This is a genomic window from Synechocystis sp. FACHB-908 (assembly GCF_014698595.1).
In the GTDB taxonomy this organism is placed as follows: Bacteria; Cyanobacteriota; Cyanobacteriia; order Cyanobacteriales; family Microcystaceae; genus Synechocystis.
In genome coordinates this window covers 1-55,241 of record NZ_JACJTH010000039.1, presented here as the reverse complement: position 1 = coordinate 55,241, position 55,241 = coordinate 1, and the positions used below count along the sequence as shown (strand labels likewise).

Below are 55,241 nucleotides of genomic sequence, written 5' to 3'. Positions count from 1 at the left end.
GTAACCGCTGAGGAATTGGCCTATGCCAAAGATTCAATTTTAAATTCCTTTGTTTTTAATTTTGAAAGGCCGGGGCAAACCCTTTCCCGTTTGATGACCTACGAGTATTACGGTTATCCAGAGGATTTTATTTTCACTTACCAACAGGCGGTGATGGACACCACAGTGGAGGATGTGCAACGGGTAGCGGCTAAGTATCTCCAGCCCGAACAGATGATTGCGGTGATTGTGGGGCAAGGCGATCGCCTAAAGGATGAATTGGAAGCCCTAGACCGGCGGGTGCAAATGTTGGAAATTGCCATTCCCGAAGCTAGTAGTTAATTGGGCCATGGACCGCCAGGGGAAACAAAAAACGGCTCCAATAGAGGCTCTGGCTATGGGAGTGGTGGTCACTGGGCTAGCCCTGGACACTGCCTTGGGAGATCAATTACAAACTTGGACAAAGTTGTTACAGGGAAAAACGGCCATCAAGCCCAAGCAACCTTTTATAAACTTGCCATCGTTCCCCTTGGCATTACAGGGAAATTATCCTCGTTCCCTGGGACAATTGGTTCCGCCCTTGGTGCAGGCCGCCATTGATGATGCCCAACTTGATCCCGCTGAACAACCCTGGGGAGTGGCGATCGGTTCTAGTCGGGCTAACCAATGCCATTGGGAAGATTGGGTTGGGCGCAACATTAAGCCTCCGGTGGCCCCCAACTTTAAGCTTGTGGATTGGTGGCAGACTTTACCTGATCAGGCCGCCCGTTTAGCTGCCCAACTTCTACCGGAAGTAACGGTGATGCAATGCCCCATGGCCGCCTGTGCCACTGGGTTATGGGCGATCGCCCAGGGAGTGGAGTTAATTAGAACAGGCCATTGCCAACGGGTGTTGGCCGGGGCAGTGGAAGCCCCCATTACACCGCTCACATTGGCTGGTTTTAGCAAAATGGCCACGCTAGCACCGGATGGATGTTATCCCTTCGATCGCCAGCGCCAGGGTTTAGTGTTGGGGGAAGGGGGAGCTTTGTTAGTATTGGAAACCCGGGAATTAGCCCAGAAGAGAAAAGCCAGAATTTACGGTGAAATTTTGGGTTGGGGTTTTAGTTGTGATGCACTCCATCGTAGTACTCCTGCCTTTGATAACCACAGTGCCCAGCAAGCCGTGAAGCATTGCCTCACCCGCAGTGGTTTAACCCCAGAGCAAATTGACTTGATTCATCCCCACGGCACTGGCACTCTTTTCAACGATCAACGGGAGGCCGCTTTAATCCAAACTCTTTTTCCTCAAAATCCTCTCATTACTTCCAGCAAAGGGGCCACTGGCCATACCCTGGGCGCTTCCGGGGCGATCGCCGTAGCTTTGACTTTATTAAGCCTTCATCAGCAAAAATTGCCCCCCTGTGTTGGTTTGAAAGAACCTGAATTTCCCCTCAACTTTGTCCGCATTGAATCAGTTCAGCCAGCAACTAGCCCTTTAAACTATGGTCTCTGCCTCAGTTTTGGCTTTGGCGGCCAGAATGGGGCGATCGCCGTGGGACACGCACCACTACCAACAAAATGAACCGGACGTCAAGTCTCGTTGACAAAAATTAACATTATGTTTACTATAAAAAACATAAGGCTATGGAAACCCGACAGAATTCCTTTGCATGAACTATTAAGGGCACGGGTTCTAGGGGTTTCGGTACCTTCCATTGACATTGAGTTCTCCTAGATATGCCCTCGGTGATGCCGGGGTATTTTTTTGACCGTCTGAATGTTTTTTGTTTAATCCCGCTGGATGGACTTAATTAGTTCCCCCTGAGGGTTAACTAAATCGATCATCAATGGCATTTGTCCCGCTGCATGGGTAGAACAACTAAGGCAGGGATCATAACAACGAATACCCGCTTCCACCCGGTTTAAAAACCCTTCTTGCACATCATGATTGCGAATGTAGTGTTTGGCAATTTGGGCCACGGTTTTATTCATGGCTAAGTTATTGTTGCCCGTGGCAATGATCAAATTCACTTTCTTAATTAGACCATCTTCATCTATCTTGTAATGGTGGAATAAAGTACCCCGGGGTGCTTCGCTCACTCCCACCGCTTCGGTACAATTAATTTCTGCCTTAGCTCGACAATTTTTGGACAAAATATCAGGGTCAGCCATTAACAATTCGATGGCTTCTAAACAGGCAAGAATTTCCACCAAGCGGGCGTAATGATAAAAGAAAGAGGACGTGGCCACACCTCCAGCCCGTTGCCGATATTCTTCTAATTCTTGGTCTGCTTCCGGGGTGCCAATGTGATGACAAACATTAAGGCGGGCAAGGGGACCAACCCGATAAATGCCATCGGGATAACCCAGAGATTTGTAGTAGGGAAATTTTAAATAGGACCATTTTTCCACCGATTCACCAATAAAATCAGCGTAATTATCTTCACTGAGATTGTCCGCGACAATATTGCCTTCACTGTCGGTAAACCGCAGGGAGCCGCCATAATGTTCCCATTCATTATTTTTCCCAACTAAGCCCATAAATAGGGAGGGAAATTTGCCAAATTCTGCCACTTCTGTTTGGAAGCGGTCCAACATATTTTTAAACAAATTTAAGGCTAAATAAACGGTTTCTTTTGCTTCTGGTAAACGGTCCACAATCCATTGTCTGCCTTCTTCCGACAACGGCGATCGGACTCCACCGGGCACTGACCAAGCAGAGTGGATTTTTTTAGCTCCCAAAAGTTCAATTACCGTTTGGCCAAATTGCCGTAACCGAATACCTGCCCTAGCTAAATCGGGGTCAGCAGCAATTAAACCAAACACATTGCGAGTAGCGGGATCACTGTCCCAACCAAGCAGAAAATCAGGACTGCTGAGATGGAAAAAACTTAGGGCGTGGGATTGGGTAATTTGCCCTAAATTCATTAAACGGCGCAGTTTTTCCCCGGCTGGAGGGATTTGCACCGCCAGTAACTTATCCCCGGTTTTAGCCGCACAGAGCAGATGGCTAACCGGACAAATGCCGCAAATACGGGCGGTAATACCAGCCATTTCCCACATGGGACGACCTTCGCAAAATTTTTCAAAACCCCGATACTCCACCACATGGAAACGAACATCATCTACGTTGCCCTGGTCGTTGAGGAAAATGGAGATTTTGGCATGGCCTTCAATCCGGGTAACGGGATCGATAACAATGGTTTTAGACATGGGATTGATTATTGTTGATTTAGATATTTTTTGAGCAGTAAATATAGAAAGCCGGATCTTGTAATAAATATTCAGGAATTTAAATCAATCTAACTACTGTTAGCAATAACTAATTTTATTCTAGGGAAATTTTGTTGTACGGAATTGAACAGTTTTTTGTCACAGGTATAAAAATCTATCTGCATTTTTTCTGCTAAAGCTAAATAATGGACATCATAGGCGGCTGACAATTGAAACTTTTCGGCGATCGCCAAAGCATCCTGGTGTAGTTCTGAGTTTGAATAAAGTTCAATGCCGAGATTAAAACTTTCTGTAAGAGCAATTTGGGCTTGAGTGTAGTTAATCTGATTGGTCTTGTTTAAACGCCACAAAACATTAGTCACCTCATAGTTGATTAGATCAGGAGCAACAATTTTAGTATTTGCGTTACACCATTTATTCCACATCTCAAGATAGATAGTTTCTTCATAATACCCAACAAGAAGTCGGACAATAAAATTTGAGTCAATACAAATTGTGAAAGAAGTTTGGTTGGTCATACCTAAAAATCATTTTCCAAAACAGGCTTGTAGAACATCTTGGGTTCTTTCCTCACGCATTTCTTCGATGATTTCATCTATAGAAAGATCAAAAGGTTTTCCCTGACGAGAAGCATAAATTTCTTGGCGATTGGTTTCAATTTTCCCCAAAACCTCCTGCCAGTTGCTATTTTTTTCTGCCAAATGAGTTTCCAATAACTTTTGCTCCTCTGGGGAAAGACTTTGAATTATTTGAACCAAGGATTCTACTAATTGGGTATTCATTATTAAATCTCCTGAATAGCTATTTTGCAAACTGTTTAGAAAACTTGAATTTTAACCAAATTTGATCATTGCTCGCCCTTCCATGAGGGGATGTTCCCCATTTAATAATGGTTCTAGCGTTGCTCGAATACGGTGGGCATCGGGAGGACAACCGGGCATAAAAATATCCACCGGAATAACCTCATGTAGGGGAATAACCTTGTCTAATAGAGGCGGCACAATACCAGGTTCATCGGGCAGTTGAGGCGTCCCATCTCCCAGTTCAATATAGGCTCGGCGCAGAACCGGATCGCTACCTTTGAGCATATTACGCATACCGGGGACATTGGCGGTTACAGCACAGTCCCCAAAGGAAATTACTACCTTCGTTTTCTGTCTCAACTCCAAAGCTAACTCTAAATTTTCTTCGTTGGCGATCGCCCCTTCCACTAGGCAAACATCCACATTGTCCGGGTATTCCTTGAGATCAGAACCAACGGGACTGAAAACCACATCAACTTTTTGAGCGAGATCAATGAGCCATTCGTCCATATCAAGGAAGGACATATGACAGCCGGAACAACCAGCGAGCCAAACGGTAGCAAAACGAATTTTAGCCATGATTAAAAGTTTAGAAATGATGTTAAAAGTTCTTAAAAGTTCAACCTACCTGACCCATTCCTTTTCTTTACGGGCAGTGGCTAAAAACTCCACCTTACGGCGATCGCCAATTTTTTCAGCAGTAGTTTCTCCTTTATGGAAGATAGAACCCGTGGGACAGGCATCCACACATTTGCCACAGGAAGTACAGGCATCAACGGTTCCCCAGGGCTGATTTAAACCAGAAACAATTTTGCATTCTGCGCCCCGGTAAGCCACATCCCAAACGTGGGCTCCCTCAATTTCATCGCAAACTCGCACACAACGGGTACAGAGAATACAACGGTTATGATCAATGCCAAACATGGGATGGGATAAATCCACTTCTCGCTTGGGAAATTGATATTTAAATCGGCTGTGATCCATACCCACCGTAATGGCCATATCTTGCAATTCACAGTTGCCGTTAGCCACACAAATGGCACAGACATGATTGCCTTCGGAAAAAAGTAATTCCACTGTCATACGTCGGTAATTTTGCAATTTTTCTGTGTTGGTGTGGACTACCATTTCTTCGCTCACAGCGGTAACGCAGGCGGGCATCAATTTATTCGTGCCTTCCACTTCCACCATGCACAAACGACAGGCTGCCGCTTCTGAAATCCCTTCTAAATGGCAAAGGGTGGGAATGGGAACCCCTGCTTCTTTAGCCGCTTGCAAAATACTTGCGCCTTCTTCAATGGCGATCGCCTTATCATCAATGGTTAAAGTAACAACAGACATTGGCCAAAAACTCCTTTGAAAATGAATTAACTAAATTGTTGAAGTAGCCAACGCATGACTTCTCCATGATTCGTTTGGCGTGTTTTTTGCAACGCCTCTTCCAAAACAGCTAAATTTAATCCAGGTAAAACTAAAGATTCTCGAATTTGGTAGCTCCCTTGGTTTTCCATTTTAAACCCCATGATTTTAGTGGCCTTCACATCCACAATCCAATATTCTTTAACGCCTAACTCTTCATAAAGTAGCCGTTTTTTTCCTTGATCATCAGCTAAGGAAGTATTGGCAATTTCGATAACTAAATCTGGGGGAGGATAATCATTTAAATTGACAATACCTGTTCCAGAGGGGATAGCCATAGCATTATCCCCCACATGGCAAGAAATATCAGGTTGTACCTCCCAATGACCGGGTTTACGATAACTACAGGTATCATTTCCGTTGAGCGGAATTTTCTTAAAAATTGCATACAGACTAATAGCGTTACTAATTAGGTAATGGTCTCTTGAATGATCGTTACCAACGGGAGACATTTCAATTCTCAACTGGTTTTGATAGTAGTAGAACTTTGCTTTGTCATAATCGGGATTTTCAGTGGCTTGGATAAATTCTTCCCAGGTGGCCTCAGTCCAAGTGTCACTTTTGATGGGAGCAGTTAAAACATTCATGGTGTTTCAGAAAAGTTAACTGAGTGGATAAATTACCGAACTAGACTTTGAGTAATTCTTCATATTCATGACGAAAATAGCGCAGGGTACTTATTACCGGATTAGGCGCACTCATCCCCAATCCACAAAGGCTAGTTTCCTTAACCATATGGCAAAGATTTTCTAGTTTGATCAAGTCTTCTTGGGTAGCTTCCCCTTCTAAAAAGCGGGTTAAAAGGTCATAAAGTTGCACTGTGCCCGCTCGGCAGGGAATACATTTGCCACAGGATTCCGATTTGCAAAAATCCATATAAAACTGGGCCACGTCCACCATATTGGTGCTTTCATCCATGACAATCATGCCCCCGGAACCCATCATGGTGCCCAGGGCTAATAGGGTGTCATATTCGATGGGAGTATCCAATTTATCGGCGGGGATACAGCCTCCGGAAGGGCCCCCAGTTTGCACTGCTTTGACTTGGCCACCATTGGGTACACCGCCCCCCATTTCCTCCACCACTTGTCGCACGGTGGTTCCCATGGGCACTTCAATCAGACCAGCGTTTTCCACTTTTCCTGTGAGGGCAAAAACCTTGGTGCCTTTACTTTTTTCCGTACCAATGGAGCCATACCAATCTCCCCCTTCCCGAATGATGGGTACAACGTTGGCGTAGGTTTCCACATTGTTAATCAGGGTGGGACTTTGCCACAAACCCGATTGGGCTGGATAGGGTGGTCTTGGTCGGGGCGTTCCCCGTTTTCCTTCCACTGAGGCAATTAATGCTGTTTCTTCACCGCAGACAAAGGCACCGGCTCCTACTCGTATATCAATCTTGAAATCAATGGGAGAGTCAAAAATTTGGGTGCCCATCAGGCCATAACGTTTAGCCTGTTGGATCGCTTTTTGCAGTCGTTGGATAGCTAGGGGGTATTCCGCCCGCACATAAATGTAACCATGGTTAGCCCCCACTGCATAGGCGGCGATCGCCATACCTTCGAGGATGCGATGGGGATCACTTTCCAACACACTGCGGTCCATGAAAGCACCGGGATCGCCTTCGTCAGCATTGCAGATGACATATTTTTGCTGGCCGGGCATTTTGGCCACTGTGGCCCATTTCAAGCCGGTGGGATAACCGCCCCCACCCCGACCCCGCAGACCACTTTTGTTCATTTCCACGATCACTTCCTCTGGGGTCATTTCATAGACAACCTTATGAAGCTGTTCGTAGCCCCCTAGGGCGATGTATTCATCAATGGATTCGGGATCAATCCGGCCTGAATTTTCCAAAGCAATATTCCTTTGCAGGGCGTAGAAGGGATGGTGGGGATCACCACTGATTAAGCCTGTTTCTGCAACTGCATCGGGTTTCTGCAATTTTTTGACAATATCCCCCACCTGGTCTGGGGTAACAAATTCGTAGAGTTGATTCCGGTCATCCACCGCCACTAGGGGGCCCCGGCCACAAAACTTCATACAGCCTACCCCACAGACTTCCACTTTTTCTTCCAATCCTGCTGCGGCGATCGCCGTGGTGAGATTTTTTTTCACCGTCTCCCCTTCAGAAGAAAGACAACCGGCAGCACTACAACAACGAATGCGAATTTTTGTTTGTTTCTCACGGCTTTTGGTGGCAATTTCCTTTAATTCTTTAATGTCCATGGGGTTTAAGCTCAATAACAACAAATCAAAAAATCAACTAGAAAAGATCAAGCAATCACCTGATACTTAATATCCGTTAACTGTTACTTAACCAAGGTTGTATCGCCGCCAATACCGCTTCGTCATTCTGCTTGCCCAACACTTTGCCGTCATAGACCACGGCTGGGGCAATGCCACAGGCTCCAATGCAACGGGCCGTCACCAAGGACATTTGTCCATCCTCTGTCGTTTCCCCCGGTTTCAGATGGACTTCCTGATCTAGGGTTTTCAGCAAATCCCCCGCCCCTTTAACGTAGCAAGCCGTTCCCAAGCAGACCACACAGGTATGTTTCCCACTGGGTTTAAGGGAAAAAAGATGGTAAAAAGTCGCCACTCCAAACACCCGGCTGAGGGGTAATTTAAGCCCCCGGGCTACGTAGAGCAGAACATCCTCTTCCAGGTAGCCAAAAATTTCCTGGGCTTTATGCAGGATTTCAATGAGGGCATCCTGATTAAATTGGTTGCGCTTCATGGTGGCGTCTAACACCTTAAAACGCTTGTCTCCACTAGGATGGGCCGCAGATGGGGGCACAGTTTGGCGATCGGTGGCAACGGTCATGGAAAAATCCTCAAAAAGGAGCAATACAGCAGATAAAAGATGATTGGGAGAGCCTAAACCAGGTAAATTTGATTGCGAAAGTTAGCCTGATTTTCACCCTTAGTCGGGAAAGAATTTGTGTGCCTCCACAATCTTGCCCACAATAACGAATGGAATCTCTAGTTGGTTGCCTTCATTGTTACATCAACTTTTAAAAAGTGAGCAAATCTTTAGCTTTCTTCAATGTCGATTACTTAATCGGGATAATTTAGACAACGAAAAAGTTGTTTTAAGCAACAAAAATAGTTCAAATAAATTGCACTAGATTTTGTTAATATTTCGTAACTAAATTAATATCGATTACTTCCCTTTAGTGAATAAAGTTAAATATTGCTTGCCATTGTTGGTGGGATTTTGTACATTGAATACATGGAGCCGAAGGGCTTCACTGGCAGATAAAAACAGCCACTTCCGTCCGAAAACCCTAGTTTAACAAGAGAGGTAAAACCGAGCTGTTTCTTTCTAAATCTGTCTCGTTTGTTTCTCAGTTCATCGCTCAGATGACGGACAACACCCAAACCGAAAATAGTCGCAACCCCAATTGCTAGCCATGGGAGATAGGCACTGACCTTGTATTAGGTATTTGCAGCTCCGGTCATGCTCGAAGAAAGGAGGGTAAGTCGAACTAGTTACTAGGTTCTGGGTGTTGTTTGGAAGTGATTTCTAGGGAAAATATAAAGAAAAGAAAATATAAAGAAAAGAGGATAGGAGAAATCTATTTTTTATGGTGAGAGGATAAAAGTTGAGTATTGTCGATGAGTAGTTCGCCGAAGGTATTGAATCCTCAGGGCAAGCCATATGCTAGTGACACGAGTGATGAGGAGTGGAAGGTAATTGAGCCCAAGTCACCAGCCCAGCACCAAAAGGATTTGGGCATCCTAGAGAGTTAGACCTACGAGAAATAAATTATCAATGCCATCTTTTATTTACAGCGCACAGGATGTCAATGGGAGATGTTCCCCTATGATTTCCCTCCCCCATCAGACAGTATATAAATATTTTCACAAGTGGCAAAGGAAGGGAATTTGGCAACAAGTTCATGATGGATTACGTAAAGAGGTGAGAAAAAAGATAGGAAGAACTCCCAACTCTACTGTGGCAATGGTGGACTCCCAATCCGTTAAAACAACGGAAAAAAGGGGGAGGTATATGACTTTGATGGTGGCAAGAAAATTAAAGGACGTAAACGGCATATCGTAATTGAGGTCGTTAAGCGTTCATCTAAGGAATTTGAACTTTTAGCCGAGTGTTGGGTGATAGAGCGTACTTTTGGTTGGTTAAATCGCTATCGGCGATTAAGCAAGGATTACGAACTTTATACCGAAATAAGTTAAGCAATGATTTATGGTGCCCTCATCCGTATAATGCCTTCTCGTATTACTTTTTAATTTTTACTTCAGAAACTAGCTCTTAGTTCCATTTGGGATTCTAACCGTTGCATTGCTAAAGTACCTTCATGTAGTCTTCTTTCTTCCTCTAAATAATCTTGGTACATTTTCTCGGATTTGATATTTTCTCGTGCATTCTGTATATTTTCAGATGATTGTCGTAGATTTGTTGCAAGAAAGAAGACAAGACCAAACAAAGAAAAAAGAACAACTGTGGGCAAAGATTCTATAGACGGAAAAATATCGATTTTATTTTTTGGTTTCAAATTTGTTTTCTGGTCTTTCACTCTCTCTTCGCTAAAACCACACTAATAACATATGTCCCTAATGAAATAGAACTGGCATGTTTTAAAGATGAGCCACATTGGGGTTATTTTTTGTTTATTTTATTTTACTCTTTGCTAGGATAAATATCGGCATACTTAGGCATTAATTGTTACCTGTGACCGAAATTTTATATTTAATCCTCACTACCTTAAGACTAGACTAAATTTTTAAAATGGACAAATTTTTTTAAAATTTAATGAACGAGAATTATTATTTGCAAATTGGCAATAATAGTCTGAAACCTAAACTATGTAATTCTGAGCACACGCAGAGCTTGGGGTAAAATAACCACGGTTGACTGCTCCACCAACAATCCACTAATCCACAAAAACTAGGTCTGTCATGGTTTACACTCCTGCTCCGATTAAATTTGGTACCGATGGTTGGCGGGGGGTAATTGCAGCAGAATTTACCTTTGAGCGGGTGGTGTTGGTGGCGGCGGCGGCGGCCCAGGTGTTGGCGGCAGAATTTGGTAGTAGTGGTCGGGAACATCGCTTAATTGTGGGATACGATCGCCGTTTTATGGCGGAACAATTTGCCCTGTTGGTGGCCCAGACAGTCCAGGAATTGGGTTTTGAAGTCTGGTTGAGTGAAAGTTATGCTCCTACCCCGGCCTTTAGTTGGGCGGCCCATCACGAAAATGCCCTGGGCGCATTGGTGTTAACAGCCAGCCATAATCCCGCCAATTATTTGGGTTTAAAAGTTAAAGGAGCGTTCGGTGGTTCCGTGGGCAGTGACGTTACAGAAAAAATAGAAGCCCAATTGCAAAATTCCTTACCCCAGCCCCAAGCGGGAGGTAGTTTGCAATATTTTGATCCCTGGCCTAGTTACTGCCAAGGCTTGCAGGCAAAAGTAAATGTTCAACCCATTCGAGAAGCAGTTCAACAGGGAAAACTCCGGGTATTTGCCGATGTGATGCATGGCGCAGCCGCCAGTGGCTTGGAGCGGTTACTAGGTTGTCCCATTGATGAAATTAACGGCGATCGAGATCCCTTGTTTGGCGGTGCTTCCCCTGAACCTTTGCCCAAATACGTTCCTAAATTATTAGCAGCGCTGCAAACGGCGGCCAAAGCTGGTGGGCCAGAGTTACGGGTGGGTTTGATTTTTGATGGCGATGCCGATCGGATTGCCGCAGTAGACGGCCAGGGTAATTTTCTCAGTTCCCAGGGTTTAATTCCCATTTTGATTTACCACTTAGCTACCCAAAAAGGCCTCCAGGGAGAAATTGTTAAAACCGTTAGTGGCTCCGACCTAATTCCCAAGTTGGCAGAGCTTTACGGCATTCCCCTCACGGAAACGGCGATCGGTTATAAGTATATTGCTGATCGAATGTTAACCAGTCCAGTCTTGATTGGTGGGGAAGAATCCGGTGGCATTGGCTATGGGGGTCACATTCCTGAACGGGATGCGTTGTTATCCGCCCTATATGTGTTGGAAACAGTGGTACAGTCCCAACAGGATATTAGTGAACAGTATGGTCGACTCCAGGAAAAAGTCTGCTTTGTCAGTGAGTATGACCGCATTGATTTACCCTTGGCCAGCATGGATGTCCGCACTGCGTTGGTACAAACCCTAAATGAAAATCCCCTAACGGCGATCGCCGGAGAACAAGTGACAGATTTATTGACCACCGACGGCTACAAATTCCGTATGGCCGGTGGCGGTTGGTTGCTAATTCGCTTTAGTGGGACGGAACCTTTACTGCGGCTTTACTGCGAGGCTCCCACCAGTTCCCGGGTACAGACGGTGCTCCACTGGGCAAAGGATTGGGCAAATGGGGTAACGCCTGCCAAGCCTGCACAATCATCTCACTGAGGCGGTCCCTTTGGACGTAATCCAATAAACCATCCTCCGCCAGAATTTCCTGAACCACGTCATCCAAAGATTGGTCATGGGCCCGGGCCCAGTTGATAACCCCGGCGATCGCCACCGCCACTAATTCCTCGTTAGCGGGGAAACGGCGCAGGGCATCTAGTTCAGCGTAGGTTTTGGGGATGGCGTAGTGCATAGGGTTGGAAGCTTAGCACGGTTCTCTCCATTAAGCAATGGTTAAGTTGAAAATATTGCTCTGCAATGCAGTTAAGGCGAGATGCGAGTTAAGGAAAGCAGAAAATTTGGCAGTACATCTTCTCCCGACAAAGTATCTAGTTGTTCCAAAATTTCCACTGTTTTATAGAGAGAAACAACTCGGATAATCGGTTTGCCAGATGTCATGGCCGCACGCAAGTTGTCTCCAAGTCATTCCACATGGTTGATATCACCGTGGCAATATTTGCCAAACCGAGGTCAATGGTAGCATAGAACTACTACGCAACTAGCGCCTCTCATTACTTTATTGAAACTCTTAGCTATTTTTTGCCTGATTGATCTTTGTTCCTTTGAAAATTGCCTGAAAGCTGATAATAGTTTGGCTCCCTTTTTGTTGAAATAATTCATTCAGATTTCTATTTTTATCAAACTGATTAACCCCTTTTATCAAACTGATCAACCCCAACCTCAGTCGATAGACGTTGACTTGGGGACAGCAAGGGAGAATTTTGAAAATTGTGATTACCTCACCATCGCAAATAATTCGTCAAAGGACTGCACGGGAATATCCGGTTTACTGACAATTTCAACAATTTTATTTTTAGCACTGGGGCTAAAGAGAGATTCCACACAAGCTTCTGCTACTTTTTGCCGGGGAATACTACCATCAAATAACGTATCTGCCCCGGCCATGACGATGGCGTTATCATTGTCCTCATTTTTCAAGCCCCCTGGCCGCACAATGGTGTAGGGGACACCACTCTGACGCAGATAATTTTCGCCCCATTGTTTCCAGACCAGAATTAAGCCAAACAGATTGAGGGGATGGAAGAGGTTAGACACACAAAGGGAAGACACCAACACTAATTGTTCAATGCCATTGGCTTTGGCTATATCCACCAGGTTGCGAGTGCCTAGATAATCCACTTTGAAAGGCCCGGTTAAGTCCGCACTGGGTCTGGCCCCGGCCGCATTAATCACCACTGTGCAACCGGCGATCGCCGCCTTGATGGTTTCTGGTTCCAGCAGGTCTCCTACCATAATCTCTGTTCCTGGGGGTAACACCGCCTTAGCGCTGTCGTAGTTCCGCACCAAAGCCCGCACTGCAATTTGGCGATCGGTTAAGGTATTGACAACTCGTTTGCCTGTTTCTCCGGTGGCGCCGATAACTAAAACTTTCATGGTTAAATTCAATTAATTTTGAAGTAAAGGTGATAAATATTTTAAGTCTGGAACTAGAAAGCAATTTCCGTTAAGCGCCGTTGCAACATTGTCGGAAACTGTCCGTAGTAACGCTTATTCAACGGTGAAGGGTGAGGTAAAGGCATTAATCTAACAATTTTTTGACTACCTTTGCCTGCCGCCGTTTTCGCTTTGATCAAAACATCTAATGAGCATTCGTACCTATCCCCCCCTTGGAAGAATTCATCCAACTGGCCCTTGGGGGCATAGGGAGCAAACCATTTAAAAGCTTCCGTTCCCAGGGTGATAATTTGTTTCCCTTGCCAATGGAACACTAACAATTGCTCCACAAAAGGGCGAAACCTTTCCTTAACTTTGACAGAATAAGCCTTATTTTCCGGGGGTTTATAGGGCACCGTATTAGTAAGCAAAATCCTTTGACAGACCGTTTGTAAATCATCTTGTCCCCTGGGAACCCGACCCTGCCAAGCTTCAAAAAACCCCTTCCTCACTAGCCGCCCTGCCGCTCCGATTAAGGGTTGTCCTTGGCGCACCTCATCCGCCCCTAAATCCCTGCCAAAAAAACAGAGCTGACTACCGAGGTTACCCCCAAATAAAATTGGATCTAGGGCATCTTTGCCGGCCTGCTCATAAATGGGAGAGTCTAGGGGAAATGGTTCCCGTTCTGCTTCTTGGCGAATAGTGCGGATCAGGGTTTGAAGCTCTGACATGGAAGAAACTGAGATAACTGATTGGCAAAAAAATCGGTAGGAAAAACTAGGAGATCCATGGCCTCGCCCAAGGAAAAATATCCTAGGGTCACAGACAGATAAATGTTAAAGACTGTTGCAGAAGTGTGCGTCTCCGTTAATGCCATGGTAGTTTTTATAGGGGCCACAAGTCCCTCAATTCAGCACTTGCCGATTATTTTTCAGTCAACAGTATTGCTCAAGGAGGAAAAAGGACAGTGTCAGCTACCCAGGTAGACGTTTCCCAGCCCCAAGAAGCCATCAGTGATTACGTGGCGGAACTGCAACTGCACATGACGCTCCAAGCCCGTAACCTGGTCCCCACCCTAACCCAAACCCCAGGGCCATGTCATAGCCTCGTGCATGAAAGCCAGGCCATGGTAGAAAAAATTATCTCCCGTCAGCGCTGCTAGGAAGTTCACCGACATTACTTTTTATATTTTCCCTGATAGAGCCAGCCCAAGGAAATTTCCCCCCGTCCTGAACAGTGGTTTCCCTGGTGGCTTGCCAATGGTTGTCGGCAATAGTGGTATAATCCTGACTTTGCTGCATCAAAAATGGTGCGTCACAAAAAGCCCAAACCTAGAGATGGGACGGGCGATCGCCGTTAGTTAAACACTGTGTTGAAGCTGACGAAATTTGCTCCCCCATGGTTCGCGGTTCTGAACTTTATTGGAAGCCCATGAGTAAGAAGTGTTCCCCCTGGTTAAAAGTCGGTGTATTGGCCACCAGTGCCGCCTTGCTAAGTACCACTCCAGCTTTAGCAAATCAGCCCGAAACCTTTGCCAGCGTTGACTATTTTCAGGGTAGGCAGTCGGTTCCCATCGAAGTGGAAATGCCCACTGGGGGATTTGGCAACATTGGTTCTCCCATTTACCAGGGGGCCTGTCCAGCAACTTTCCAACCCATTGTGCAACGAATTGTGGGGGCCAAGGCCATGCCCAATTGGGGGGTATTAGTGGAAAGGCTTGATGATCGCCAGGTGCTCTATAGCCATAACGAAAACAAATTTTTTATCCCCGCTTCCAACGCCAAAATTTTTACCACAGCGGCGGCCCTACAAAGGCTGGGTCCCAATGCCACAGTGCGTTCCCAGCCCCTACGTAATTGGGTGATGACCACAAATAAACGCTCCAACAACAGCTATGCAGAATTGCTGCTCAACACGGTGGGAGGCCCTGGGGCTGTTAAGGCGGCTGTGGCGGAATTGGGAGTTAACCCCCAGGGTTTTCGCGTAGCCGACGGCTCTGGTTTGTCCCGCAATAATGCGGCTACGCCCCGTTCCCTAGTAGACACCCTCCAGGCAATGTATCGCAGTAGCAATAGTAGTTTGTTCGTTTCTTCCATGCCGATCGCCGGTCAGGATGGCACCCTAGCCCGACGGATGAAAGCTACCACGGCTCAAAATAACGTCTTTGCAAAAACTGGCACCCTGCGGGGGGTAAGGGCCCTGTCTGGTTATGCCAACACTCCCGCCCACGGCACCGTTGTTTTTAGCATTTTGGCCAACGATTGGAGTCGCTCTGGGGATAACCTGGTGCGGGCCATTGACCAGTTGGTGGTGCAAATCAATAACATGGGTGCCTGCGACTAATCCAGACTTAGCAAGGAATTATAAAAATGGATTGGTCAGCCATTGCGGCTTCATTAACTACCCAGGGCTTGGAAGTAATCCAAGATCCCCAGCAAAGAAAAAAGCTATCCACCGATTACGCCCATTTCAGCCCCATTTTGATGGCGCAGTTGGAGGGCAAACAGGCGGATTTAGTCGTCCTAGCCCGATCAGAACCAGAGGCAATCGCGGTGATCCGTTGCTGTGTGGCCAATCAAATTCCCCTCACAGTGCGGGGGGCTGGCACCGGCAATTACGGCCAATGTGTTCCCCTGGAGGGAGGCATTGTGTTGGATTTATCCCCCATGCAAAGGATCATTAGCCTGGAACCGGGTCGGGCCGTGGTGGAGCCGGGGGTAAAGTTAGGCAAGCTGGAACAACAAGCTAAACAAATGGGCTGGGAGCTGCGCCTGTTACCTTCCACCTATCAAACAGCTACCGTGGGGGGTTTTGTCAGCGGTGGCAGTACTGGCATGGGGGCAGTGAACTATGGCACCTTATTCGACCCGGGCAACGTCCAGAGCCTCACGGTGTTGACCATGGAAGCGGAACCCCAACGGCTGATTCTGTCCGGCGAGGCGGCCCAACCAGTCATCCATGGCTATGGCACCAACGGCATTATTACTGAAATTACTTTGCCCCTTACTCCAGCCCTACCTTGGCGGGAAGCCATCGTCAGTTTTACGAATTTATCTTCGGCGATCGCCTTTGCCCAAAATTTGGCCCATCAAGACGGCATTGTTAGTAAGGAAATTTCCATTCAAGCCGATCCGATTCCGCAATATTTCAGCAGTTTAAAAAGTTATTATCAACCCGGAGCTCACTGGGTAATGGTGATTGTTTCTGAGTTGGATTGGCTAGCTTTTACGCAGTTGGCCAAGGCAAGTAAAGGGGAAATTATCTTTGAGCAAGATCCCCAAAGCCCAGGGAAAAAAATTAATTTGATTGAATTTAATTGGAACCACACCACTCTTTTGGCTAGGGCCGTGGATCCTAGTTTGACCTATCTTCAAGTATTTTTCTATCGAGATGTAGAGCAAATTCTCGCCTTGGCAAAACTATTTAAGGATGAGATTATGTTCCACATCGAAATAATGCGCATTCAAGGGCAAATGTGCCTAGCTGGTTTTCCTTTGGTTAAATTTATCAACGGTGATCGCCTGGAAGAAATCATGGCCGCCCACCAAAATCTAGGGGCCAGAATCGCCAATCCCCACACCTATAGTTTAGCCGGAGGGTCGGTACAACCTCTGCCAGAATCCCAATTAATTTTTAAACGCCAGGTAGATCCCCTTAATTTGCTCAACCCAGGTAAATTAACCGATTAATCCAGTTATTTTTACCAAAAAAAATTGGCTAGGATCTCAATTACAAATCCCAACCAATCTTTTATCTCACCAAAAAATAGTGAGAAGAATTTATTCGCCAAACAAAACTAGGGGTGGAAAAGAAGATCGGGATAAAAACGATTAAACTCGATCAAAATACCAGCGGTGAAAGTCAACAAAGCCATGATCATGACCGGAGCAGTTGACAAAAAGGATTTCAAACCGTCCATAAATTGAGTCTCCAAAATTGACAAAGGTAAACAAAAATAATGTCGAAATTGAAGGGAGTTAGATATTAAGCAATAACATCAATAGTTCCCAGTCAATGCCCAACTAATTAGCGGGGGGAAGTGGGGATTTCTGAATCCTTCATCACCAGTTTGCCGGAGGTGTATTCACCAACGGCGGCCAAGGGCCAAAGGAAACCACCCAACATTTTTTTGATCGCTAGGGGGACATTAATAACCACTTCCTGCATTTCAGGATTTTTGCTTTCCCGAATTTCAATCAGGTAAGAACGACCAACCCAGCCGATCCAACCAGCAATGTACAGGAACAAAATGCTAGGAATCAAAAAGTCACCAGCGTGGGTGAAACGACCGTCCACAATCAGGTGGGGATAACCTTCGGGGCCACAGAGGGCAGAGGCATAACGTTCCGCCCGAATTTTACCGGAGTTGGGATCGTTGGTGGTATTGAGGAAGTTTTTAGACTTGGCCAAGTAAGCGGGGTTTTCGCTACAGGGGGTCAAATTGGCAAAATCGTCCGCCGAAGCTGAGGGAGCGAAATTAAACCAGAGTGTAAAGGCTAGGAGCAACGCCAACAAATGTTTCATAAGAATCGTTTCCTTGGTTAAACAAAAGACTAAAAAGGCGGCTAAATAAATAAGCAAGATTCGCAACCTGTTACCGTGATCCGGGGATCGTTAGCCGATAATAGGAAAGACTGGGCTAATAAACCGTCGTCTTTTGGATCAAACTCAAACTAGCAGAGAATGGCAATCATTTTAGCAATTGAAACAAGTTGTGATGAAACTGCGGTGGCAATTGTAAATAATCGTAACGTTTGCAGTAATGTGGTTTCTTCCCAAATACAAACCCATCAAATTTTCGGCGGGGTAGTACCGGAAGTGGCCTCTCGCCAGCATTTACTTTTAATTAATACCTGTCTCGACCAAGCTTTGCAAGCAAGTGGTTTGGGTTGGCCAGAAATTGAGGCGATCGCCGTGACCGTGGCTCCGGGGTTGGCAGGGGCGTTGATGGTGGGGGTGACGGCGGCTAAAACCCTAGCCATGGTGCATCAAAAACCTTTTTTAGGGGTGCATCATCTGGAAGGTCATATCTACGCCAGCTATCTGAGTCAACCGGATTTGCAACCACCATTTTTGTGTTTGCTAGTTTCCGGTGGCCACACCAGTTTGATCCACGTTAAAGGTTGTGGGGATTACCGACAATTGGGCACCACCAGGGACGATGCGGCCGGGGAAGCCTTTGATAAGGTAGCTCGTTTGCTGGATTTAGGTTACCCAGGGGGCCCTGCCATTGACCGGGCGGCTAAACAGGGCGATCCAGGGACGTTTAAATTACCAGAAGGAAAAATTTCCTTGCCCCAAGGAGGATATCATCCCTACGATTCCAGCTTTAGTGGTTTAAAAACGGCCATGTTACGCCTCACTCAGGAACTTAAACAGAGTTCAGCTCCCTTGCCTGTGGATGATTTAGCGGCCAGTTTCCAAGATACGGTGGCCCGTTCTTTGACCAAAAAGACCATTCAGTGTGTCCTAGACCATGGCTTAACCACCATTACCGTCGGGGGAGGGGTGGCCGCCAATAGTCGTTTACGCTATCATCTCCAAACCGCCGCCCAAGAACATCAATTGCAAGTCTTTTTTCCGCCCCTAAAGTTTTGCACCGACAATGCCGCTATGATTGCCTGTGCCGCCGCTGACCATTTCCAAAACGGCGATCGCTCCCCTTTAACTTTAGGTGTCCAGTCTCGCCTCTCGGTGGAACAAGTCAGCCAGTTGTATGAGCGCAATTAACTTGACTTTACTGAAAAGCTGAAAAATTAGTGGGGCAAATTGATTGAAAAAATATGGCAGAACCCATGACAGAACAACAGAAAACAGAAAATTGGCTGGAAATCGGTACCATTGTTGCGGCTCAGGGTATTCAGGGGGAAGTGCGGGTTCTTTCAGCATCAGACTTCCCAGCTAGATTTTTGACTAAGGGTCAACGGTGGATTAGAAAAACCCCCCAGGAAACGCCCCAACCCCTAACGCTAAAAAAGGGCAAACAAATTCCTGGCAAAAACCTTTATATTCTGCGTTTTACTGAAATTACCGACCGTAATCAAGCGGAAGCTTTAGTCAATTACCAACTATTAGTCCCCGCCACCGATCGCCTACCGTTGGAGCCGGGGGAATTCCACGTCACTGATTTACTGGGGTTGATTGTTTACGACCATGACAATGGCGATCGCCTAGGGATAGTGACGGATTTTTACAGTGCTGGCAATGACCTATTGGGGATAACTTTGGATAAAAACCCAGACAAAGAAGTGCTCGTCCCCTTTGTTGAAGCCATTGTGCCCACGGTAGAACTAGCGGAGCAACGGCTGGAAATTAAAACCATTCCAGGGCTACTGGATTGATCGGCTGTGTTCCTTCATACCAGTTAACTGGCAACCGTACCTTATTTTCTCAGGGGTAAACAAAGTGAATTGCACTGATGCCCAGCCATTTGCCAAATGCTAAACTGATGCCATTTGAACAAAGCGGGGAAACAATGCGGATTTTGGTTACCGGGGGAGCAGGATTTATCGGTTCCCATCTTATTGATCGCTTGATGGCCCAGGGCCACGAGGTTCTATGCCTCGATAACTTTTACACCGGCACCAAACGCAACATCGTCCAATGGTTAGATAATCCCAATTTTGAGCTCATCCGCCATGACGTTACCGAGCCCATTCGCTTGGAAGTCGACCAGGTTTACCATTTAGCCTGCCCCGCTTCCCCCGTCCATTATCAGTTCAATCCCGTCAAAACCATCAAAACTAATGTGATGGGCACTTTATACATGTTGGGTTTGGCTAAGCGGGTCGGAGCAAGGTTTTTGTTGGCATCCACCTCGGAAGTGTATGGCGATCCCGATGTTCATCCCCAACCGGAAAGCTACCGGGGCAATGTTAATACAATTGGTCCAAGAGCCTGTTACGACGAAGGAAAACGGGTAGCGGAAACCCTGGCTTTTGAGTATTACCGAGAGCACAAGGTTGATATCAGAGTAGCGCGGATATTCAATACCTATGGACCACGTATGTTGGAAAACGATGGTCGGGTGGTGAGTAACTTTATTGTGCAGGCGCTACAGGGTAAACCCCTCACTGTGTTTGGCGACGGCTCCCAAACCCGCAGTTTTTGTTACGTATCCGACTTAGTGGAAGGCCTAATGCGCCTCATGAATGGGGATTACGTCGGGCCGGTTAATTTGGGTAATCCGGGGGAATATACCATATTGCAACTGGCAGAAAAAATCCAGAATGCCATTAACCCCGATGCAGAGTTAATTTATCAACCCTTACCGGAGGATGATCCCAAACAGCGGCAACCGGATATTACGTTGGCGAAAACTTATTTAGACTGGCAACCGACCATTCCCCTAGATCAAGGTTTGGCAATGACTATCGAAGATTTCAAATCTCGCCACGAAGGATGATTAATCACGACCGCCTCTTTAAGGAACTTTTGACAATTTTTTTTGCAGAGTTCCTTTAGCAAAAGTTCAGATTGCTCCCCCCGACCGCGTCAAAGTTAAGGCTGAATGTTTGCGACTATTGGTAACCCTCAAGCTAGATCCGGCTAGAATGCAATTAATCTCTGGCTTTGTGGACACCTATCTCACCCTTAACCAAGCGGAAGAGACAATTTTTAAAGAAGCTATCGCTGAATTTTCCCCCCTGGAACAGGAGGACGTTATGCAGTTAACAACCAGTTGGATGCTTCAGGGCATTGAACAGGGCATCGAACGTGGACAAAAATCTCTGCTACTCAAACAAATTAGACATCGTTTTGGAGAGTTGAATGCAGTTAATTTGTCGAGGATTGACATTCTCACAGTGCCTCAATTGGAACAGTTGGGAGAAGTGCTGTTGGACTGCTCTGATTTCGCAGAATTAGAACAATGGCTAGCGGCCCAATCTGAAACACCTGAGCGAAAAATTTAGTGAATTTCCAGAGGTGGATGTTGCCATGAATGTTCCCAAAGAATCAGGTTTCAACCATCGGCTTCCAATTCCAAACTGAGTTGATAAAGTTGCCGACGGGGCAGTTTAGTTTCTTCTGCCAATTGCCGACTAGCCTGGGAGCGAGTTAACCCTTTAGCCATTAAACTTCTCAATTCGTCCCGTAGATTTTCTTCAGAGAAGCTGGGCCTGTCCTCCGGTGTAGCCCCGGCAATGACTAAGCAAAATTCTCCTTTCGGTGTATTTTCCGTAAAGTAGGCGATCGCCGTTTGGAGAGTGCCCCGCCAAAATTGCTCATGGTATTTAGTTAGTTCTCTAGCTACGGTTAAGCTGCGTTCTTGGCCCAAAAAGGTCTGTAAATCGGTCAACGTGGCCAATAAACGGTGGGGCGCTTCGTAGAGAATAATGGTTCGCTCTTCCTGGGCCAGACTTTGCAACAATTGCTGTCGAGGCCGGTTTTTGGTAGAGAGAAAACCTTCAAACACAAAGCGGTCAGTGGCTAAACCAGAACTAATTAAAGCCGCAATTAAAGCCGTTGCCCCAGGAATAGGTATCACTTCAATATTTGCTTCTCCGCAGGCCGCCACCAACTCCTGTCCTGGATCGGAAATACCGGGAGTGCCCGCATCACTCACCAAAGCAATATTTTGCCCCGCTTGTAATTTGGCCAATAGCTCCTGGGTACGGCCATGGCGATTGTGGTCATGGTAACTAATTTGGGGCGTAGTGATTTGGAAATGTTGTAGTAATTTCCCCGTATGTCTGGTATCTTCCGCCGCAATCAGATCCACCGTTTGCAATGTTTCCACTGCCCGAGGAGTCATATCCCCTAAATTGCCAATGGGAGTGGCCACCAAATAAAGAATGCCCATTAAAGCCCCAAGTTTTCTTCTTTTCTAGCTTTAAAGGAAGCCCTTAACCAGATGGTGCCGGAAATGAGGGAAGGAGCTAAGACAAAAATAGTGCCGGTAATAATGGGATGTTGTCTGGCGGTTTCCGAGGAAAGCATCACCGCCAAAATGAAGGCGCAATAGAGCACGCCTAGCAGGGGGATTCCCATTACCAAGAGGGCAAATTTCGTATCCTTATCCATGGCCATAGGAGTCAAAGTCTTGAAAGAAAACTAGCAATAATGCCATTGTAGAAACTATTTTCCCTCGCAATACTTAAAACATTCCTTCGTTTACGTCAACTTGTACTAACTTTGTCACCGAATCTAATAGGTTTGGCTGGTTAGCATCAAACCAGTGGATTGCCGAATCTTTGCGGAACCAAGTGCGCTGACGTTTGGCAAATTGCCTGGTGTGGACAATGATGGACTCCGTCGCTTGAGTTAACGATATTTGACCTTGGAGATATTGTTTAATCTCAGCGTAACCAAGGGTATGGAGCAGGGGTAGGTCTTCCCCATACTGATTGATTAAACCCTCAACTTCCTTCACTAACCCCGCCTCAACCATGGCATGGGTACGGTGAACAATTCTGGGTTGGAGTTGCTCCGGTTCCAGACCTAAACCGATTTGCACAATGGGATAACTGGGGGGATTTTCCCCTTGTAGGCTGGAAATGGGTCGCCCAGTGGCATAGAAAACTTCCAAAGCCCGCAGGGTCCGCACCACGTCAGCGGGTTCAATTTTGCTTTGGGCTACGGGGTCCACTTGACTTAAAAGTTGATAACAAAAGGGTTGGCCGAGGTTAGCTAACTGTTCACGTAAATTGGTCTGGGGTGGAACAGCAGGAATTTTTAACCCCTTGACGATCGCCTGGATGTATAAACCAGTGCCGCCTACCAGCAGAATCGGTTGGTTTAATGACGCAATCAACTCCTGGGCTTGCCGTTGGTATTCCGCTAGGGTGAAGTTTTCCGTTGGTTCACAAATGTCAATCAGATAATGGGGTACCGTTTGGCGATCGCCAAGGGTGGGTTTAGCGGTGCCAATGTCCAATTCTTTATAAATTTGCCTGGAATCGGCCCCCAAAATAACTGCGTTTAACCGCTGGGCTAGATCAAGGGCTAGTTGGGATTTCCCACTGGCGGTGGTGCCACAAATAACAATCAGGGGCGGAACTTTGGCCATGGGTACACTACTGGGCCAAAAGGCGATCGAGATCCGGCACAGCCACCCAGTGCTTTTCTTGATGGGCTTGCTTGGTCAAATCCATTAATAGTTGGGAGTAAACCCCATGGCGCAAAGATGGTGTGGGGGTTCTTTTTTGGTTAATACTTTGCACCCACTCATCTACTACCCGGACAACGGGAGCAAGGCGGCCATCGGCAAATACTTTGGGGAAATCTAAACGGGTCGGCACCGTCAATTCCTGCATGGGTTGCCCCACAGGATGGTGGAAAATTCTAAAGCCATGGACGTAATCTTTAAGATTGTCACTGCCTAGTACTAAACTCCCCTTTTCACCATAAATCTCCAACCAATGGCCGCGACCACCATGGGCTACAGAGGTAATATTTATTTGGCAGGGAACGTCATTGGCCAAAGTTAAACTGATTAGCGCCGTATCTTCCGCCGTCACTGGCTTCAAACGATTATTGTCCAGGGGATCAGGCCGTTCGGCGATCGCCACACTTAAATTAGCTGCTAAACTCTGAGCCGGGCCAAATAGCCAATGGAGATAGTCAAAGGTATGGGAAGCCAACGCCCCCAAAGCACCGCCCCCCTTTTCCCTTTGGGCATACCAATTCCAAGCCCGGTTGGGGTTGGCCCTACTACCCACCAACCAATCCACTTTGATCAGTTTCAACTGCCCTAAAATTCCCTGCCCCAAAAGTTCCGCCACATATTGCCAAGCAGGGACAAAACGAAATTCAAAATCCGGTATTACCTGCACTTCCCGTTGCCGGGCCAGATGGTATAGTTCAATGGTTTCCTCCACCCTTAATGTCATGGGCTTTTCCAACAACACATGTTTCCCCGCCAAAATGGCCTGCTTAGCCATTTCATAATGGAGAAACGGTGGGCTGGCAATGGTAACTGCTTGAACTTCCGGGTTAGCCAGCAATTCTTCCAGATTGTTGTAGCTATAGGCTAGATCGTTGGATTTAGCCACCTCCTGGGCTTTAGCCAAATCCCGATGGTAAATGGCGATCGCCTGGGTCTGCTGATGATATTGCAGGGCGGGAATATGCACAGCTTGGCCAAAGCCGGTACCAATGACAGCGACGGTTAGGTTTGGGGATTTAGTCATGGGTAATGCTCAAAGTTTGAAGGGGACAGAGAAACAGATTTTAATTTGCTGAATTTCAACTATCCGATGTTATTTTTTCTGAGCCACCAACAACAAAGGTATGCTTCCCAGAAGATGCGATTTTAATTAAGGTTTCTAGATACTGCAGGAACTTAATATTTTGATCATCTCCTATTAATTGGGAAGCATTTTTTAACGCCCTAGCGGTGGCAACTGCTGTGCGGGCATTTTCCAAATCCGTTTGACCTCTAATTTTGGCTTCTAACTGAAGAGCAAAAAGAGTTTGGATATTTTTGGGAAAAGTAATATCCCTTAATTTCATTGCTTCAATCATAACCCCAAATTTTTGGGCTGATTCTTGCAATTCATCCGGAATATTGGGGATGAAAGCTTCCCATTGCTCATTAAGCTCAAGGCTGTTAATTACACTAATAGCACTACGCCAATAAATTTGGGTTAGAGGATGAATCAGAGTTTGAATCATACTTGCTAGCCCTTCGATGTATCCCATTTGGGCAGGATCAATATAGGTCAACAATTTCTGACCGTCTGTAATTCTATAATTGACAATGTAAGAAAAACGTAGAGGAATATTATCTTTGGTTAATACTTCTTGATTTGTAACAATAAAGAACTGGTCAGAACGGGGAATCAGGAAAAGTTCCAATTCTGAGCGAAAATCCCAAAAGGAGTAAATACCCGGTTCTAAAGTTTTTTCAAAGCAATTTTTTCTATACAAAAGCCCAAGGCAATTAGGACGAACGGAGAAACGACGACACCAAATTAGACTGCGGGATTCAGTTCTCGGATTGAGCCCTAAAAGGTTTTGATAGCGAGCTTGTCGTGCCATGGAAATGATCGTTTTAGCCCCAGGCAAAGGTAAGGACAATCCCCAACTACGACGGAACAAAGGTTGAGCCAAGACTGAAAATCTTGCCGGTATCCCCCCTATTGCAGGTCTGCGTTGAGTTGAGTCTTTTACACTCGATCGCCAGCTTCGCCTGGGTATTTTTTATGGAGTAGGTTAACAACCCACGATGTTTGGAGACTTACCCCGCAATACCCTGTCTGAATGTAAGTCCCCGAGGTAAAGTACCTATGGCGGCAGGTGACGGTTGCTGACATTCCATCCTACAACGCCCCTTTGCAATGATCTACTCAAACTTGGCATTTAAAAATGGAAAGTCATACCCGCCAGCAAAAAAATTACAATCGTTTATTTAATTATTTAATGGCCGCCAAATCAGCTTTGTCCTGCTCAATGACAGACTTTAAACGAGAAACGGCGGTGGAACGGGAATCTTCTCCAGCTCGACGGTAGAAATATAAAGCTGGAGCAACCCCCAATAAAAAGCCGAGGAAAATGGGAGGATAAATGTGGGCTCCAATGCTCATCACCATGGCAAAGCCAAAATTGCCCAGATACATAGCCAAGGGTAGGGAAAAGTCCGCTTCGGGAATTTCAACTTTATTGACCCGCCAAATGATGGTGGCCACCGTCATAAATATCGCCCCGGTGCAAAACCAACCGGCAAAGTTTTGGTAGGGCATGCCGAAAAAGGCCCCGGGTACATCCCAGACCCAAAAGGGCATGGTGGTTTGGCTCATGGCGGGGTCCAAAACAAAATCCCAGGACATCAACAAAGTCGCCCCCACGGCGATCGCCGTCAATTCTTGCCCTAGGCGGGGTAAATTGCTATGACGTAAACCGGCTCTGACCAAAAGATAGGAGCAAAATCCTAGGTAAAACCAGGAAAGGGGAATGGTAAAGGGGACTAAACCGGCGATTTTGTAGCCCAATCCCGATAGATAGCGGTAGTAACCAAAGGGAAAACCAGTGCTGGTCCCCAATAATTCAGCAGAAACGGAAATACCCAGGGCGGGAATCAAAAATCCGAGGGTAGGCAAAAGCCCCAGGGTGCGGAATGCATAAACAGCCACAGCGGCAAAGCCCAGCAGCATGTAGGCCACGCCACCACCAGCCATAGACCATTGAAAAGCGACTTGGCCAATGGGAGGCAAATGGGCGATGAATTCCGGGTGGGGTAATACTAGTAATAACCCCGCCAAGCCAAAAGCCATGGAGCCGATATGGCCAATCAGCAATAGCCGCTCAATCCGCATTAGTTTTTCCATTCAGTCTCTACCGCTAAAACTACATTCAAATTCTAAGTCATTATAGTTTACAAATCTTTACCAGGAGCGGTGGGTTAATTGATGGTGGGCCACTGGAAAGGATGTTTAAAAGGTCTGGATTTATCCTCTAAATTCCCCAAGGTTGAGGGACTTTAACTTAAATTCACCTTAAATTTTGAGGAATCGAGGGGCCTCCCCAACTTCCCCTAAGCTCTATTGGCGAGTCCCAGGTGGCACGGTGGGCCAGCCGCTTTTCAGAGGTGTTGTGGGAGTTTGTTTAAACTCATCCAGGGCCGGATTCGGTAATTCCCCTGGGGTAAGGGATTTTTGACTTTCCAGCCAAGCTTGGTAGTCGGACAAAGATTGCACCACCACGGGAGCTGTCATGACGGCAAAGTAGGTGCCGCTAAATTGAGAGTCGTGGAGCTTATATTCCCCCAAACGATTGGGCGTAAAACTAAATTCAATTTCTCGGTTGGGCACAATGTCCTGTTTAATGCGGAAATTAGGCACGTAAAACCCATGGAGCACATCTTTGGAGGTCATATTCAATGTTACCCGGCGATCGAGGGGCAAATGCAATTCATGGCTAGTTACCCCCCCATTGGGATAGGTGAAAGTCCACAGCCATTGTTTAACTTCTACGCCAATCCTTTCGGGGTTAATATTGCTTCCTTGGGCCATGGCTAGTTCCGCTGGAGCATCGGCGGCGATCGCCTTTTCCCCCAGTAATTGAGGCACTTCCACCACGGGTAAGGGGCCGAGCACATTCATTCGTTGGTAAATGACATAGCTATACCAAGCAATCCAGGTCACCAAAATAATCGGCACCACTGTCCAAAAAATTTCCAAACGGGCATTACCCCGGATCGGTGCCCCCTGGGGATTCTGCAGGCTGAATCGATGGAAAATAACCGAGTATGCCATGGCCCCCGCCACTCCCAAAAAGACCACGCTACCAAGGCTGACCAAAAAACTAAACAAATCCCCCACAGGTTGTGCCTCCTGGGCGGCGGCAGGGGGTAGCCATTGGTAAGCTCGCTGTCCCAACCACAGACTAGCTCCCACGGTAAAAACAATGTAAACCGCCAATAGGATGAGATTTTTGCGACTCATAGTTAATCACTCTGGTTAGCCGTGGTCTAATGGGGAAGCTAGATTAGCTTAGTCTGCCAAAGGCAGAAATTTGGTTGCTGTGGAAACATCAAAGCCGGGTTGTGGTTTAGCCCTGGATAATGACAAGCAAAAACCTTGGTTAGGCCTAATGATAGGCAACTCCCGTCTGCACTGGGCATATTGTAGCGGCAATGCTCCCCTGCAAACCTGGGTTACAGATTACAACCCCAAGTCAGCTCAGTTGCCGGTTTTGTTGGGGAAAGTTCCTCTGATGTTGGCATCGGTGGTACCGGAACAAACCGAAGTTTGGCGAGTATATCAGCCTAAAATTTTGACCCTGAAGAATCTTCCCCTGGTCAATCTTTACCCCAGCTTTGGCATTGACCGGGCCCTGGCTGGTTTAGGGACGGGGCTGACCTACGGCTTTCCCTGTCTAGTGGTTGATGGAGGCACTGCTTTGACCATTACAGGGTTTGACCAAGATAAAAAACTGGTGGGGGGAGCGATCTTGCCCGGTTTGGGATTGCAGTTAGCAACCCTTGGCGATCGCCTGGCGGCCCTACCGAAGTTAGAAATGGATCAATTAACCGAGTTGCCTGACCGTTGGGCTTTAGATACCCCCAGCGCCATTTTTAGTGGTGTTGTCTATGGCGTGTTGGGGGCATTGCAGAGTTATCTCCAGGATTGGCAAAAGCTTTTTCCTGGTGCCGCCATGGTTATCACCGGGGGAGACGGCAAGATATTACATGGCTTCCTAAAAGAGCATTCTCCTAATCTTTCGGTGGCCTGGGATGACAATTTGATCTTCCTCGGTATGGCGGCCATACACCACGGCGATCGCCCCATCTGTTAGGGTTAGGGGTCGGCATTGTTATAGCTACGGGAGGTTAAATCGGGGTGAATCTTGGCCAATGGGGGGAAATTATGTCCTGGTTATGTTTATTGCCCATATCCGGGGGCATTGTATATAACCTGCTGACCGTGTTTACCACTAGCCTTTTTCTGGCAAGGTCTCTACCCAAGCAAGATTTCCAACCAGGGGTGTCAGTGCTGAAGCCAGTGCGGGGCTTGGAAAAAAACCTAGAAGCCAACTTACGCACCATTGCCCAGCAGAATTATCCCGCCTATGAAGTAATCTACTGTGTGCAAGATCCCCAGGATCCGGCGTTGCCCATAGTCAAAAAGCTTCAAGCGGAGTTTGGCCCAGAAAAAATTATTGTGGCGGTGCATCAAATCGAACAGGGAGCCAACGGTAAGGTTAATAATCTCCTAGGGGGATTAAAACATGCTAAATACGACATTTTGGTGATAAGCGACAGTGACACCAATCTGCGCCCCGATTACTTGGCCACCATGGTCAGTCCCTTGGGCGATCGCCTGGTGGGCTGTGTCACCACCCCTTTCAAGTTGACCCAAGCCCAAACATGGTACGAAGGTTTAGAATTGCTGAGCATCAATGCTGACTTCATGCCCAGTGTTCTGTTTGCGGAGGTAACTGGAGCATCCAAAGCTTGTTTAGGTCCTTCCATTGCCATTCGGCGATCGACTTTAACGGAAATTGGCGGCCTAGAAAGTTTAGCAGACTACTTGGTGGAGGATTTTGAACTGGGGCAGCGGGTTTGGACGGGGGGGTTAAAGATGGTTTTACTGCCCTATGTCATCGACGCAGGGGTGAATTTGGATAATTGGACTAATTGGTGGAGCCATCAACTTTATTGGGATCAAAATACTTACCTGGCTCGCCCCTTGCCTTTTTTAGCCACCATCATTATTCGGGCAGTGCCCTTCGCCTTTTTGTTTACCTTTTGTCATTGGTCTGAGCCTTGGGCCTGGCTAATTCTGTTCATAACCCTAGCTACCCGTTATGGGACAGCGGCCATAGTTGCCCAGGAACTAAAAGATGGGGAAACTATCCGCTATTTACCTTTATTACTATTGCGGGACTGCTTTGGCTTGGTTTTTTGGGCCCTATCTTTTTCCCAACGACAAGTCCTGTGGCGGGGCATAACCTATCGTCTTACCAAGGGGGGCAAAATGATACCGGCTTCCCCTATCCCTAAAAGTTAAAGCGGGATGATTTAAGTCGGTGTTGATTGGCATTAGTCTTTGTATATTGGCTAACGGAGGGATTTCCCTTGGGATCAGTTACCCCGGTGGCGGTTTCCCACAGACTACGGGGAGCAGGGGTAACCATGTAAATACTGTCCTGCTTGCGAACGTAGTACCATCGCTTGCTTTGGCATTCCGGACACCAAAATTCTTCTAGCCATTCCCCGGTAAGGCTGACGGTGGGGCGATCGCCAAGGACAAGACTCGCTTTTTTGTGGGTGTAGCCCCGGCTCCGCAGTTGGGCAATTTGGTCAGCGTAGAGTCCATGTTTTTGGCTGACGCTATCTAGGTAACAACCGTGGATAGGGCAATGGATGGGGCGACGTTTGGGTCTTTTACGATGGCGGGAGCGTTTAGGAGGTTTAGTTGTTAGAGAGGTAACATTAGGAGAAAATTCTGGGGAACCCATAGATGCACGACTGTCTAAAAAAATAGAGGTCTGGTCAGAGCTGCAGTTTACTTTTTCTGTTCAGCCGGACTCTATCATAATCACTGACATTTTGATTGTGTTTATCAGCCCATTGAGCAAAATGCTGGGCAGGAAGGACCCTTGCTCGCTGACCAATTTACTGGGACAAGCCAGTGGCTGGTGTGCCTTGCGCCCTAGCTTCAATTTTTGATACAGTGATCGGACTGATATAGCAAAAAATAGCGAAAACCAAGCTAGACACGTACAAAATATTCTTTTGTGACCGTGGTTTTGCCCTTCGGAACGAGGGTTTTCCGCCCGTCTTCAGAATGTGAGGCCCATTATTCTTCCGAATAACAATCATTTCTGTAGATAATAAATTCCTTCCTTGCTTTAGCAGGCAAGATTGGTTCACAATTTGATTGGGCCATTGCCCCATTACCCTAACCCCCGCCAGGATTATGGAAGATTTATTAGGTTTGCTACTTTCTGAAACCGGTTTATTGGCGATAATTTATCTAGGCCTAAGCCTAGCCTATCTATTGGTTTTTCCAGCCCTTTTGTATTGGTATTTGCAAAAGCGTTGGTACGTGGCTAGTTCCGTCGAAAGACTAGTCATGTATTTTTTGGTCTTTCTCTTCTTCCCTGGGTTACTAGTGCTCAGTCCGGTGCTGAATCTACGACCCCGCCGCCAGGCTGCCTAGATTTTGCTTTTGTTTAGTCTCTAACTGAGTCGGCTGTTACTCCAGACCCAGTTGCCGTGTTTTTTTGTTGCCCATTGTTCCCATTTGTCATCCCAGGAAAAACCACCATGCGACGCATTGATGCTTTGGCCATTGCCCTGGGTTTTTTCCTTTTGGGCGGAGTAGTTTACGCCGGATTGCAGGGTTTTGGCATCGAAGCTCAGCAGGCTGGCATTTGGACCCAAGCGGTGCTAGTGGGGGGCCTAATCATTTGGCTCCTTTCCTATGTCACTAGGGTATTTACCCACGACATGACCTATCACCAACAGATTAAAGAGTATGAAGATAAAATGATCGAACTCCGCTGGGCGAATATGACCCCAGAGGAACGGGAAAAACTCCAGGCCGAAGTGGTGGAAGAAAAGGATACATCCAGTACCTAAAAGACTTTCCTGTCCATTGTTGTCTTGCTGGCTGAATAGTGTTTGTCGATTTTTGCCATGGTTATACAGCCCATTTACTTACCCCATCTCCTCAAACAGCCCCGCTGTACCCAGGTCCTGGCCATTGATCAGGCGATCGCCGACTTGAAGACCCTAACGCCGGTGCGCGGGGAAGTGTCTGTGCGCCATGGGGGAACCTTTTTGGAAGTGAAAGCCGAAGCGGAAACCATTGTTACCCTCCACTGTGACCGTTGTGCCCAAAGCTATAACCAACGGCTAGCATTAGATACCAAGGAAATACTCTGGTTGGATAACCAAGGGGAAAATACGATCCCAGTCTTGGAACGGGAACTAAGTTGGGATGACTTGTCGGAAGTGTTGCCCCCCGATGGTCACTTTGATGTGGAAACCTGGTTATATGAGCAATTTAATTTAGCTCTGCCCCTGAAAAACTTATGTGGTAAAGATTGCCAAGCTCCCCAGGTGCCGGATGATGGCACAGGCAATGGCTTTGATCGTCGTTGGGCCGCCCTGGCAGATTTGAAACAGCAATGGAATTAAAATCAACCAACATTGGGATATTCATCCAGCAGTTGTTGATAGGGCTTCCAGTTATCAGTACAGTGCACCGTCACTTTGCACTTTGTCAGTTGCTCTAGCAAACGACCCTGGGTGCCATCATGATTTCCCAGTTCCCAGTCGATGAATCTCCCAATGAGGCGGTGACAAATCCATTCAGGACTTACGCAAAAGAAAACTTAAGAGCAGGGGAACGAAGCTGTTGACGCAGGAAATCAGACCATGGTTGATGAGATATTTCGTAGACTGTCAATGGGCTATTAACCGCTTGACGACGAAGAAAATTCCAGACCTGTAAGGCACAGTGAATATGATTACGTTGAATGCGTCCCTTGGGACATTGACAGGCTTCTACACCAGTCAACTGCTTTAGTTCGCGATGAAAATGCTCAATCTTCCAGCGCATTCGACACTCCTCTCGTGTCGCCTGAGTCGAATCTTGAGATAAGTCATTAGTCACGACGAATTCCGTCCGGTGTGGTGACACCGTAACTCGGAACAGTTGCACTTTTTTGTGAGCCGGAAAGCCTCAAATTTTAATCACTTTTCCTTGCTGTATTTCGGATGCATCCCATAGCAGTGCATCTACCCGTTGGTATGGAGAAGTGATGCCACTATCGTCCACCAATCGGTTCCGTTTCAGCGGGCAGTAGTAAATCTTGTTTAATGTGTCATCAATAAAAGCCATCAGCTTTTTAGTTGCGTACCAACTATCCATCAGTACAGTGGCGAACATCAGATTCTTGCTATGTGTCACTTGACTGAGCATTTCCTTGACATGCTCTAGCTTACTGTAACTATCCATCCATTTGCCATATAGACGATAGTCGATCGCCCAGTACTGATTCACCTCTGGATTGACATAAACACAACTGACCAGACCAATACCTTTGACTAGTCCTCGGGCATTGCCACTATACTGCCACTGACTGCATTCGATTTTTTTACTATAGCTTTTGTCTAACACCGTATCGTCAAAGACAACATAAGCTTTTGGTGATTCGATTAGCTCTAGACGTACTTGTTCCCATAGCAAACGAGGAGTCAGTTTTACTCCCTGTAGGTAACGTTTAATTCGGTTATGGCTCACGCCATCGAGATGCTTGGCAAGGTTTGTTAGGGTGTAGTTAATTGGGCTGCTCAGTAAATACTGACAGTAATCTAAACGAGTGAAAAAAGTTATCCTACCACCTTAACCTCATCTATCTTGCGTAAGTCCTGTCAATGTTATTCACAACTTTATTCACAACGAGCAGGAAGTCCAGCCAAAATTAGCTTCAGTATTTTTTCTATTTTTCCTTCACCATGGCCCACTCTTGGGGCGTTAGGGGTTCCCACCGTAAGTGGGATTGAAAGTGCTGTTGGGCTGCAGTCGTTAAAACCTTTAAAACCTGGGGCAGACTGGGATCATTGGTCAACTCTGCCATGGTTTTTTGCCAAGGAGCCGGTTGGTTAAAAACAAGCTCAAACAAATGGCGATCGCCATGCCAGATCATTTCCCCGTGTTGCAGAAGGGCGTTGGAAGTTTGCCGTTGGGCACTGCCAATTAATTTGTCCCCGGTGGGGCTGACTAAATCCGCCATCGTAGCGGTGCTGAAGCAACTGGCATTGTGGATATAACCCCTTCCTCCCCGGCCATAGGTTAAGGACAGTCCTAACTGGTCCCAACCTTGGATGAGAAATTGGCAAATGTGCTGATAAATTTCCCGCCGCTTTCCTCCGGTGGCCCCGGTGACCACAGCATAGGTTAGCCCCCCTTGGTGCAACACTGCCCGCCCACCACTGGGCCTCGTTACCAACCCAAGCGATTGCCCCTGCCAAGTTAATTGCCGCCAATGGTCTGGCCAGGATTTTTGCAAATAACCTAGGGAAATGGTGGGCCTAGACCAACCGTAGAATCGCAATACCGATCGCCCGGTGCGGGGAAAATAATCTTCCAATAACCATTGATCCAAGGCCATTTGTAAATTACCGGGAGCTTGGATGTAGGGCAATAAACGCCAGGGGGAAGACTGAGCAGGGGGAAGGGTAGCCAACGGGAAAGTTCTCCTGACAAAAGTCTAGGCAAAATATGTTAGTCTTAAAAACGCTAGGACAACACGCGGGTGTAGTTTAGTGGTAAAACCTTAGCCTTCCAAGCTAATGATAGGGGTTCGATTCCCCTCACCCGCTTTGGGTAATGGGTACAGCGGTCTCCGAAACTCGATAATTTTGATTGATAATTTCTGATCGTCCCTGATGTCCGTTGCGACACCCCTCCTCGACCGTCATCCATGCTCCCTCGATAATTCCTCGGTTCTGCACGGTTATCTGGTGGAACAGCAGAGGGGACTTGCTTCTGGCCAACGGTTCCTGTGGAGCTTTACGGAGAACTTGGGCAAGGTTGATCCCCTGGCGGTATTTGGGGCGCTCAATGTCCAAGATAAGGTGCATTTTTACGGCGAAAATCCCCAGCGAGGGGAAACCATACTGGCTTTTGGTATTTGCCAGTCCCTGAGGATTTCTGGCAAGTATCGCTTCAGTTTAGCCCAACAATTTGCAGAGGAATGTTTCCAGCGCTTAGTGCCCATTGGTAATGTCCAGGGCAGAAGTCAACGCCCCTATATTTTTTGTGGCTTTAGTTTTTTTGACCGCCCCTCCAACCGCAATCCTTTTGCTAATTCTTTTTTGTTTTTACCCCAAATCCAAGTGGTGAAAACGTCCCAGCATTGCTTATTAAGCTGGCAAATTAGTTTAGATGGCAACACCAATGTCACCGATTTGGTGGATTTTATCGGTCGAATGCTCAGCGCTATCCGTCGGGCCCAACCTGCTAGGGATACCCATACTCCCTCCATGGTTGTAAAAGCTCCCCGATTGACGGGAATAGAGGTGGCCAAGCTTTCCAAGGCGATCGCCTCTAGCTTGGAGGAAATTGCCCAGCAAAGATTGAGCAAGGTAGTGCTGGCAACGGCGTTGGATTTGGACTATGGTTCTCGACTCAATGTGGCCCATTGTTTGCAACGACTGCGGCAACAGTATGGAGATTGCTATTTATTCTCCTGGGGCAATGGCCAGGGGGATTGTTTTGTGGGGGCTAGCCCAGAAAGATTACTTAGTTTGCATAATCAACAGCTGGTCACCGATGCCCTAGCAGGTTCGGCTCCTAGGGATGTCGATGTCCAGGGCGATCGCCAATTGGGGCAAGAGTTATTGCACAATCCCAAGGAATTGCGGGAACATCAAGCGGTGTTGGATTACCTCCTCCAGCGTCTCCGGGCATTGGGCCTAAGCCCCCAGGCTTCCTCCTTGAAGTTGCTTAAATTGGCCAATATTCAGCACCTCTGGACCCAAATTCAAGCCCCTCTGCCGCCCCACATCCATCCCCTGGCCCTGGTGCAACAACTCCATCCCACCCCCGCTGTGGCCGGTGTCCCCGTAGCGATCGCCGAAGATTTAATCCGTCGCCATGAAACCTTTGACCGCAATCTCTATGCTGCTCCCCTGGGTTGGTTGGACAGTGAAGGTAATGCTGAGTTTATTGTCGGTATTCGTTCTGCCCTTCTGTCCCGTAATCGAGCCAGACTATACGCCGGGGCGGGCATTGTGGCCGGTTCCGATCCCCTCAAAGAAGTGGCAGAAATTGAGCTCAAACTTCAAACTCTCTGGCGTTCTTTGATTTAACTAATAATCTCGCAACAATGGCGGGGCAAAATAGAATATGGGTAGTCCGCCGTTGCGTTTCAGTCTAAATGGGGGAAACTGTCATGCGTCTCAATGCTAAAGCAAAGTCATTTTTAACCAAGGAAATTAATCGGGAAGCGGAATCCCTCGGCTTTGAGGTGCAAAAGGATATCGTCCTCAAACGCTTAAATCAATTAGCCCAGGAAAAAGGTAAACCCCTGGGTAAAGAAGATTTGGCCGAGCAGGTGACGGATATGTTCCCCACCATGGCCGACCAAACCCTAACTAAGGCGGCGAAGTTAAATACGGCCCAGCAATGGCGGCTCTGGCTAATGACCGGGGGAGTTATGGGGGCTGGTCTAGTGGGTTTTATGGGCTTAATTTGGTTGGTGAATTTGCCCTATCCTATGGTGCGGCGGCCGGTGGCCCGGGTGGCCCCCATGTTGCTACTGCCCAGTTATCTGAACATGGATAGAAATTACCGCGAGGCGATCGCCCACGGAGAACAGGCGGATCAGTTGGTGAATAATGCCACCAGCGCGGCGGACATTGAATTGGGGGCGGAAAAAGTGCGCCTAGCCCAGCAAAATTTAGATCAGTTGCCAGTGTGGTTCCTTGGCTATGAGCCGGTGAAGGTTTGCCAGTTTATGGGAGGTTGTTCCTGGAATTTCACCTTTGATGAATTTCAGCGGGCCCGGGCCCAGGTGGGGCGCATGGAAGCCAGGATTTTTCAGGAAAAAAATGCCCTATCGGCCCTGACCACAGCGGAACAAAACATTCAAACTGCTAGGGCTAGCTATGAACAGGCCACTATCCCAGAACAACGACAAGCGGCGATCAAAAGTTGGCAAGGAGCCATCAATGAATTAACCCTAATTCCAGAGCAAACCTTAGCCGGGAGTCAAACCACCAATCGTTTACGGAACTATGAACAGGAATTTCAACAGGCCGCAGGCTTAGTGGCTGGTACGAATCAAACCCAAACCATGGTGATGGCGGCCCAACAATTTGCCCAACGGGCGGATCAAACCATGGCCCAGGCTCCGTTAACGGCGAATCAATGGCAGGAAGTATTGAATTTGTACCAAGAAGCCATCCAAAGACTACAAACGGTGCAACCCCAGGACGCCCAATATTTGTCAGCCCAAACTTTTTTGGCCGAATATACGGAAACCCTCGGTAAAATTCGCATCAATTTGGCGGCGGAACAGGGAGCAACGGCTCAATTTGACCAAGCCCAAACTCAAATTCAAAACCTACTCACTAATCTGCCTGCCAGTAATGATAGTCAGGGTCGTAACCGCATTAAAGGGGAAATTAGCCAGATTATTAGCCAATTGCAAAAGGTACAGCCTGGCACCACCGTTTATGACCAGGCTCAGACCCTAATTAACCAAGCCCAAAGTCGGGCCCAGCAGCTTTAAGGGATAATTTTTGGGGATGCAAACTGATTGACTAAAGAAAAATTGAGCACCATAGCAAGAAAAGTTTTGCCCTTACTATTGGGGGGCATTGCCATGGGTTTGGCAACGGCTCCTTTAGGTTGGACCTATGTAGCTTGGTTTGGACAAATTCCCCTCTGGATTTGGATTTTTAGAGCTAACACTACTAGGCTTAATTTTACCCAGCTTAAACAATTTTTAATTTCAAGGTCACTAACAGCCATAGCTTGGGGAGGGGGATTTTATGGCGTGGCCTTATTTTGGATCACCGGAGTCCATCCCCTTACCTGGTTAGGAGTGCCTTGGTTAGCTAGTCTGGCGATCGCCGCTTTTTGTTGGTTAGCCATCACAGCTTGGGGTGTTGTCCTAGTATTTGTTTGGTTACTGGCCATGGCGGTTTGGGAAGTTACCACAGCCCGGACAAAAGTCAATTCCACCTTTAAAAAATATTTATTTATACTTTGGGGCACCGCTAGTTGGTGTGGGTTGGAAACTCTTTGGAGTCATTCCATTCTCTGGTGGAGTCCTGTGGCCTATACCCAAAGCCCTAGTCAGTTACATTTTTTGCAGTGGGGAGCCATTGGTGGCCCGGCTTTATTAAGTGCTTTTATTGTGGCTGTTAATGGATTTTTAGCTTTAGGTTTAATTGATTTTTTAGACGGTAAAACTGTTAACAAAAATAAACAAAATTGGCATTATTTTTTAATTGCTATTCTCATTTGGTTATTCTGTCAAGGAGGAGGTTGGTTACTCTATCAAAAACCTTTAGCGGATACACCGGAGGAGAAAATTAATGTGGGTATTATCCAGGGGAATATTCCCAACCAAATTAAATTTAATAGTGAAGGTTGGCAGCGGGCGATCGCCGGTTACACAGAAGGTTACAAAAAACTAACTGAGCAAGGAGCAGAAATAGTACTCACCCCGGAGGGAGCCTTACCCTATCTTTGGGAAACGGTGGTGGCCAAAAGTGGCTTTTACCAAGCTATTTTACAAACCCAAGTGCCGGTGTGGTTGGGGGCCTATGGCACTAAAGGGGATGGTTACACCAATAGTTTATTGACGGTGGATGGCCAGGGAAAATTGCTTGGTCGTTACGATAAGTTTAAACTAGTACCCCTGGGGGAATATATTCCGCTCAGTAACGTTTTTGGTCAGTTGATTCAACGGCTTTCCCCCCTTAAAGAACAGCTACTCCCAGGCGATCGCCCCCAGGTTTTACCAACTCCCTTTGGGCCAGCGGCGGTGGTGATCTGTTACGAATCTGCCTTTCCCGATCTATTGCGTTCCCAACTGTTACAGGGAGGGGAATTTATTCTTTCCAGTGCCAACAACGCCCATTACAGCGACACCATGGCGGCCCAACACCATGCCCTAGACGTGATGCGGGCCATTGAAGGCGATCGTTGGTTGGCCCGGGCCACCAACACTGGACTTTCGGCGATAATTAATCCCCGGGGAAAAACCCTTTGGTTATCGGCCATGAACCAGTATGAAATCCATGCTGCCCCCATTTACCGTCGCCGGGGCCTCATTCTCTACAGCCGTTGGGGGGACTGGGTAGTGTTTTTATTACTGGTTGTCTCGGCGATCGCCTGGCTTTACCAAATTGTTTTCCCACTTAACCAACGGTGAAAAATACTGAAAACATAATGGAATTAATTTTATACAGCAAGCCCGGTTGCCATCTTTGTGAAGGATTGATGGAAAAATTAGCCCAGATTAATAGCCTAACCATTGAGCTAGAAGTCCGTGACATCACCACTGACGAACAATGGTGGGCCGCCTACCAATACGAAATTCCGGTATTAGTGTGGCGATCGCCGACGGGGGAAATTACTTTGCCGAGGCTATCTCCCCGGGCCCCTGTTAGTCAATTGGAAAAGTTACTGCAACAATACGTTAATGGCTGATTTCCCTGGGTAATGGAAAGGGTAGGCTTAGATTGAACGCAACGGCGATCGTTCATTGCGCCCCCCAGGGACAACGGATGAATAAGTGGTTTAGTAAAAAGTTTTTAGCAACGGATATTCGGGCTCCCCATAATTTCACCGGGGTGCATTTGGCTCCCCCCCAATGGTTGAAGCTGTTTTTTTTGCTAGGGGCGGACTTTACTGCCCTACTGGTGGCTTGGATTGTGGCCCACCGTCTCAATGATTTTTATTCCCCGCCCCCCCCGCAATTTGTTTGGTGGAACTGGTGGGGATTGCCCAGTTTATTTTGGTGCTATGCCGCCATCGTTTTGATTGTTTTTACCTACGCCGGTTTATACCGTCCCCAGACCCGCACTCAAAACTTTCTCGGAGTTGTTAAGCTGATCAGCTCCGTTTTTTTGCTGACCCTGGTGGCCAAATATTTTTACGATCCGGCGATCGACCTGCCCCGTTCCCTATTTTTTTCCGCTTGGGGCACCAGTATTATTTTTGTCATCCTAGCCCGTTTTGTAATTAGCCTAGTCCTCAGTCCCCTGGAAAGTCGTCAAGCCATTCCTATTTTTTTAATTGCTAGCTCCTGCCGTATTCAGCACCTTACCGTTACTTTGGAACGGCGTTCCCAATACCGAGTGGTAGGAGTTGCCTTGGCCAGTACAGCCCACAGCCATCACACTCTGCAACAAATTCTGGCATCCGGGGCCCAGGAAGTTCTAGCGGAGGCTTTACCTGAAGCGGATTTAGCCTCTAGTTTGTACTGGCATTTACGAGGGGAAAACATTGCCCTAAGACTACTGCCCTCCAGCCGGGATATGCTCTACCGCCGGGGCATGCCGGAGATTTTTGCTGGTTTACCAACGGTGCGGGTGGAAATTCCTTTATTGGTGGGGTTGGATTACCGCCTCAAAAGAGCTTTGGACTATGGTGGAGCGTTATTTGGTATTGTGGTGCTTTCTCCCCTATTTTTGGCGATCGTTATTGCCATCAAACTATCTTCCCCCGGCCCAGCTTTTTTCCGCCAGGAACGGGTGGGGCTCCAGGGTAAAACCTTTCAAATGTGGAAATTTCGCACCATGGTGGTCAATGCCCCCCTGCTTCAGCAACAATTAGAAGCCGCCAACGAAAACGATGATGGCATCATGTTCAAGCTCAAACGGGACCCCCGCATTATTCCCCTGGGGCATTTTCTCCGCCGCAGTAGTTTGGATGAAATCCCCCAACTATTCAATGTGATGATGGGGCAAATGAGTTTGGTGGGCCCCAGGCCTCTGCCCCTGCGGGATGTGGAAAGGTTTGATGCTTGGCACCATATTCGTCATCAGGTAATGCCTGGGGTAACGGGACTTTGGCAAATTTCCGGGCGATCGGATATCGGTAGCTTTGATGACGTAGCCCGACTAGATTTGTACTATATTGATAACTGGTCATTAAATCTTGATTGGGACATTCTGGTGGAAACTGTCAGAATATTATTGTTTAGGAAGGGAGCTTATTAGAGATTAGAAAATATAGCGATTGTCAGTCCAGGAAAGTAGAGCAAAATCTTTGAGAAATAGGCGTTTCAGCCTTTTAAAAGAGACTCAATCGCTTTTCCATCAATGGGTAGTTTTATTCATGGCTGATTAGTATAACCATGAGACACTAGACTATGCAGTAATCTTGAATGACTTTATCTATGCTAGTACCAGGAGGTGCCTGCATTCTCGCTCTTTTTAATGCACTAAAGTCATGTTCTATATCATTCAAATCTGGGGAATAAGTTGGCAAAAATAACACCATGTGTCCTGCGGATTCCACTATTTCCCTAATCTTATTTTTTCGATGAATGGGGGCGTTATTCATAATCAAGATTGATTTGATTGTTAATGCTGGTATTAAAAATAATTAAAGCCATCCTTCAAAACCCGTTGCATTTAAGCTTCATGTGAATAACATCGTCGCTATTAAGTCTTTTTTTGTTTTTCTTCTTCTTGCTACAAGATTTTCTTTTTCCCCCCTTTTCCCCTGCTTTTTTCCATATACTCTTCCTCCTTTGTTAGACCATCCATAAAGTGAGGATACAAATTCCCCAAAACCAGCTTCGTCTATGAATACTCGACTTTCAATACCGTATATTAAAACCAATTGGCTCAAGATTTTCTGATATTCTGCTCGCTTTTGGACATCTCTCTCTTGATAAAGTAACTGTTTTTTTCTAGTAATCTTCATTTTTTTGAATTGATAACAGAGTGAAGCAGGAGTTATACCAAATTTTTTAGCTCTTTCTTTTAAAAGCATATCAGGATTATTTTTCACATCCTCTTCCAATTCTTTTATGTTTATCTTATGCTGGCGGGTCTCAACTTTCGTTGCCGCAAGCTCTTCTCTGCCCAACCAGCGATAAATTGTTGCTCTGCCCACCCTAAATGTTCTCGAAGCCTTTGTGATTCCATCACCACTCTCGATGAAATCTATAACCTTAAGACGTAAATCAAGATCGTAAGCCATGACTGATTTCGTTATTTATAGATTTTTGAGTTATTCTTGCAACATGTTACCAAAAAAAATTAGCAAAACCTCTCATAACTAGCTAAATTAGCTATACATGTGTAAATTTGAATGCATATTTGTAACTCACGGAGCCAATGTCCATGGGAATTCAAGTTTTGGGAAATTCAAGTTTAATCTCTCAGGGTAAATTCCCCGCCCCTTGAGGCGTAAGTCTTAGAGCGGTAGTGCGTTCCGAAGGAAAAATTCCGTAATGCCCCGTTCGCTTGCGGCGGGGATATGAATTTTAGCGCTCCGCTCCCGATTTTTTACTGAACTACTTGAAGGCGCGTTTGAGCTTATCAATCCAGTTTGCTAATGCGGATTAGTTCACAGTGACTGACTTGACGTTGAAGGGACTTTAGCGTTCTAATCGATCTAGTGGTTTCACCGGCTTTGCCCCGGTTGAGCAATCCTCTTTTTTTTGCAAATATCATGACGGTTAAAGTTCTTATTCCGACTCCGCTACAAAAGTTCACCAGTGGTCAAGCTACCATTGATTGTGAAGCCGCTAACGTAGGGCAGTTGATTGAAGCTCTAGAAGCTAATTGCCCCGGCATCAAGGCCCGGCTGTGCGACGAAGAAGGCAAACCCCGCCGCTTTCTCAATTTTTACGTCAACGAAGAAGACATCCGCTTTTTGGAAGGTACGGATACAGCCCTGAGTGCAGGGGATGAGGTAAGTATTGTGCCCGCCGTAGCTGGGGGCTAACGACCGCCGATCGCCTGAAAATTCAGGAGAGGTGAAAACATAGTCCACCTCACAACTAACTGTCCCAGGGGATTCCTTCCTGGGCTTTTGTTATGGCAGGAAATGGGGGTTTATATTGCCCCCTTGTTTCCCTATTTTGTCCATGGGCGGAATTTTACACCGTTGCCAGTTGGGGTTCTGGACGTTTGCTGTTGCGTACTCCGGCGATCGCCTCAGCGTAATTGGGGGCATTGAACACCGCAGAACCGGCCACAATGGCGTTGGCTCCGGCCTCTAGAACCTGCCAAGTGTTATTGGGTTTAAGACCACCATCCACTTCGATCCAGGGATCCAGACCCCGCTCATCACACATCTGACGGAGAGCACGGATTTTAGGCAACACTTCGGGAATGAAGCTTTGACCACCAAAGCCGGGATTAACGCTCATGATCAAGATTAGATCGCAGACGGGCAACACATATTCAAGAAAATCCAGAGGAGTGGAAGGATTGAGCACCGCCCCGGCCTTTTTACCCAATTCCCGAATTTGACAAAGGGTACGATGGAGATGGGGAGAGGCGTTGTGCTCCACATGGACGGAAATGATGTCAGCACCGGCCTTGGCAAAATCTTCGACGTATTTTTCCGGTTCAACGATCATTAAATGAACGTCCAGGGTTTTTTTTGTCAAGGGACGGATGGCGTCCACAATCAGCGGGCCAATGGTGATATTGGGCACAAAGCGGCCGTCCATCACATCAACGTGGATCCAATCAGCCCCTGCTTCGTCCACGGCTTTAATTTCTTCACCTAAGCGGCTGAAGTCCGCTGACAAAATTGAGGGAGCAACGACGATATTTTTGGACATGGGAAGGGTCTCTAAGTATTTCAACTCATAAACAAGCTTGAAATTCAGTGTAAACAATTACGGTCAATTGTAGTAGGCCCCCAAACCCGGCCTTTAAAATAGGAAATAGCCTATTAGAACCAATGGGAACCTAAATTTAAGCCTACTTTTTAATGTCTGACCCTGATGTGTCCGTCTCCCCAGTTAAGGCCGAGGCTTGGTATAGCTATGGCATCGATAAAACCCTGCATCGGTTGACCACTGCTCCCCACCGGGGGTTGGCAGAAAAAACTGTGATGGAACGAAGACGCACCTATGGACTAAATGAAATTACCACGATCGCCGGTCGTAATAATTGGCAAATTTTGCTGGATCAGTTCACCAATGTCATGCTCTTGATGTTGATCGGGGTGGCAATTATTTCTGGAGCATTAGATCTGATCAGCTTAAGGTTGGGGGAAGAAACCATGGAGGGTTTTCCCTTCAAGGACACGATCGCCATTTTTGCCATTGTTATCCTGAACGGTTTATTAGGCTATTTCCAGGAAAGTCGGGCGGAAAAAGCTTTAGCTGCTTTGAAGAAAATGGCGTCCCCCAAAGTCCAGGTACTGCGGGATGGCGATCGCCAGGAAATTAAGGCGGCCAGCTTGGTGCCGGGGGACATTATTTTGCTGGAGGCGGGCAGTCAACTCTGTGCCGATGGCCAACTGATCGAAGCGGCTAACCTTCTCATTCGAGAATCGGCCCTAACCGGGGAAGCCCAGCCAGTGGAAAAAAATGCCAGTAATACTGGTTTACCTTTAGATACTCCCCTTGGCGATCGCCAAAATATGGTCTTTTCTGGCACCGAAGTCGTCCAAGGCCGGGGCAAAGTGGTGATTACCAACACTGGCATGGCCACCGAATTGGGCAAAATCGCCGAGATGTTACAGAGGGTGGCCCCGGAACCCACCCCTTTGCAAAAAAGGATGGAAAACTTAGCCGGAGTGCTAGTGTCAGGCTCTCTCCTGCTGGTAACCCTGGTTATTATTCTGGGGGTGTGGCAGAGTGGCTGGGGCGAACTGCGGCAGTTGGTGGAAACGTCCCTCAGCATGGCGGTGGCGGTGGTGCCAGAAGGTTTACCGGCGGTGATTACGGTTACCCTGGCCCTGGGCACCCAGAGGATGATTAAACGCCATGCCCTAATTCGCAAATTACCAGCGGTGGAAACCCTCGGTTCCGTTAACGTCATTTGTTCCGATAAAACCGGCACCCTCACCCAAAATAAAATGGTGGTGCGGGAAGTGCTGACCCATGGCGATCGCCTCAGCATTGGCGGAGAAGGCTACCAACCCCAGGGCAACATCATCCACCTCTCGGATGGAGAACAGAGGGCGACCTCCGGACCATGGCCCCCGGCCTTGCAATTACTGTGTCTCAACGCCATCCTCTGTAACGATTCTGAACTGAACTACAATCCAGGGGAAATGGAGTGGCAAGTGATTGGGGACCCCACCGAAGGAGCATTGCTAGTGCTGGCCAAGAAATTTGGCTTTGACCAGGCACAGTTAAGACCTAGTTTTATGCGGCGGGGGGAATTTCCCTTTTCTTCGGAGCGCAAACGCATGGGGGTGATTGTGGAAGTGCCAGCCGAAGGAGAGTCCCCCTTAGCAAATTTATTGGGCATTTTAGAAAATTTGGCCTTAACGCCAGGGCCCTACCTAATTTTTTCCAAAGGATCGCCGGAGTTACTCCTCCCCCACTGCGGACAAATTCATACCGCTGACCATTGTGTACCCCTCAATTTCCAGCATCAAGAACAAATTTTGAGTGATAACAATCTCATGGCCAGTCGGGGATTACGGGTGTTGGGTTTTGCCTGTAAATCCCTGGCCCAGATTCCCAGCACCCCTGACCTCATAGCTGCCGAAGATAATCTGGTGTGGTTGGGTATGGTTGGCATGTTGGATGCGCCCCGGCCAGAGGTACGGTTAGCAGTGGAAAAATCCCTCGCCGCTGGCATCCGCACCGTTATGATTACCGGTGATCATCCCCTAACGGCCCTGGCGATCGCCAAGGATTTGGGCATCAATCAAGCTGGCGATCGTTTTTTGACTGGGCAAACCTTAGAACAACTACAACAAAGCGATCTGGAAGCCCAGGTGGAAGAAGTGAGCGTTTTTGCCAGGGTTTCCCCGGAACATAAACTACGCATTGTCAAAGCCTTCCAAGCTCGGAATCGTTTTGTGGCCATGACCGGAGATGGGGTCAATGATGCCCCAGCCCTCAAGCAAGCAGACATTGGCATTGCCATGGGTATCACTGGCACCGATGTGAGCAAAGAAGCCAGCGACATGGTTTTGTTGGACGACAACTTTGCCACCATTGTGGCCGCCGCCGAGGAAGGGCGGGTGGTGTATAACAACATTCGTAATTTCATCAAATATATTCTGGGTAGTAACGTGGGGGAAGTGATCACCATTGCGTCTGCTCCCCTTTTAGGGCTATCTGCCGTGCCCCTTACTCCCCTGCAAATTCTCTGGATGAATTTGGTCACCGATGGCTTGCCAGCCTTAGCTTTGGCCATGGAGCCGGGGGAACCAAATATTATGAAGCGTCGCCCCTTTAGTCCCCAGGAAAGTATTTTTTCTCGGGGATTGGGGGCCTACATTATCCGCATCGGTCTGGTTTTTGCGGTGGTTACCATCACCCTTATGGTCTGGGCCTATCACAGTGCTGACCTAGCTGGTGCGCCCGACAGTTGGAAAACCATGGTTTTTACCACCCTCTGTATTGCCCAGATGGGCCACGCCATTGCCGTACGCTCCAACCATCGTTTAACCATAGAAATGAACCCTTTGACCAATCCCTACCTGTGGGGGGCCGTAATTGTCACCACTATCCTGCAGTTATGCTTGGTGTATTTTGAACCCCTGAGAAATTTCTTTGGCACCGATTGGCTCAGTCCCCAGCAACTACTGGTTTGTTTTGGCTTTAGCAGTTTAATGTTCGTCTGGGTGGAGTTGGAAAAGTTATTGGCCCGGTTCATCAAATAATTTTGGCCATTATCCAATTTTCCAGGCAAACAGTAGGGTAAAGGAGAGTTTTGCCGACGCTACCAGAAAAGTTAGAATAGTTGGCCAAAATAAGATTATTTCACTACTATGCCCCGCACCCAACGTAACGATAATTTCATTGATAAGTCCTTTACCGTTATGGCGGACATTATCCTAAAAATTCTGCCCACTAACCAAAAAGCGAAGGAAGCCTTTGTTTATTATCGGGATGGTATGTCGGCCCAGGCGGATGGGGAATACGCAGAGGCGCTGGATAACTATGAAGAGGCGTTACGGTTGGAGGAAAATCCCAATGACCGCAGTTATATTCTCTATAACATGGCCCTAATCCACGCTAGTAATGGAGACCATGAAAAGGCGTTGGGGCTTTACCAAGAAGCCATTGAACTGAACCCCAAAATGCCCTCGGCGTTGAATAACATTGCGGTAATTTACCATTTCCAAGGGGAAAAGGCGAAGGAAGCAGGGCAGGAAGACGACGCAGAGAATTTATTTGATAAAGCGGCGGAATATTGGAAACAGGCCATACGCCTAGCCCCTAATAATTACATCGAGGCCCAAAACTGGCTCAAAATCACCGGGCGCTCTGAAATGGATGTGTTTTTCTAACTCTCTTTTTCCCCGCGCTGCTTAATCCGAACTACCCTTCGCCGCCTACATCATCTAAACGCCTAAGCATACTGTCTGGGGGGGCATCATTTTTTATTTTGGCGATCGCCGTACTGGTGCCGGCATTGCCCCAACTAGCTCCCTGGGCTAGATAAATTTTTGCCCCTTCCCCAACAATATAGGTGCTGTAGGCGGCCACTCCCCCCTGGAGTAAGGCTCCCCCGGCATAGGCCGCTAGATTACCTGGGTTTTCAACAAGGCTGGCGGTTTTTTGTAAGCCTAAAAATAAAGCTGATACCCATTGACTCAATAAAATACCACCCGCACCGATCAGTACTTTTTTCCAGATGCGCCCTGCTTCGTAGCTCGTGATGGGCAGGCCATAGATTCGGGCTAGATTCCGAATTAACAATAGGTCGGTGATCACACTGGCGGCTAAATCCAATAAACCAATGGGATTCACGGCGATCGCCAGGGCTTTATAGCGCATATATTTACTAATGAGTTGGTCAGCTTCAGCAGTGCGGATTTCAATGGTTTTAGTGGCAATATTCTTTTCGGCTTGTTCCACCTGGCGCAGAGCATTAAGGGCCAGCAGTTGACTGCCATCCTGGTTCAGAATAGTGAAAATTTTCTGGCGTAGTTGATCCAGTTTGGGGGCTGGTTTTTCCCATCGCTCTTCTAGGGCCGGGCTAGGCCGAGAACCCTTAGGGGAGTTGCCATATTCCACCCGCACCATTATGGGGGGAGGTTCAGCGGCCACTAACACAATGTCCTCGGCGGAAAAAATGGGGCTATCTTCCCCGTCAGGAGTGAGGGACTGTAGCTGAGCAAAAATTTGTTGTTGATCCTGCTCCGGATATAGATCGATTTTATTAAAAACTAGCAATAGAGGTTTTTGGGCCTGGCGCAATGTCTGGAGGGCAGTAAATTCCGTTTGGGTAATGTCCCCCGCAATAACAAATAAAATCAGATCTGCCTGGTGAGCTACGGTTTGGGCCATGGCGGCTCGGGCACCCCCGGCAATTTCATCTAGCCCTGGCGTGTCAATCAAATCAATTTGAATTTTGTCGTTACTGCACCACCGTACCGATTGAGGCCACTGGGTTACGCCATGGAGCGGTCCTGTTTCCAGGCGTTTTTCCCCCAACAAGGCATTAATCACGGTGGATTTACCCCGACTGACTAAGCCAAAGGCCGCAATTTTAAATACCCGTTGCTCCAGTTTGGCTAAGGCTTGGTGCATGGCTTGAATGTCCTGGCGCACCGCCCCCTGCAATTCCAGATTGGGGGGATAGTTCCAATGGCGACGCTGGCTCGCATACCAATTTAACGATTGTTGGATGCTGGCGATCGCCGTAGAGAGGGCCGGATCAGGGGCAGGGGAATTCATTCAGCTAGGCAACAGATTAATCGGGGAAAAACTCAGCATTGAGAATTTCCGCCAGGGAAAAGGGACAATCCAGGGGGAAAACTGATAGCGATAAAAACGTTTCCCTCACCGCATCCCTGCGGGCTATCTGATAACAACCGGGAAAATTATCAACCAAAAATGGTTTCAGACTAGGGCTATCCCCGGTGATGAGGCCTAACTGACGACGTTGTTCGTTAATGGTCGCTGTCCAACTGTTAGAGCGTTTTTCCGGTTGATACCGCCATTCGAGCAAATGAATCATCAAAACAATTAGTCTATTTTTAACTTCCCGTTTATCGCTGCGACCCATGGACTCTATTTCTTCAATTAAATTGTCTAAATCTAAGGATTGTAAATCGCCTTGTTTGAGTTGACGCACAGTTTCCTCAATCCAAAGATTGAAATCGGTGTCGTACAAAGTTGGGATTATCGCTTTGACCATTGTTGCGGGTTGGGTCGAAGAGGGGGTATTCATGGAGCCAGGGAAATTTGCCAGAAAAATTAATTAATCGGGAAAGAATTCTGCATCAAGCATTTCCGCCAGGGAAAAGGGACAATCCACCGGAAAGTTTGAGAGGGGTAAATTGGTTTCGTTGGCTGCGCCCTTTCTCCCTTTAAGATAACAATCGGCAAATATGGTTTGCACATAGGGATTCAAGCTGGGGCTATCGGCCAGAATTAAATTAAGCTGATCCCTTTGCTCATCGATGGTGTTTTTCCAGCTACCAGTGCGCTTCTGGGGTTGATATTTCCATTTGAGCAGGTGCAGGAAAAGTACCTTCAAGCGACTATAAACTTCCCGTTTATCACTGCGGCCCATGGACTCTATTTCTTCAATTAAATTCTCTAAGTCTAAGGATTGCAAATCACCTTGTTTGAGTTGACGCACAGTTTGCTCAATCCAAAGATTGAAATCGGTGTCGTACAAAGTTGTAGTTTTTTGCCCCATGCCACTTTCCCCCTTTCCTTAATTCTAGAAGTTGACTGGCCATCGCAACTAGGGAGTGACGATGGCGATACCTTCTTAATCTACGGACAAAATTAGGTGCTAGCCCCGGAAGCTACCACAGCCACCGCAATCAGCCCCGCCACCAGCACAACGGTAATGGCCGCCATAATCAAATAATTTCGTTTGTCGGCTTTACTGGGAGCATCGGCCGCATAGATCTTGGGTTCAACGGCAAAATTATTCAGCCGTCCATCATCGTCTTTAGTATAGTTGTTCATATTTTTTAAAGTTCTCCTGTTGTCGTAAATGACAAAAAAGTTTGTTATGCTACCCGGAGCCGGAATCTGCCGGAGCCAAGTTTTTGCATGATACCCCAAAACCTAATTGGGCTTATCCCGGTTTAAAGGGGCAGAGGGGGGAAACTCGTCAGGATGTTGCCAAGATTTAGGGTCTTCCAGGGGCTCCAAATGGGTGGTTACCCTAGAGCCAGTAATCCGTTCGGCGATCGCCGTTTCGATGGCTTCACAGAGGTCATGGCCCCGTTGCACAGTCCAATGTCCAGGCACTAGGACATGGAAGGAAATAAAAGACTGGGAGCCGGCCTGCCTGGTTTGCAATAGATGAAAACGTACTCCTTGGTCTTCGTAGGGCAAAAAACAGCTAGTGATGGCCTGGAGTTGGGCCGGGGGCAGCGATTGGTCCATCAAGCTGGAGATGGTTTCCCGCAATAAATGGGTTCCTGTCCAGAGCACGTTGAATCCTACCCCAAGGGCTATCAAGGGATCTAGCCATTCCCAACCAGTGACAAAAATTAAAGCTACCGCCACCACCACCCCCACCGAAGTCCAGACATCGGTCATTAGATGCTGAGAATCGGCCCGCAAGGCAATGGAATTTAATCTTTTCCCCGCCCGCCAAAGAATCCAAGCCACTGTTCCGTTTAAGGCCGTAGCGGCGATCGCCAAGGCAATGCCCAAAGCATTTTGATCTAAGGGTCGGGGACTCAGTAAACGTTCTACAGCGCTGTAACCGATGCCAAGGGCCGCAACAAAAATGAAGGCCCCTTCTAATCCACTAGAAAAGTATTCCGCCTTGCTATGGCCAAAGGGATGTTCAGAATCCGCCGGGGTAGCCGCTAAGGACAGAGCCCAAAAAGCAACGATCGCCGAAGCTAGGTTCACAGTGGATTCCAACGCATCGGACAACAGACCCACAGAACCGGTAATGGCATAGGCCCCCAATTTCAATCCCATGGTGGCCAGGGCCGCACCAATGGAAAGAACCGCATAGGGACGGGCAAGACGGGCGGTCATGGGGGTTAAAAATGAAGGTTAAAAGATTTTATTCAGCAAATCAAAGCTGTTGCACAGGAAAAACTAGGCCGCCTGCAAGCAATCCAGTAAAGGTTGCCAGCGGAAAACCCGATCGCCGCCCATTTCCAACACCACTTTCAGTTTGGGCACTCTTTTGGTGAGACTAATTAAGTCTTGAATTTCGGTTTGGGAGAGAATATAACCTTCCAAAATCCACAACACCAAACCTTTACTTTGGGCCGGTAAATTTTCCAACTGATAACCGGCGATCGGCTGGGCAAAATAAATCGGTCCCACCGCTCCTTCTTGGGCAATGTTTTTCTTACCTAAATGGGCCGGACGTACTCCATGGACTTGCATCAAATAGGCTTCCACGTCCCCCAAACCCCTTGCCGAAAGGGATATACTGGCGTAGCCGTTGGCCCGTAGGCGTCTTTGGTAACGACCTTCATAACCACCTTCTAGGGGGGCATACACTGCCAAAGCCCCGTCGTTTTCTAGAGCGCGGATAAATCCTTTTCCGTTAGCAATTAATGGCAATGGCAACATAGCAATGATGGCGATAATTATAAGTTATGGAAGCCTAGGACAGACTAAGTTACCCACGATTTTGACACACTCTCTGGGCAAAGCAAAGATGGGCTGCCAAGATTTTCTGGGGTTTATCCCAAAAGCAAAAACCCAAATCTTCCCTGGCCTGTGGCGGTGGAAATCTGGGTTCAAAAGGTTCTTAGATTTAGCTAATAAGTAGTGCGGTAATCAAGCCTGAGTTACTAGCCCTTAGCGGCGGCGGCCACTTCTTCCGCAAAGTTGGTTTCTGCTTTTTCGATGCCTTCACCAAGGTTAAAGCGGATAAAGCGACGAACTTGGATGTTTTCCCCCAATTCGGCGATCGCCTGTTTAACCAACTCTTCAATGGTGAGATTTTGGTCTTTGATGTAGGGCTGGTCTAGCAAAGATAGCTCCTTGAGGCGTTTATCAATGCGCCCTTGGACAATCTTTTCTTTGATATTGGCGGGCTTTTTGCCCAGGTCGTCGCGCCCCATTTCAATTTCCTTCTCTTTAGCCACCATTTCCTGGGGAATGTCGGCTACGCTAACGTACTCCACATTGGGACAAGCGGCAATCTGCATGGCCACATCGTTAACCAAATCTTTAAAGCGATCACCCCGGGCGACAAAATCAGTTTCGCAGTTAACTTCCACCAACACGCCAATGCGGCCACCAAAGTGGATGTAGCTATGGACCAAACCTTCGGCCGCGGTACGGCCAGATTTTTTATCAGCGGAGGCAATGCCCTTCTGCCGGAGCCATTCAATGGATTTTTCTAAATCACCCTCATTTTCCTTTAGGGCTTTTTTACAGTCCATCATGCCTGCGCCGGTTTTTTCACGCAGTTCCTTCACGAGTTGAGCGGTAATTTCTGCCATGGTTATCGTTCCTAATCAGTTTTTCTATGATTGCACGGTAATTATTGGGCTAAGGGAAAAAAGTGATGGTCAACACCAGCTATATTTTCCCCTAGTACTGGGACTGGGTTTGCCCTGCCCCATCGGTGAGAAAAAGGAAAAAAGGGACAAAATCTAAGCTTCTGGAGTGGCTGCAACTTCTGCTTCGGCCGCTTCTTCCACTTCCTCAGCGGCTTCTACTTCTAGATTATCTCCATCCAAACCTTCGTCAAACTCTTCGTAGTCATCGCTGACATCCGGTTGACCATGGCGACCTTCATAGATTGCATCGGCCAGTTTGCCCACAATCAATTTGATCGAACGGATGGCGTCATCGTTAGCGGGGATAGGCACATCGACCACATCTGGGTCACAGTTGGTATCCAACATGGCAATGATGGGAATACCGAGCTTTTGGCATTCATGAATGGCGTTATGTTCCCGCCGTTGGTCCACGATTACCACCACGTCGGGGAGCTTGCGCATATTTTTAATACCGCCCAGGTATTTTTGTAATTTGCCCAATTCCCGCCGGAGCATGGAGCCTTCTTTTTTACCCCGACGGTCAATGCCGCCACTGGCTTCTAGGGCTTCCAATTCCTTCAGGCGATCAACCCGTTTGCGGATGGTTTCCCAGTTGGTGAGCATTCCCCCCAACCACCGTTGATTGACGTAGTGAGCTCCACAGCGTTGGGCTTCCTGGGAAATGATGCCAGCGGCTTGGCGCTTAGTGCCGACAAATAAGAACTTTTTACCGTTGATGGTGGAAGAGCGGACATACTCATAGGCATCTTCCATCAGTTGGGCGGTTTGCACCAGGTCAATAATATGAACACCATTGCGGGCGGTGTAGATATATTGATCCATGCGGGGGTTCCAGCGGCGGGTTTGGTGGCCGAAGTGAACACCAGACTCTAGCAAATCTGCGAGAGAAACTACGGGCATGTTAAATTTTCTCCTATTCGGGTTTATCCTTCATCCAAGGGAATTTCCGCCTGTGGCAGAAACACCCGAAAGCTTGGATGTGCGAATTTTTGACAACCTTTCCAGTTTAGCAGGCGATCGCCCCGATTACCCACGCTTACCACTGGGAAATAAACTCTGTTGCCTTTAATCCAAATCGACGACAATCTTCAGTCAGAACAACCAAAAATTTGATTCGTTTTAAGTCCAGGGTACAGGAGTTGAACCTGTCTAGGGCGAATTATGAGTTCGCTGCCTCAACCGCTCGGCCAACCCTGGTAATTGGTTTGTGGGAAAGCGCCCAGGGATATATTCTAAACCACTGCCTACCACCCAGGAGAGTGATCAATAATTTCCCCTAGGAGGGATTGTTTAATCTTGGCAAATTGAGATAATTTTGAAATTTCCTGGGGCATAATAAATCGAACTATCCAAAAAACCGCTTCAATGGCGATCGCCAGGTTATGTCCACCAAAAGTAAGATTTTTCTTGTCCTGTTAGTTTTTTGTCCCCTCTCCTTTGCCGCCCACTGGTTGGGTTGGGGGGAAACGACGGTGTTCATTTTGGCTGGTTTGGCCATTGTGCCCCTAGCAGCCTTCATGGGCACGGCCACGGAGGAAATCGCCGTGGTAATCGGTCCTAATGCGGGGGGCCTGCTCAATGCCACCTTCGGCAACGCCACAGAACTAATTTTGGCCTATATCGCCCTAAAAGAAGGGTTAATCGAGGTGGTCAAAGCCACCCTGACAGGATCAATTATTGGTAACTTACTGCTAGTAATGGGTTTTGCCGTCTTCCTGGGGGGATTGCGCTATAAGGAACAAAATTTCCAACCCCTCGCCGCTCGCTTGAATGCATCCACCATGAATTTGGGGGTAGTGGCGATTCTGTTACCCACAGCCTTGCAATACACCTCCACGGGGGTGGAGGAAACGGTTTTACAAAATCTCTCTGTGGCCGTGGCCGTGGTGTTAATCGGTGTCTACCTCCTCTCCTTGGTGTTTTCCATGGGAACCCATGCCTATCTGTACGATGTGGGCGTGGCCGAGAATATGGAGATGCCCGAACTCGGCGAAGATGTATCAGAACCGGAACCTCCTACGGAAGAAGAAAAACCCAATCTTTGGCTTTGGACGGGAGTTTTATTGGTAGTCACCCTAGGGGTAGCGGTGGAATCGGAATTGCTGGTGGGTTCCTTAGAGGTGGCCACGGAATCCCTGGGATTAACTGCCCTGTTCACCGGGGTAATCGTCCTACCCATTATCGGTAACGCTGCCGAGCACGCCACCGCCGTCACTGTGGCCATGAAAGATAAAATGGATCTCTCCATGTCTGTGGTGATGGGGTCGAGCCTGCAAATTGCCTTCTTTGTGGCCCCAGTCTTGGTCATCGTCGGCTGGGCGATCGGTCAGCCCATGGATTTAAACTTCAATCCATTCGAGTTGGTAGCGGTATTGGTGGCAGTTTTGATTGTCAACTCTATCAGTAGTGATGGCACTTCCAATTGGTTAGAGGGCATCCTGTTGCTTGCTACCTATGCCATTGTGGCCCTGGCCTTTTTCTTTCATCCCACCCTGGTCTAGTAGTTGATGAGTGATCTCTTCCAACTCTAAACCCGGGGTAGTGTAACTGATTGGGGCTGATTTTGATATTTGCCCCTTCTGGTTTCATAGCTAATATCGCAGTCTTCCCCTTCAAAAAAGAGTAACTGTACGATGCCTTCGTTGGCGTAGATACGGCAATCAGCACTGGAGGAATTGGAAAATTCTAGGGTGAGGTGACCACACCACCCCGCTTCCCCCGGAGTTAAGTTGGCAATAATACCAGCCCTGGCGTAAGTACTTTTACCAATACAAAGTACGGTTACATTAGCAGGGATGGCCAATCTTTCCACTGCAACTCCCAGGCCGTAGGAGTGGGCTGGCAAAATAAAATAACTGCCACTGTCATCCCTGTGCAGTTGGGTAGCTTCCAAATTGTGGGGGTTAAAGTTTTTGGGATCAACTACAGTGCCCGGAATATGGCGAAAAATGCGAAAATCCGCCGCAGAAAGCCTAATATCATAACCAAAACTGCTCAGACCAAAGGAAATAGCCGGTTGTCCCTCTATTTGCCGCATTAACTTGGGTTCAAAAGGCTCAATCATGCCTTGGGCAGCTTGAGCACGGATCCAAATATCATTCTTAATCATGGGCAAAGTTCAGGGAAATAAAGCGGCAATCATTATAGCTGCATCAATGGCGATCGCCGACGGGAATAATTTGAGCTAGTCTTGAATTGATCTGATCAATGAAATGATTAATCAGGAGAAAAACTGAAAATGTTTGTTATCACCGACGAATTTTGGCTTCATCAAATAAATTTTAATACTATGATTTGTGAATAAATTTATGGAACAGTAAATATCAACGATTATATAGTAGTTTCAAATAAAGCTGAGACGCTAAACGCCACAGTAAGAACGGATAATTTCATCAAGAGACGTGTCAATAGGAGCGTACATTCTAGCTCGTTTCAAGGCACTAAAGTCATGCTCAATATCATTTAAATCAGGAGAATATTTCGGCAAAAAAAG

At 47.4% G+C, this 55,241-nt stretch carries 59 protein-coding genes, 2 tRNA genes and 4 pseudogenes (1 of these 65 running past the window's edge); 27 read left to right on the top strand and 38 right to left on the bottom strand.

The genetic code is table 11. The features are described from left to right. On the top strand, positions 1–321 hold the final stretch of the coding sequence (locus H6G46_RS15275) for a pitrilysin family protein (RefSeq protein ID WP_223211367.1). 1,197 nt of this gene lie to the left of the window's left edge; only the last 321 of its 1,518 coding nucleotides appear in the window; its start codon lies off the left edge, out of view; the stop codon is at positions 319–321. A gap of 7 nt (positions 322–328) precedes the next feature. Beyond that, on the top strand, positions 329–1,543 hold the full coding sequence (locus H6G46_RS15270) for a beta-ketoacyl-ACP synthase (RefSeq protein WP_010872715.1): 1,215 nt from the start codon (positions 329–331) through the stop codon (positions 1,541–1,543). A 206-nt stretch (positions 1,544–1,749) separates the two neighbouring features. On the opposite strand, the gene H6G46_RS15265 is transcribed toward H6G46_RS15270, so the two are convergent. The 8 genes from H6G46_RS15265 to hoxE form a co-directional block, all read right to left on the bottom strand. Further along, positions 1,750–3,174, bottom strand: coding sequence for a Ni/Fe hydrogenase subunit alpha (locus H6G46_RS15265; RefSeq protein ID WP_010872716.1), 1,425 nt, complete (start codon positions 3,172–3,174; stop codon positions 1,750–1,752). Between the two features lie 89 nt (positions 3,175–3,263). Continuing rightward, complete coding sequence (locus tag H6G46_RS15260) at positions 3,264–3,713, bottom strand: type II toxin-antitoxin system VapC family toxin (protein WP_010872717.1); 450 nt, start codon at positions 3,711–3,713, stop codon at positions 3,264–3,266. Between the two features lie 9 nt (positions 3,714–3,722). Next, positions 3,723–4,007, bottom strand: coding sequence for a hypothetical protein (locus tag H6G46_RS15255; protein WP_223211368.1), 285 nt, complete (start codon positions 4,005–4,007; stop codon positions 3,723–3,725). A 21-nt stretch (positions 4,008–4,028) separates the two neighbouring features. Further along, positions 4,029–4,577 carry an oxidoreductase gene (locus H6G46_RS15250; protein WP_010872719.1) on the bottom strand — a complete coding sequence of 183 codons (549 nt, stop codon included), beginning with the start codon at positions 4,575–4,577 and terminating at the stop codon, positions 4,029–4,031. Between the two features lie 45 nt (positions 4,578–4,622). Further along, complete coding sequence (gene hoxU, locus H6G46_RS15245) at positions 4,623–5,339, bottom strand: bidirectional hydrogenase complex protein HoxU (RefSeq protein ID WP_010872720.1); 717 nt, start codon at positions 5,337–5,339, stop codon at positions 4,623–4,625. Between the two features lie 26 nt (positions 5,340–5,365). Then, complete coding sequence (locus H6G46_RS15240; RefSeq protein WP_010872721.1) at positions 5,366–6,004, bottom strand: Uma2 family endonuclease; 639 nt, start codon at positions 6,002–6,004, stop codon at positions 5,366–5,368. A gap of 40 nt (positions 6,005–6,044) precedes the next feature. Further along, positions 6,045–7,646, bottom strand: coding sequence for a bidirectional NAD-reducing hydrogenase diaphorase subunit HoxF (gene hoxF, locus H6G46_RS15235; RefSeq protein WP_010872722.1), 1,602 nt, complete (start codon positions 7,644–7,646; stop codon positions 6,045–6,047). 76 nt (positions 7,647–7,722) lie between these two features. Continuing rightward, the gene (hoxE, locus tag H6G46_RS15230; protein ID WP_010872723.1) at positions 7,723–8,244 is read right to left on the bottom strand and encodes a bidirectional hydrogenase complex protein HoxE; all 522 of its coding nucleotides are present in this window, start codon (positions 8,242–8,244) and stop codon (positions 7,723–7,725) included. 794 nt (positions 8,245–9,038) lie between these two features. Here hoxE and H6G46_RS15225 point away from each other — a divergent pair. Further along, positions 9,039–9,617: pseudogene (locus H6G46_RS15225) on the top strand (IS5 family transposase). A 62-nt stretch (positions 9,618–9,679) separates the two neighbouring features. Here H6G46_RS15225 and H6G46_RS15220 read toward each other — a convergent pair. Beyond that, positions 9,680–9,958 (bottom strand): hypothetical protein, encoded by a 279-nt coding sequence (locus H6G46_RS15220; protein WP_020861773.1) that lies wholly within the window; start codon positions 9,956–9,958, stop codon positions 9,680–9,682. 382 nt (positions 9,959–10,340) lie between these two features. On the opposite strand from H6G46_RS15220, the gene H6G46_RS15215 reads away from it, so the two are divergent. Continuing rightward, complete coding sequence (locus H6G46_RS15215) at positions 10,341–11,813, top strand: phosphoglucosamine mutase (protein WP_010872725.1); 1,473 nt, start codon at positions 10,341–10,343, stop codon at positions 11,811–11,813. A 264-nt stretch (positions 11,814–12,077) separates the two neighbouring features. Here H6G46_RS15215 and H6G46_RS18695 read toward each other — a convergent pair whose 3' ends face one another. The 3 genes from H6G46_RS18695 to H6G46_RS15190 all read right to left on the bottom strand — a co-directional run bounded on the left by H6G46_RS18695 (position 12,078) and on the right by H6G46_RS15190 (position 13,939). Next, entirely contained in the window at positions 12,078–12,212 is a 135-nt protein-coding gene (locus tag H6G46_RS18695; RefSeq protein ID WP_255345292.1) for a hypothetical protein, read from the bottom strand. A gap of 336 nt (positions 12,213–12,548) precedes the next feature. After that, positions 12,549–13,208 carry an SDR family oxidoreductase gene (locus H6G46_RS15195; protein WP_010872727.1) on the bottom strand — a complete coding sequence of 220 codons (660 nt, stop codon included), beginning with the start codon at positions 13,206–13,208 and terminating at the stop codon, positions 12,549–12,551. A gap of 53 nt (positions 13,209–13,261) precedes the next feature. Next, positions 13,262–13,939, bottom strand: a complete 678-nt coding sequence (locus H6G46_RS15190) for a uracil-DNA glycosylase family protein (protein WP_010872728.1) — start codon at positions 13,937–13,939, stop codon at positions 13,262–13,264. A gap of 236 nt (positions 13,940–14,175) precedes the next feature. On the opposite strand from H6G46_RS15190, the gene H6G46_RS15185 reads away from it, so the two are divergent. The 3 genes from H6G46_RS15185 (at position 14,176) to H6G46_RS15175 (ending at position 16,897) form a co-directional block, all read left to right on the top strand. After that, the gene (locus tag H6G46_RS15185; RefSeq protein WP_010872729.1) at positions 14,176–14,370 is read left to right on the top strand and encodes a hypothetical protein; all 195 of its coding nucleotides are present in this window, start codon (positions 14,176–14,178) and stop codon (positions 14,368–14,370) included. A 269-nt stretch (positions 14,371–14,639) separates the two neighbouring features. Beyond that, entirely contained in the window at positions 14,640–15,551 is a 912-nt protein-coding gene (dacB, locus tag H6G46_RS15180) for a D-alanyl-D-alanine carboxypeptidase/D-alanyl-D-alanine-endopeptidase (RefSeq protein WP_223211369.1), read from the top strand. 26 nt (positions 15,552–15,577) lie between these two features. After that, entirely contained in the window at positions 15,578–16,897 is a 1,320-nt protein-coding gene (locus tag H6G46_RS15175) for an FAD-binding oxidoreductase (protein ID WP_010872731.1), read from the top strand. 107 nt (positions 16,898–17,004) lie between these two features. Here the strand turns inward: H6G46_RS15175 and psaJ are convergent, their stop codons facing one another. Then, the gene (psaJ, locus tag H6G46_RS15170; RefSeq protein ID WP_010872732.1) at positions 17,005–17,127 is read right to left on the bottom strand and encodes a photosystem I reaction center subunit IX; all 123 of its coding nucleotides are present in this window, start codon (positions 17,125–17,127) and stop codon (positions 17,005–17,007) included. A 107-nt stretch (positions 17,128–17,234) separates the two neighbouring features. Continuing rightward, positions 17,235–17,732, bottom strand: a complete 498-nt coding sequence (locus tag H6G46_RS15165) for a photosystem I reaction center subunit III (protein ID WP_010872733.1) — start codon at positions 17,730–17,732, stop codon at positions 17,235–17,237. A gap of 159 nt (positions 17,733–17,891) precedes the next feature. On the opposite strand from H6G46_RS15165, the gene tsaD reads away from it, so the two are divergent. The 4 genes from tsaD (at position 17,892) to H6G46_RS15145 (ending at position 21,121) form a co-directional block, all read left to right on the top strand. Beyond that, positions 17,892–18,938: a tRNA (adenosine(37)-N6)-threonylcarbamoyltransferase complex transferase subunit TsaD gene (gene tsaD, locus H6G46_RS15160; RefSeq protein ID WP_010872734.1), complete on the top strand. Its 1,047-nt coding sequence runs from the start codon at positions 17,892–17,894 to the stop codon at positions 18,936–18,938. 53 nt (positions 18,939–18,991) lie between these two features. Beyond that, positions 18,992–19,549: a ribosome maturation factor RimM gene (gene rimM, locus H6G46_RS15155; protein WP_010872735.1), complete on the top strand. Its 558-nt coding sequence runs from the start codon at positions 18,992–18,994 to the stop codon at positions 19,547–19,549. Positions 19,550–19,683: 134 nt separating this feature from the next. Further along, positions 19,684–20,613 carry a UDP-glucuronic acid decarboxylase family protein gene (locus H6G46_RS15150; protein WP_014407106.1) on the top strand — a complete coding sequence of 310 codons (930 nt, stop codon included), beginning with the start codon at positions 19,684–19,686 and terminating at the stop codon, positions 20,611–20,613. A 148-nt stretch (positions 20,614–20,761) separates the two neighbouring features. After that, positions 20,762–21,121, top strand: a complete 360-nt coding sequence (locus H6G46_RS15145; protein WP_010872737.1) for a DUF4351 domain-containing protein — start codon at positions 20,762–20,764, stop codon at positions 21,119–21,121. Between the two features lie 50 nt (positions 21,122–21,171). Here H6G46_RS15145 and rsmI read toward each other — a convergent pair whose 3' ends face one another. The 7 genes from rsmI to H6G46_RS15110 all read right to left on the bottom strand — a co-directional run bounded on the left by rsmI (position 21,172) and on the right by H6G46_RS15110 (position 27,592). After that, on the bottom strand, positions 21,172–22,011 hold the full coding sequence (rsmI, locus tag H6G46_RS15140; protein WP_010872738.1) for a 16S rRNA (cytidine(1402)-2'-O)-methyltransferase: 840 nt from the start codon (positions 22,009–22,011) through the stop codon (positions 21,172–21,174). Continuing rightward, positions 22,011–22,232 (bottom strand): hypothetical protein, encoded by a 222-nt coding sequence (locus tag H6G46_RS15135; protein ID WP_041425978.1) that lies wholly within the window; start codon positions 22,230–22,232, stop codon positions 22,011–22,013. Before H6G46_RS15135 ends, rsmI begins: the two co-directional genes overlap by 1 nt. A gap of 73 nt (positions 22,233–22,305) precedes the next feature. Beyond that, positions 22,306–23,217 (bottom strand): tRNA (adenosine(37)-N6)-dimethylallyltransferase MiaA, encoded by a 912-nt coding sequence (miaA, locus tag H6G46_RS15130; RefSeq protein ID WP_010872740.1) that lies wholly within the window; start codon positions 23,215–23,217, stop codon positions 22,306–22,308. A gap of 7 nt (positions 23,218–23,224) precedes the next feature. Beyond that, the gene (locus tag H6G46_RS15125; protein ID WP_010872741.1) at positions 23,225–24,340 is read right to left on the bottom strand and encodes a Gfo/Idh/MocA family oxidoreductase; all 1,116 of its coding nucleotides are present in this window, start codon (positions 24,338–24,340) and stop codon (positions 23,225–23,227) included. A gap of 55 nt (positions 24,341–24,395) precedes the next feature. Next, positions 24,396–25,190 (bottom strand): slipin family protein, encoded by a 795-nt coding sequence (locus tag H6G46_RS15120; protein WP_010872742.1) that lies wholly within the window; start codon positions 25,188–25,190, stop codon positions 24,396–24,398. 374 nt (positions 25,191–25,564) lie between these two features. Further along, positions 25,565–26,476: a gamma-carotene 1'-hydroxylase CruF gene (cruF, locus tag H6G46_RS15115; protein WP_010872743.1), complete on the bottom strand. Its 912-nt coding sequence runs from the start codon at positions 26,474–26,476 to the stop codon at positions 25,565–25,567. A gap of 213 nt (positions 26,477–26,689) precedes the next feature. Further along, positions 26,690–27,592, bottom strand: a complete 903-nt coding sequence (locus tag H6G46_RS15110; protein ID WP_010872744.1) for a cytochrome c oxidase subunit II — start codon at positions 27,590–27,592, stop codon at positions 26,690–26,692. Positions 27,593–27,671: 79 nt separating this feature from the next. Between H6G46_RS15110 and H6G46_RS15105 the strand changes: the two genes are divergently transcribed. Then, positions 27,672–28,445, top strand: a complete 774-nt coding sequence (locus tag H6G46_RS15105) for a pantothenate kinase (protein WP_010872745.1) — start codon at positions 27,672–27,674, stop codon at positions 28,443–28,445. 71 nt (positions 28,446–28,516) lie between these two features. After that, positions 28,517–29,659, top strand: a complete 1,143-nt coding sequence (locus H6G46_RS15100) for a glycosyltransferase (protein WP_199303571.1) — start codon at positions 28,517–28,519, stop codon at positions 29,657–29,659. On the opposite strand, the gene H6G46_RS15095 is transcribed toward H6G46_RS15100, so the two are convergent. Continuing rightward, positions 29,649–30,110: a hypothetical protein gene (locus H6G46_RS15095; RefSeq protein ID WP_010872747.1), complete on the bottom strand. Its 462-nt coding sequence runs from the start codon at positions 30,108–30,110 to the stop codon at positions 29,649–29,651. The genes H6G46_RS15100 and H6G46_RS15095 overlap by 11 nt on opposite strands. A gap of 461 nt (positions 30,111–30,571) precedes the next feature. Between H6G46_RS15095 and H6G46_RS15090 the strand changes: the two genes are divergently transcribed. The 3 genes from H6G46_RS15090 (at position 30,572) to H6G46_RS15080 (ending at position 31,797) form a co-directional block, all read left to right on the top strand. After that, on the top strand, positions 30,572–30,814 hold the full coding sequence (locus H6G46_RS15090; RefSeq protein ID WP_010872748.1) for an NAD(P)H-quinone oxidoreductase subunit L: 243 nt from the start codon (positions 30,572–30,574) through the stop codon (positions 30,812–30,814). Positions 30,815–30,921: 107 nt separating this feature from the next. Next, on the top strand, positions 30,922–31,236 hold the full coding sequence (locus tag H6G46_RS15085) for a DUF3007 family protein (RefSeq protein ID WP_020861781.1): 315 nt from the start codon (positions 30,922–30,924) through the stop codon (positions 31,234–31,236). Between the two features lie 57 nt (positions 31,237–31,293). Continuing rightward, positions 31,294–31,797, top strand: a complete 504-nt coding sequence (locus H6G46_RS15080; protein ID WP_010872750.1) for a DUF177 domain-containing protein — start codon at positions 31,294–31,296, stop codon at positions 31,795–31,797. Between the two features lie 11 nt (positions 31,798–31,808). On the opposite strand, the pseudogene H6G46_RS18525 reads toward H6G46_RS15080, so the two are convergent. The 3 genes and pseudogenes from H6G46_RS18525 to H6G46_RS15070 form a co-directional block, all read right to left on the bottom strand. Next, positions 31,809–31,958: pseudogene (locus H6G46_RS18525) on the bottom strand (IS1 family transposase); the annotation flags it as partial. A 20-nt stretch (positions 31,959–31,978) separates the two neighbouring features. Next, positions 31,979–32,998: pseudogene (locus H6G46_RS15075) on the bottom strand (transposase). 106 nt (positions 32,999–33,104) lie between these two features. Next, positions 33,105–33,851, bottom strand: a complete 747-nt coding sequence (locus tag H6G46_RS15070; protein WP_020861783.1) for a biotin/lipoate A/B protein ligase family protein — start codon at positions 33,849–33,851, stop codon at positions 33,105–33,107. A 65-nt stretch (positions 33,852–33,916) separates the two neighbouring features. On the opposite strand from H6G46_RS15070, the gene H6G46_RS15065 reads away from it, so the two are divergent. From H6G46_RS15065 to H6G46_RS15040, 6 genes are all read left to right on the top strand, one after another. Continuing rightward, positions 33,917–33,987 (top strand) — tRNA-Gly (locus H6G46_RS15065). Between the two features lie 66 nt (positions 33,988–34,053). Next, on the top strand, positions 34,054–35,478 hold the full coding sequence (locus H6G46_RS15060; protein WP_010872754.1) for an isochorismate synthase: 1,425 nt from the start codon (positions 34,054–34,056) through the stop codon (positions 35,476–35,478). A gap of 68 nt (positions 35,479–35,546) precedes the next feature. Then, entirely contained in the window at positions 35,547–36,902 is a 1,356-nt protein-coding gene (locus H6G46_RS15055) for a hypothetical protein (protein ID WP_010872755.1), read from the top strand. 93 nt (positions 36,903–36,995) lie between these two features. Further along, complete coding sequence (gene lnt, locus H6G46_RS15050; protein ID WP_014407107.1) at positions 36,996–38,555, top strand: apolipoprotein N-acyltransferase; 1,560 nt, start codon at positions 36,996–36,998, stop codon at positions 38,553–38,555. After that, positions 38,552–38,833, top strand: a complete 282-nt coding sequence (locus H6G46_RS15045) for a glutaredoxin family protein (RefSeq protein ID WP_010872757.1) — start codon at positions 38,552–38,554, stop codon at positions 38,831–38,833. Before lnt ends, H6G46_RS15045 begins: the two co-directional genes overlap by 4 nt. A 77-nt stretch (positions 38,834–38,910) precedes the next feature. Continuing rightward, positions 38,911–40,347 carry a sugar transferase gene (locus H6G46_RS15040; protein ID WP_010872758.1) on the top strand — a complete coding sequence of 479 codons (1,437 nt, stop codon included), beginning with the start codon at positions 38,911–38,913 and terminating at the stop codon, positions 40,345–40,347. 145 nt (positions 40,348–40,492) lie between these two features. Here H6G46_RS15040 and H6G46_RS15035 read toward each other — a convergent pair. Then, positions 40,493–41,338, bottom strand: a pseudogene (locus tag H6G46_RS15035) (IS630 transposase-related protein). 420 nt (positions 41,339–41,758) lie between these two features. Between H6G46_RS15035 and H6G46_RS15030 the strand changes: the two are divergent. Next, positions 41,759–42,088 carry a MoaD/ThiS family protein gene (locus H6G46_RS15030; protein WP_010872761.1) on the top strand — a complete coding sequence of 110 codons (330 nt, stop codon included), beginning with the start codon at positions 41,759–41,761 and terminating at the stop codon, positions 42,086–42,088. Between the two features lie 154 nt (positions 42,089–42,242). Here the strand turns inward: H6G46_RS15030 and rpe are convergent, their stop codons facing one another. Continuing rightward, complete coding sequence (gene rpe / locus H6G46_RS15025; RefSeq protein ID WP_010872762.1) at positions 42,243–42,935, bottom strand: ribulose-phosphate 3-epimerase; 693 nt, start codon at positions 42,933–42,935, stop codon at positions 42,243–42,245. A gap of 152 nt (positions 42,936–43,087) precedes the next feature. On the opposite strand from rpe, the gene H6G46_RS15020 reads away from it, so the two are divergent. Both H6G46_RS15020 and H6G46_RS15015 read left to right on the top strand, forming a co-directional pair. Further along, on the top strand, positions 43,088–45,949 hold the full coding sequence (locus H6G46_RS15020; protein WP_010872763.1) for a cation-transporting P-type ATPase: 2,862 nt from the start codon (positions 43,088–43,090) through the stop codon (positions 45,947–45,949). A gap of 108 nt (positions 45,950–46,057) precedes the next feature. After that, positions 46,058–46,579, top strand: coding sequence for a photosystem I assembly protein Ycf3 (locus tag H6G46_RS15015; RefSeq protein WP_010872764.1), 522 nt, complete (start codon positions 46,058–46,060; stop codon positions 46,577–46,579). A gap of 31 nt (positions 46,580–46,610) precedes the next feature. Here the strand turns inward: H6G46_RS15015 and H6G46_RS15010 are convergent, their stop codons facing one another. From H6G46_RS15010 to tsf, 7 genes are all read right to left on the bottom strand, one after another. Then, the gene (locus H6G46_RS15010; RefSeq protein ID WP_010872765.1) at positions 46,611–47,972 is read right to left on the bottom strand and encodes a GTP-binding protein; all 1,362 of its coding nucleotides are present in this window, start codon (positions 47,970–47,972) and stop codon (positions 46,611–46,613) included. A 16-nt stretch (positions 47,973–47,988) separates the two neighbouring features. After that, positions 47,989–48,468 carry a DUF29 domain-containing protein gene (locus tag H6G46_RS15005; protein WP_010872766.1) on the bottom strand — a complete coding sequence of 160 codons (480 nt, stop codon included), beginning with the start codon at positions 48,466–48,468 and terminating at the stop codon, positions 47,989–47,991. A 30-nt stretch (positions 48,469–48,498) separates the two neighbouring features. After that, entirely contained in the window at positions 48,499–48,942 is a 444-nt protein-coding gene (locus tag H6G46_RS15000; RefSeq protein WP_010872767.1) for a DUF29 domain-containing protein, read from the bottom strand. A 92-nt stretch (positions 48,943–49,034) separates the two neighbouring features. Then, a complete protein-coding gene (locus tag H6G46_RS14995) occupies positions 49,035–49,220 on the bottom strand; it encodes a ssl1498 family light-harvesting-like protein (protein ID WP_010872768.1) in 186 nt (61 codons plus the stop codon). 102 nt (positions 49,221–49,322) lie between these two features. Next, entirely contained in the window at positions 49,323–50,255 is a 933-nt protein-coding gene (locus H6G46_RS14990) for a cation diffusion facilitator family transporter (RefSeq protein ID WP_010872769.1), read from the bottom strand. Between the two features lie 63 nt (positions 50,256–50,318). Then, positions 50,319–50,804, bottom strand: coding sequence for an NAD(P)H-quinone oxidoreductase subunit N (locus H6G46_RS14985; protein ID WP_010872770.1), 486 nt, complete (start codon positions 50,802–50,804; stop codon positions 50,319–50,321). A 224-nt stretch (positions 50,805–51,028) separates the two neighbouring features. Then, positions 51,029–51,685 carry a translation elongation factor Ts gene (gene tsf / locus H6G46_RS14980; RefSeq protein WP_010872771.1) on the bottom strand — a complete coding sequence of 219 codons (657 nt, stop codon included), beginning with the start codon at positions 51,683–51,685 and terminating at the stop codon, positions 51,029–51,031. Here tsf and H6G46_RS14975 point away from each other — a divergent pair. Beyond that, the gene (locus H6G46_RS14975) at positions 51,684–51,842 is read left to right on the top strand and encodes a hypothetical protein (protein WP_158299077.1); all 159 of its coding nucleotides are present in this window, start codon (positions 51,684–51,686) and stop codon (positions 51,840–51,842) included. The two genes, tsf and H6G46_RS14975, sit on opposite strands and share 2 nt — an antisense overlap. Here the strand turns inward: H6G46_RS14975 and rpsB are convergent. Beyond that, positions 51,839–52,648, bottom strand: coding sequence for a 30S ribosomal protein S2 (rpsB, locus tag H6G46_RS14970; protein WP_010872772.1), 810 nt, complete (start codon positions 52,646–52,648; stop codon positions 51,839–51,841). The genes H6G46_RS14975 and rpsB overlap by 4 nt on opposite strands. A gap of 224 nt (positions 52,649–52,872) precedes the next feature. Then, a tRNA-Ile gene (locus H6G46_RS14965) sits at positions 52,873–52,945 on the bottom strand. A 185-nt stretch (positions 52,946–53,130) separates the two neighbouring features. Between H6G46_RS14965 and cax the strand changes: the two genes are divergently transcribed. Beyond that, complete coding sequence (gene cax, locus H6G46_RS14960; RefSeq protein WP_010872773.1) at positions 53,131–54,249, top strand: calcium/proton exchanger; 1,119 nt, start codon at positions 53,131–53,133, stop codon at positions 54,247–54,249. A 26-nt stretch (positions 54,250–54,275) separates the two neighbouring features. Here the strand turns inward: cax and dcd are convergent, their stop codons facing one another. Then, complete coding sequence (gene dcd / locus H6G46_RS14955; protein WP_010872774.1) at positions 54,276–54,857, bottom strand: dCTP deaminase; 582 nt, start codon at positions 54,855–54,857, stop codon at positions 54,276–54,278. Between the two features lie 252 nt (positions 54,858–55,109). Beyond that, positions 55,110–55,241, bottom strand: a 132-nt coding sequence (locus H6G46_RS14950; RefSeq protein WP_190759818.1) for a transposase, incomplete at its 5' end; no start/stop codon positions are given.

What these genes read in the sequence shown, in the direction of transcription:
- H6G46_RS15270 (WP_010872715.1), top strand. Translation starts at nt 329, where the DNA reads ATGGACCGCCAGGGGAAACAAAAAACGGCTCCAATAGAGGCTCTGGCT.
- H6G46_RS15265 (WP_010872716.1), bottom strand. Translation starts at nt 3,174, where the DNA reads ATGTCTAAAACCATTGTTATCGATCCCGTTACCCGGATTGAAGGCCAT.
- H6G46_RS15260 (WP_010872717.1), bottom strand. Translation starts at nt 3,713, where the DNA reads ATGACCAACCAAACTTCTTTCACAATTTGTATTGACTCAAATTTTATT.
- H6G46_RS15250 (WP_010872719.1), bottom strand. Translation starts at nt 4,577, where the DNA reads ATGGCTAAAATTCGTTTTGCTACCGTTTGGCTCGCTGGTTGTTCCGGC.
- hoxU (WP_010872720.1), bottom strand. Translation starts at nt 5,339, where the DNA reads ATGTCTGTTGTTACTTTAACCATTGATGATAAGGCGATCGCCATTGAA.
- H6G46_RS15240 (WP_010872721.1), bottom strand. Translation starts at nt 6,004, where the DNA reads ATGAATGTTTTAACTGCTCCCATCAAAAGTGACACTTGGACTGAGGCC.
- hoxF (WP_010872722.1), bottom strand. Translation starts at nt 7,646, where the DNA reads ATGGACATTAAAGAATTAAAGGAAATTGCCACCAAAAGCCGTGAGAAA.
- hoxE (WP_010872723.1), bottom strand. Translation starts at nt 8,244, where the DNA reads ATGACCGTTGCCACCGATCGCCAAACTGTGCCCCCATCTGCGGCCCAT.
- H6G46_RS15215 (WP_010872725.1), top strand. Translation starts at nt 10,341, where the DNA reads ATGGTTTACACTCCTGCTCCGATTAAATTTGGTACCGATGGTTGGCGG.
- H6G46_RS18695 (WP_255345292.1), bottom strand. Translation starts at nt 12,212, where the DNA reads ATGACATCTGGCAAACCGATTATCCGAGTTGTTTCTCTCTATAAAACA.
- H6G46_RS15195 (WP_010872727.1), bottom strand. Translation starts at nt 13,208, where the DNA reads ATGAAAGTTTTAGTTATCGGCGCCACCGGAGAAACAGGCAAACGAGTT.
- H6G46_RS15190 (WP_010872728.1), bottom strand. Translation starts at nt 13,939, where the DNA reads ATGTCAGAGCTTCAAACCCTGATCCGCACTATTCGCCAAGAAGCAGAA.
- dacB (WP_223211369.1), top strand. Translation starts at nt 14,640, where the DNA reads ATGAGTAAGAAGTGTTCCCCCTGGTTAAAAGTCGGTGTATTGGCCACC.
- H6G46_RS15175 (WP_010872731.1), top strand. Translation starts at nt 15,578, where the DNA reads ATGGATTGGTCAGCCATTGCGGCTTCATTAACTACCCAGGGCTTGGAA.
- psaJ (WP_010872732.1), bottom strand. Translation starts at nt 17,127, where the DNA reads ATGGACGGTTTGAAATCCTTTTTGTCAACTGCTCCGGTCATGATCATG.
- H6G46_RS15165 (WP_010872733.1), bottom strand. Translation starts at nt 17,732, where the DNA reads ATGAAACATTTGTTGGCGTTGCTCCTAGCCTTTACACTCTGGTTTAAT.
- tsaD (WP_010872734.1), top strand. Translation starts at nt 17,892, where the DNA reads ATGGCAATCATTTTAGCAATTGAAACAAGTTGTGATGAAACTGCGGTG.
- rimM (WP_010872735.1), top strand. Translation starts at nt 18,992, where the DNA reads ATGGCAGAACCCATGACAGAACAACAGAAAACAGAAAATTGGCTGGAA.
- H6G46_RS15150 (WP_014407106.1), top strand. Translation starts at nt 19,684, where the DNA reads ATGCGGATTTTGGTTACCGGGGGAGCAGGATTTATCGGTTCCCATCTT.
- H6G46_RS15145 (WP_010872737.1), top strand. Translation starts at nt 20,762, where the DNA reads ATGCAATTAATCTCTGGCTTTGTGGACACCTATCTCACCCTTAACCAA.
- rsmI (WP_010872738.1), bottom strand. Translation starts at nt 22,011, where the DNA reads ATGGGCATTCTTTATTTGGTGGCCACTCCCATTGGCAATTTAGGGGAT.
- H6G46_RS15135 (WP_041425978.1), bottom strand. Translation starts at nt 22,232, where the DNA reads ATGGATAAGGATACGAAATTTGCCCTCTTGGTAATGGGAATCCCCCTG.
- miaA (WP_010872740.1), bottom strand. Translation starts at nt 23,217, where the DNA reads ATGGCCAAAGTTCCGCCCCTGATTGTTATTTGTGGCACCACCGCCAGT.
- H6G46_RS15125 (WP_010872741.1), bottom strand. Translation starts at nt 24,340, where the DNA reads ATGACTAAATCCCCAAACCTAACCGTCGCTGTCATTGGTACCGGCTTT.
- H6G46_RS15120 (WP_010872742.1), bottom strand. Translation starts at nt 25,190, where the DNA reads ATGGCACGACAAGCTCGCTATCAAAACCTTTTAGGGCTCAATCCGAGA.
- cruF (WP_010872743.1), bottom strand. Translation starts at nt 26,476, where the DNA reads ATGGAAAAACTAATGCGGATTGAGCGGCTATTGCTGATTGGCCATATC.
- H6G46_RS15110 (WP_010872744.1), bottom strand. Translation starts at nt 27,592, where the DNA reads ATGAGTCGCAAAAATCTCATCCTATTGGCGGTTTACATTGTTTTTACC.
- H6G46_RS15100 (WP_199303571.1), top strand. Translation starts at nt 28,517, where the DNA reads ATGTCCTGGTTATGTTTATTGCCCATATCCGGGGGCATTGTATATAAC.
- H6G46_RS15095 (WP_010872747.1), bottom strand. Translation starts at nt 30,110, where the DNA reads ATGGGTTCCCCAGAATTTTCTCCTAATGTTACCTCTCTAACAACTAAA.
- H6G46_RS15090 (WP_010872748.1), top strand. Translation starts at nt 30,572, where the DNA reads ATGGAAGATTTATTAGGTTTGCTACTTTCTGAAACCGGTTTATTGGCG.
- H6G46_RS15085 (WP_020861781.1), top strand. Translation starts at nt 30,922, where the DNA reads ATGCGACGCATTGATGCTTTGGCCATTGCCCTGGGTTTTTTCCTTTTG.
- H6G46_RS15080 (WP_010872750.1), top strand. Translation starts at nt 31,294, where the DNA reads ATGGTTATACAGCCCATTTACTTACCCCATCTCCTCAAACAGCCCCGC.
- H6G46_RS15060 (WP_010872754.1), top strand. Translation starts at nt 34,054, where the DNA reads ATGTCCGTTGCGACACCCCTCCTCGACCGTCATCCATGCTCCCTCGAT.
- H6G46_RS15055 (WP_010872755.1), top strand. Translation starts at nt 35,547, where the DNA reads ATGGGGGAAACTGTCATGCGTCTCAATGCTAAAGCAAAGTCATTTTTA.
- lnt (WP_014407107.1), top strand. Translation starts at nt 36,996, where the DNA reads ATGGGTTTGGCAACGGCTCCTTTAGGTTGGACCTATGTAGCTTGGTTT.
- H6G46_RS15040 (WP_010872758.1), top strand. Translation starts at nt 38,911, where the DNA reads ATGAATAAGTGGTTTAGTAAAAAGTTTTTAGCAACGGATATTCGGGCT.
- rpe (WP_010872762.1), bottom strand. Translation starts at nt 42,935, where the DNA reads ATGTCCAAAAATATCGTCGTTGCTCCCTCAATTTTGTCAGCGGACTTC.
- H6G46_RS15020 (WP_010872763.1), top strand. Translation starts at nt 43,088, where the DNA reads ATGTCTGACCCTGATGTGTCCGTCTCCCCAGTTAAGGCCGAGGCTTGG.
- H6G46_RS15015 (WP_010872764.1), top strand. Translation starts at nt 46,058, where the DNA reads ATGCCCCGCACCCAACGTAACGATAATTTCATTGATAAGTCCTTTACC.
- H6G46_RS15010 (WP_010872765.1), bottom strand. Translation starts at nt 47,972, where the DNA reads ATGAATTCCCCTGCCCCTGATCCGGCCCTCTCTACGGCGATCGCCAGC.
- H6G46_RS15005 (WP_010872766.1), bottom strand. Translation starts at nt 48,468, where the DNA reads ATGAATACCCCCTCTTCGACCCAACCCGCAACAATGGTCAAAGCGATA.
- H6G46_RS15000 (WP_010872767.1), bottom strand. Translation starts at nt 48,942, where the DNA reads ATGGGGCAAAAAACTACAACTTTGTACGACACCGATTTCAATCTTTGG.
- H6G46_RS14995 (WP_010872768.1), bottom strand. Translation starts at nt 49,220, where the DNA reads ATGAACAACTATACTAAAGACGATGATGGACGGCTGAATAATTTTGCC.
- H6G46_RS14990 (WP_010872769.1), bottom strand. Translation starts at nt 50,255, where the DNA reads ATGACCGCCCGTCTTGCCCGTCCCTATGCGGTTCTTTCCATTGGTGCG.
- H6G46_RS14985 (WP_010872770.1), bottom strand. Translation starts at nt 50,804, where the DNA reads ATGTTGCCATTGCCATTAATTGCTAACGGAAAAGGATTTATCCGCGCT.
- H6G46_RS14975 (WP_158299077.1), top strand. Translation starts at nt 51,684, where the DNA reads ATGGTTATCGTTCCTAATCAGTTTTTCTATGATTGCACGGTAATTATT.
- tsf (WP_010872771.1), bottom strand. Translation starts at nt 51,685, where the DNA reads ATGGCAGAAATTACCGCTCAACTCGTGAAGGAACTGCGTGAAAAAACC.
- rpsB (WP_010872772.1), bottom strand. Translation starts at nt 52,648, where the DNA reads ATGCCCGTAGTTTCTCTCGCAGATTTGCTAGAGTCTGGTGTTCACTTC.
- cax (WP_010872773.1), top strand. Translation starts at nt 53,131, where the DNA reads ATGTCCACCAAAAGTAAGATTTTTCTTGTCCTGTTAGTTTTTTGTCCC.
- dcd (WP_010872774.1), bottom strand. Translation starts at nt 54,857, where the DNA reads ATGATTAAGAATGATATTTGGATCCGTGCTCAAGCTGCCCAAGGCATG.